General features: G+C 56.9%; 56 protein-coding genes (1 of these 56 running past the window's edge). 15 read left to right on the top strand and 41 right to left on the bottom strand.

Features of this window, described 5'->3' with window-relative positions; all coding sequences use genetic code 11:
* From BM347_RS05705 to BM347_RS05685, 5 genes are all read right to left on the bottom strand, one after another.
* On the bottom strand, positions 1–2592 hold the 5' portion of the coding sequence (locus BM347_RS05705) for an efflux RND transporter permease subunit (protein WP_093915501.1). It extends 810 nt beyond the left edge of the window; 2592 of the gene's 3402 nt are visible here — the first part of the coding sequence; the start codon lies at positions 2590–2592; the stop codon falls past the left edge of the window.
* A gap of 3 nt (positions 2593–2595) precedes the next feature.
* Entirely contained in the window at positions 2596–4047 is a 1452-nt protein-coding gene (locus tag BM347_RS05700; RefSeq protein WP_093915500.1) for an efflux RND transporter periplasmic adaptor subunit, read from the bottom strand.
* Positions 4048–4173: 126 nt separating this feature from the next.
* Positions 4174–4716 (bottom strand): molybdenum cofactor biosynthesis protein B, encoded by a 543-nt coding sequence (gene moaB / locus BM347_RS05695; protein WP_093915499.1) that lies wholly within the window; start codon positions 4714–4716, stop codon positions 4174–4176.
* The gene (locus BM347_RS05690; protein ID WP_093915498.1) at positions 4713–5318 is read right to left on the bottom strand and encodes a LysE family translocator; all 606 of its coding nucleotides are present in this window, start codon (positions 5316–5318) and stop codon (positions 4713–4715) included. Before BM347_RS05690 ends, moaB begins: the two co-directional genes overlap by 4 nt.
* Positions 5311–6084, bottom strand: a complete 774-nt coding sequence (locus BM347_RS05685; protein ID WP_093915497.1) for a uracil-DNA glycosylase — start codon at positions 6082–6084, stop codon at positions 5311–5313. The genes BM347_RS05690 and BM347_RS05685 overlap by 8 nt, the downstream gene beginning before the upstream one ends.
* Before the next feature lie 152 nt (positions 6085–6236).
* Between BM347_RS05685 and BM347_RS05680 the strand changes: the two genes are divergently transcribed.
* The 6 genes from BM347_RS05680 to plsY all read left to right on the top strand — a co-directional run bounded on the left by BM347_RS05680 (position 6237) and on the right by plsY (position 10683).
* Positions 6237–7184, top strand: coding sequence for an aspartate carbamoyltransferase catalytic subunit (locus BM347_RS05680; RefSeq protein WP_093915496.1), 948 nt, complete (start codon positions 6237–6239; stop codon positions 7182–7184).
* On the top strand, positions 7181–7621 hold the full coding sequence (locus tag BM347_RS05675) for a hypothetical protein (RefSeq protein ID WP_093915495.1): 441 nt from the start codon (positions 7181–7183) through the stop codon (positions 7619–7621). The genes BM347_RS05680 and BM347_RS05675 overlap by 4 nt, the downstream gene beginning before the upstream one ends.
* Positions 7618–8133: a hypothetical protein gene (locus tag BM347_RS05670; protein ID WP_093915494.1), complete on the top strand. Its 516-nt coding sequence runs from the start codon at positions 7618–7620 to the stop codon at positions 8131–8133. The genes BM347_RS05675 and BM347_RS05670 overlap by 4 nt, the downstream gene beginning before the upstream one ends.
* The gene (locus BM347_RS05665; protein ID WP_093915493.1) at positions 8130–8666 is read left to right on the top strand and encodes a hypothetical protein; all 537 of its coding nucleotides are present in this window, start codon (positions 8130–8132) and stop codon (positions 8664–8666) included. Before BM347_RS05670 ends, BM347_RS05665 begins: the two co-directional genes overlap by 4 nt.
* A 125-nt stretch (positions 8667–8791) precedes the next feature.
* Positions 8792–10069: a dihydroorotase gene (gene pyrC / locus BM347_RS05660; RefSeq protein ID WP_093915492.1), complete on the top strand. Its 1278-nt coding sequence runs from the start codon at positions 8792–8794 to the stop codon at positions 10067–10069.
* A gap of 2 nt (positions 10070–10071) precedes the next feature.
* The gene (gene plsY, locus BM347_RS05655; protein ID WP_093915491.1) at positions 10072–10683 is read left to right on the top strand and encodes a glycerol-3-phosphate 1-O-acyltransferase PlsY; all 612 of its coding nucleotides are present in this window, start codon (positions 10072–10074) and stop codon (positions 10681–10683) included.
* Positions 10684–10759: 76 nt separating this feature from the next.
* On the opposite strand, the gene BM347_RS05650 is transcribed toward plsY, so the two are convergent.
* From BM347_RS05650 to BM347_RS05640, 3 genes are all read right to left on the bottom strand, one after another.
* Complete coding sequence (locus BM347_RS05650; RefSeq protein WP_093915490.1) at positions 10760–12130, bottom strand: glutamate--cysteine ligase; 1371 nt, start codon at positions 12128–12130, stop codon at positions 10760–10762.
* Between the two features lie 87 nt (positions 12131–12217).
* Positions 12218–12745 (bottom strand): hypothetical protein, encoded by a 528-nt coding sequence (locus tag BM347_RS05645; protein ID WP_093915489.1) that lies wholly within the window; start codon positions 12743–12745, stop codon positions 12218–12220.
* A 94-nt stretch (positions 12746–12839) separates the two neighbouring features.
* Positions 12840–13562: a 16S rRNA (uracil(1498)-N(3))-methyltransferase gene (locus tag BM347_RS05640; protein WP_093915488.1), complete on the bottom strand. Its 723-nt coding sequence runs from the start codon at positions 13560–13562 to the stop codon at positions 12840–12842.
* Between the two features lie 12 nt (positions 13563–13574).
* On the opposite strand from BM347_RS05640, the gene ubiA reads away from it, so the two are divergent.
* From ubiA to BM347_RS05625, 3 genes are all read left to right on the top strand, one after another.
* Positions 13575–14549: a 4-hydroxybenzoate octaprenyltransferase gene (gene ubiA, locus BM347_RS05635; protein ID WP_093915487.1), complete on the top strand. Its 975-nt coding sequence runs from the start codon at positions 13575–13577 to the stop codon at positions 14547–14549.
* Between the two features lie 62 nt (positions 14550–14611).
* On the top strand, positions 14612–16501 hold the full coding sequence (locus BM347_RS05630) for an OmpA family protein (RefSeq protein ID WP_093915486.1): 1890 nt from the start codon (positions 14612–14614) through the stop codon (positions 16499–16501).
* A 1-nt stretch (position 16502) separates the two neighbouring features.
* Positions 16503–16835, top strand: a complete 333-nt coding sequence (locus BM347_RS05625) for a hypothetical protein (protein WP_093915485.1) — start codon at positions 16503–16505, stop codon at positions 16833–16835.
* Here BM347_RS05625 and BM347_RS05620 read toward each other — a convergent pair whose 3' ends face one another.
* The 10 genes from BM347_RS05620 to BM347_RS05575 form a co-directional block, all read right to left on the bottom strand.
* Positions 16836–17279 carry a molybdenum cofactor biosynthesis protein MoaE gene (locus BM347_RS05620; protein ID WP_093915484.1) on the bottom strand — a complete coding sequence of 148 codons (444 nt, stop codon included), beginning with the start codon at positions 17277–17279 and terminating at the stop codon, positions 16836–16838. It abuts the gene before it with no gap.
* Between the two features lies 1 nt (position 17280).
* Positions 17281–17526 carry a molybdopterin converting factor subunit 1 gene (gene moaD, locus BM347_RS05615; RefSeq protein ID WP_093915483.1) on the bottom strand — a complete coding sequence of 82 codons (246 nt, stop codon included), beginning with the start codon at positions 17524–17526 and terminating at the stop codon, positions 17281–17283.
* Complete coding sequence (gene pgsA / locus BM347_RS05610; protein WP_093915482.1) at positions 17526–18185, bottom strand: CDP-diacylglycerol--glycerol-3-phosphate 3-phosphatidyltransferase; 660 nt, start codon at positions 18183–18185, stop codon at positions 17526–17528. Before pgsA ends, moaD begins: the two co-directional genes overlap by 1 nt.
* Before the next feature lie 119 nt (positions 18186–18304).
* A complete protein-coding gene (gene uvrC, locus BM347_RS05605) occupies positions 18305–20170 on the bottom strand; it encodes an excinuclease ABC subunit UvrC (protein ID WP_093915481.1) in 1866 nt (621 codons plus the stop codon).
* A gap of 286 nt (positions 20171–20456) precedes the next feature.
* On the bottom strand, positions 20457–21239 hold the full coding sequence (locus tag BM347_RS05600) for an SDR family oxidoreductase (RefSeq protein ID WP_093915480.1): 783 nt from the start codon (positions 21237–21239) through the stop codon (positions 20457–20459).
* Positions 21240–21249: 10 nt separating this feature from the next.
* Positions 21250–22203, bottom strand: coding sequence for a calcium/sodium antiporter (locus BM347_RS05595; protein WP_093916044.1), 954 nt, complete (start codon positions 22201–22203; stop codon positions 21250–21252).
* 172 nt (positions 22204–22375) lie between these two features.
* Positions 22376–23173, bottom strand: a complete 798-nt coding sequence (locus tag BM347_RS05590) for a S49 family peptidase (RefSeq protein WP_093915479.1) — start codon at positions 23171–23173, stop codon at positions 22376–22378.
* Positions 23174–23226: 53 nt separating this feature from the next.
* Entirely contained in the window at positions 23227–23988 is a 762-nt protein-coding gene (locus BM347_RS05585) for an ABC transporter permease (protein WP_093915478.1), read from the bottom strand.
* Entirely contained in the window at positions 23985–24914 is a 930-nt protein-coding gene (locus tag BM347_RS05580; RefSeq protein WP_093916043.1) for an ABC transporter ATP-binding protein, read from the bottom strand. The genes BM347_RS05585 and BM347_RS05580 overlap by 4 nt, the downstream gene beginning before the upstream one ends.
* A 63-nt stretch (positions 24915–24977) precedes the next feature.
* Positions 24978–25493, bottom strand: coding sequence for an SRPBCC family protein (locus tag BM347_RS05575; protein ID WP_093915477.1), 516 nt, complete (start codon positions 25491–25493; stop codon positions 24978–24980).
* A 108-nt stretch (positions 25494–25601) separates the two neighbouring features.
* Here BM347_RS05575 and BM347_RS05570 point away from each other — a divergent pair, with 108 nt between their 5' ends.
* A complete protein-coding gene (locus BM347_RS05570) occupies positions 25602–26582 on the top strand; it encodes a DMT family transporter (protein ID WP_093915476.1) in 981 nt (326 codons plus the stop codon).
* Here the strand turns inward: BM347_RS05570 and BM347_RS05565 are convergent.
* The 6 genes from BM347_RS05565 to BM347_RS05540 all read right to left on the bottom strand — a co-directional run bounded on the left by BM347_RS05565 (position 26579) and on the right by BM347_RS05540 (position 32326).
* The gene (locus BM347_RS05565) at positions 26579–27544 is read right to left on the bottom strand and encodes an NADPH:quinone oxidoreductase family protein (protein ID WP_093915475.1); all 966 of its coding nucleotides are present in this window, start codon (positions 27542–27544) and stop codon (positions 26579–26581) included. The genes BM347_RS05570 and BM347_RS05565 overlap by 4 nt on opposite strands.
* A 115-nt stretch (positions 27545–27659) precedes the next feature.
* Positions 27660–27770, bottom strand: a complete 111-nt coding sequence (locus BM347_RS05560) for a DUF2474 family protein (protein WP_093915474.1) — start codon at positions 27768–27770, stop codon at positions 27660–27662.
* The gene (gene cydB, locus BM347_RS05555; RefSeq protein ID WP_093915473.1) at positions 27770–28777 is read right to left on the bottom strand and encodes a cytochrome d ubiquinol oxidase subunit II; all 1008 of its coding nucleotides are present in this window, start codon (positions 28775–28777) and stop codon (positions 27770–27772) included. Before cydB ends, BM347_RS05560 begins: the two co-directional genes overlap by 1 nt.
* A 10-nt stretch (positions 28778–28787) precedes the next feature.
* Positions 28788–30203 carry a cytochrome ubiquinol oxidase subunit I gene (locus tag BM347_RS05550; protein WP_093915472.1) on the bottom strand — a complete coding sequence of 472 codons (1416 nt, stop codon included), beginning with the start codon at positions 30201–30203 and terminating at the stop codon, positions 28788–28790.
* Positions 30204–30290: 87 nt separating this feature from the next.
* Positions 30291–31658: a HAMP domain-containing sensor histidine kinase gene (locus BM347_RS05545; protein ID WP_093915471.1), complete on the bottom strand. Its 1368-nt coding sequence runs from the start codon at positions 31656–31658 to the stop codon at positions 30291–30293.
* Complete coding sequence (locus BM347_RS05540) at positions 31655–32326, bottom strand: winged helix-turn-helix domain-containing protein (protein WP_093915470.1); 672 nt, start codon at positions 32324–32326, stop codon at positions 31655–31657. The genes BM347_RS05545 and BM347_RS05540 overlap by 4 nt, the downstream gene beginning before the upstream one ends.
* Before the next feature lie 158 nt (positions 32327–32484).
* Between BM347_RS05540 and BM347_RS05535 the strand changes: the two genes are divergently transcribed.
* The gene (locus BM347_RS05535; protein ID WP_093915469.1) at positions 32485–33603 is read left to right on the top strand and encodes a Do family serine endopeptidase; all 1119 of its coding nucleotides are present in this window, start codon (positions 32485–32487) and stop codon (positions 33601–33603) included.
* A 95-nt stretch (positions 33604–33698) separates the two neighbouring features.
* On the opposite strand, the gene BM347_RS05530 is transcribed toward BM347_RS05535, so the two are convergent.
* From BM347_RS05530 to BM347_RS05500, 7 genes are all read right to left on the bottom strand, one after another.
* Positions 33699–34844 (bottom strand): iron-containing alcohol dehydrogenase, encoded by a 1146-nt coding sequence (locus BM347_RS05530; protein WP_093915468.1) that lies wholly within the window; start codon positions 34842–34844, stop codon positions 33699–33701.
* A gap of 4 nt (positions 34845–34848) precedes the next feature.
* Entirely contained in the window at positions 34849–36225 is a 1377-nt protein-coding gene (locus BM347_RS05525; protein ID WP_093915467.1) for an aldehyde dehydrogenase family protein, read from the bottom strand.
* 3 nt (positions 36226–36228) lie between these two features.
* Positions 36229–37590: a glutamine synthetase family protein gene (locus BM347_RS05520; RefSeq protein WP_093916042.1), complete on the bottom strand. Its 1362-nt coding sequence runs from the start codon at positions 37588–37590 to the stop codon at positions 36229–36231.
* A gap of 73 nt (positions 37591–37663) precedes the next feature.
* The gene (locus BM347_RS05515) at positions 37664–38701 is read right to left on the bottom strand and encodes a TRAP transporter substrate-binding protein (protein WP_093915466.1); all 1038 of its coding nucleotides are present in this window, start codon (positions 38699–38701) and stop codon (positions 37664–37666) included.
* A 69-nt stretch (positions 38702–38770) separates the two neighbouring features.
* Positions 38771–40096: a TRAP transporter large permease gene (locus BM347_RS05510; RefSeq protein WP_093915465.1), complete on the bottom strand. Its 1326-nt coding sequence runs from the start codon at positions 40094–40096 to the stop codon at positions 38771–38773.
* The gene (locus tag BM347_RS05505) at positions 40086–40607 is read right to left on the bottom strand and encodes a TRAP transporter small permease subunit (protein WP_093915464.1); all 522 of its coding nucleotides are present in this window, start codon (positions 40605–40607) and stop codon (positions 40086–40088) included. The genes BM347_RS05510 and BM347_RS05505 overlap by 11 nt, the downstream gene beginning before the upstream one ends.
* The gene (locus BM347_RS05500; RefSeq protein ID WP_245764198.1) at positions 40604–41353 is read right to left on the bottom strand and encodes an N-formylglutamate amidohydrolase; all 750 of its coding nucleotides are present in this window, start codon (positions 41351–41353) and stop codon (positions 40604–40606) included. The genes BM347_RS05505 and BM347_RS05500 overlap by 4 nt, the downstream gene beginning before the upstream one ends.
* A gap of 114 nt (positions 41354–41467) precedes the next feature.
* On the opposite strand from BM347_RS05500, the gene BM347_RS05495 reads away from it, so the two are divergent.
* Positions 41468–42334, top strand: coding sequence for a MurR/RpiR family transcriptional regulator (locus BM347_RS05495; RefSeq protein ID WP_093915462.1), 867 nt, complete (start codon positions 41468–41470; stop codon positions 42332–42334).
* Positions 42335–43177: 843 nt separating this feature from the next.
* Here BM347_RS05495 and BM347_RS05490 read toward each other — a convergent pair.
* From BM347_RS05490 to BM347_RS05475, 4 genes are read right to left on the bottom strand one after another with little or no spacing between them, the layout of a single operon-like run.
* Positions 43178–44887 (bottom strand): dipeptide ABC transporter ATP-binding protein, encoded by a 1710-nt coding sequence (locus BM347_RS05490; protein ID WP_093915461.1) that lies wholly within the window; start codon positions 44885–44887, stop codon positions 43178–43180.
* Complete coding sequence (locus tag BM347_RS05485) at positions 44884–45837, bottom strand: ABC transporter permease (protein ID WP_093915460.1); 954 nt, start codon at positions 45835–45837, stop codon at positions 44884–44886. The genes BM347_RS05490 and BM347_RS05485 overlap by 4 nt, the downstream gene beginning before the upstream one ends.
* 5 nt (positions 45838–45842) lie before the next feature.
* Positions 45843–46811 carry an ABC transporter permease gene (locus BM347_RS05480; RefSeq protein ID WP_093915459.1) on the bottom strand — a complete coding sequence of 323 codons (969 nt, stop codon included), beginning with the start codon at positions 46809–46811 and terminating at the stop codon, positions 45843–45845.
* 52 nt (positions 46812–46863) lie between these two features.
* On the bottom strand, positions 46864–48423 hold the full coding sequence (locus tag BM347_RS05475) for an ABC transporter substrate-binding protein (RefSeq protein WP_093916041.1): 1560 nt from the start codon (positions 48421–48423) through the stop codon (positions 46864–46866).
* A 458-nt stretch (positions 48424–48881) separates the two neighbouring features.
* Here BM347_RS05475 and BM347_RS05470 point away from each other — a divergent pair, with 458 nt between their 5' ends.
* Entirely contained in the window at positions 48882–49502 is a 621-nt protein-coding gene (locus tag BM347_RS05470) for a LysE family translocator (protein ID WP_093915458.1), read from the top strand.
* 263 nt (positions 49503–49765) lie between these two features.
* Here BM347_RS05470 and BM347_RS05465 read toward each other — a convergent pair whose 3' ends face one another.
* Positions 49766–50659: an AraC family transcriptional regulator gene (locus BM347_RS05465; protein WP_175498508.1), complete on the bottom strand. Its 894-nt coding sequence runs from the start codon at positions 50657–50659 to the stop codon at positions 49766–49768.
* A gap of 153 nt (positions 50660–50812) precedes the next feature.
* On the opposite strand from BM347_RS05465, the gene BM347_RS05460 reads away from it, so the two are divergent.
* Positions 50813–51718: an SDR family oxidoreductase gene (locus BM347_RS05460; protein ID WP_093915456.1), complete on the top strand. Its 906-nt coding sequence runs from the start codon at positions 50813–50815 to the stop codon at positions 51716–51718.
* 315 nt (positions 51719–52033) lie between these two features.
* On the opposite strand, the gene BM347_RS05455 is transcribed toward BM347_RS05460, so the two are convergent.
* From BM347_RS05455 to dctP, 4 genes are read right to left on the bottom strand one after another with little or no spacing between them, the layout of a single operon-like run.
* Positions 52034–52705 (bottom strand): M15 family metallopeptidase, encoded by a 672-nt coding sequence (locus BM347_RS05455; RefSeq protein ID WP_093915455.1) that lies wholly within the window; start codon positions 52703–52705, stop codon positions 52034–52036.
* On the bottom strand, positions 52706–53983 hold the full coding sequence (locus BM347_RS05450; RefSeq protein ID WP_093915454.1) for a TRAP transporter large permease: 1278 nt from the start codon (positions 53981–53983) through the stop codon (positions 52706–52708). It abuts the gene before it with no gap.
* A complete protein-coding gene (locus tag BM347_RS05445; protein WP_093915453.1) occupies positions 53980–54465 on the bottom strand; it encodes a TRAP transporter small permease in 486 nt (161 codons plus the stop codon). Before BM347_RS05445 ends, BM347_RS05450 begins: the two co-directional genes overlap by 4 nt.
* Positions 54462–55469, bottom strand: a complete 1008-nt coding sequence (gene dctP / locus BM347_RS05440) for a TRAP transporter substrate-binding protein DctP (RefSeq protein WP_093915452.1) — start codon at positions 55467–55469, stop codon at positions 54462–54464. The genes BM347_RS05445 and dctP overlap by 4 nt, the downstream gene beginning before the upstream one ends.
* Before the next feature lie 289 nt (positions 55470–55758).
* Here dctP and BM347_RS05435 point away from each other — a divergent pair, with 289 nt between their 5' ends.
* A complete protein-coding gene (locus BM347_RS05435; RefSeq protein WP_175498507.1) occupies positions 55759–56616 on the top strand; it encodes a MurR/RpiR family transcriptional regulator in 858 nt (285 codons plus the stop codon).
* A gap of 298 nt (positions 56617–56914) precedes the next feature.
* Here the strand turns inward: BM347_RS05435 and BM347_RS05430 are convergent, their stop codons facing one another.
* Positions 56915–57547: a tyrosine-type recombinase/integrase gene (locus BM347_RS05430; protein WP_093915450.1), complete on the bottom strand. Its 633-nt coding sequence runs from the start codon at positions 57545–57547 to the stop codon at positions 56915–56917.
* Between the last annotated feature and the right edge of the window lie 124 nt (positions 57548–57671).

Genomic DNA, 57671 nt, shown 5'->3' with positions numbered 1-57671 from the left:
GATGCGGAATTCAACCTGCCGTTCTGATGCGATGGTCGGCAGAATTTCATCTTGCAAAGCTTTGGTAATCTCGGTCGCGCGGGCTGGATCATCTTCGGAAATGTCACCTGTCACGGAAATGAGCCTGATCCCGTTTTCACGTCGTACCGTGCTGAAACCGGTGCGCCGCTCGACGCTCACGATATCGGCAAGCGGCACGTATTGGCCGTTCGGCGTCCGCATCTGGGTGCGGTCCAGAAAATCAGCCGTCAATTCGCCCTCGGGCAATTCGACCCGGATCGTCGCGGAACGCGGCCCGTCAGGATAGGTTGCCGCTTCAATCCCGCCCAGACGGTTGCGCAGTGCACGGCCAAGCGTGTCGATGGTAAAGCCAAGCGATTGCCCCTGCGCCGTCAGATCAAGGATCAACTCTTCCTTGTCGTAGGCCAGATTATCTTGCACCGCGCTAACTTCGGAATAGCGGCGCAGGGCATTTTGCAGGTCTTCTGATGCGGCTTTCAAAACATCCGTTTCGGCCCCGTAAAACTGGACGTCCAGCGCATCGCCACCGGGACCAGACCGCCAACCACGAAAGCTGACCGTCTCAGCCAGGGGATGGTTCACAACCGCATCTTGCAGCTCGGCCACAAAGGCAAAGCTGGAATAGGGGCGCAGGTCGGCGTCAATCAGCTCAATCGAAATACCGCCCAACAGATCGGGGTCTTTGCTGTCGGCCCCGTCCAGTCCCCGGCCAGTATTTCCGCCGACCTGCGCGATTACATAATCAATCGGGTTGGTGCCATAGCGTTCGGCATATTCTTGGCCCAAGCTCTCTGTCGCGCGCTGCATCTCGCGCATCATTTCCAACGTATCTTCGCGGGTGGCCCCTTCGACCATGGCAAAGTTTCCGGTAACAGAGCCGCGTTCCGGCGCGTTAAAAAACCGCCACTGGACGTCGCCTTGGACAAACAATGCAACCTGCGATGCCAGCACGGCCACCACCCCAGCCAACACCACATAGCGGCCCGCAATCACCCCCGCCATAAAGGGTCGAAACAACGTCTGACGCGCCCAAAGGAAACCCCTGTTCACCACACGGCTGGGCAAGTCGTACCAATGTTCCTTGGCTCCGGCGGCCATGGCATGGGCCATATGATTGGGCAGGATCAAAAAGCACTCAACCAAGGACGCCGCCAAAACAGCAATCACGGTCAAGGGGATATCACCAATCAGACTGCCAAAACGCCCCCCCACGGCCAGCAAGCCAAAGAAAGCAATAATCGTCGTCATGGTGGCCGCAAACACCGGCAGCGCCATGCGACGGGCGGCATTTTCTGCGGCAACCAATGGGCTTTCACCCAGTTCCTTGTGCCGGTAATCGGCATGTTCGCCCACTACGATGGCGTCATCAACCACAATGCCCAGCGTGATAATCAACCCGAACAGCGAAATCATATTGATCGTGATCCCGCCCGCATACATCAGCGCAATCGCGGCTGCCATCGACGCAGGAATACCCGCCGCGACCCAAAAAGCCGTGCGTGCATTCAGGAACAAAAACAGCAGCCCCACCACCAAGGCCAAACCAACCAGCCCATTATCGATCAACAGATCAAGACGACCGGTGATGGCCTCGGCGCGGGTGCGGATCAGTTCGATCGTGACACCTTGGGGCAACATGACAGCCATCTCGGCGGCGACGTCTTCGACGCTGCGTTGAATGCCGATGGCATCGCCCCGATCCGACCGGTCAATGCGCACCGAGATCGCCGGGTTTTGCCCCACGAAATATCCCACTTCGCGGTCAGACCCTTGTTCGACAACGCGCGCCACATCGCCAACGGTCAGGGCGGAGCCATCCGCATTGGTCCGCAAGACCACGCCAGAAAGCGCCTCGGCGCTGCGTTTGGCGGTCCCGGTGCGCACACGCGCATTCGCACCGGTCACGTCACCTGCCGGATCAGCATCCACCTCGGCTGCGATAACGCTAGCAATTTCCGACATCGTAATGTCATAGCTGATCAACTTGGTGGACGGCACTTCGATCAGGGTTTGCGGCGATGCAACCCCTTGGATCGTGCTGCGCGTCACCCCTTCGGCAAACAGCCGCGTGACAAATTCATCAGCAAAACGGCCCAGCTGTTCGGGGCTGATCGGGCCGGTGATCACCACATCTGTTACCCGGTCCCGCCACGCGCCCCGCCGCACAACCGGATCTTCAGCGTCTTCCGGCAAGGTCGTTATCGCATCTATCGCCGTTTGCACATCAGCGGCAGCGCGCGCCATATCCCAGCCCGGTTCAAAATCAAGCGTGATCGTCCCACGCCCCTCACGGGAGGCCGCAACAGAGCTTTCGATCCCTTCGATGGTCAGCAGCGCAGGCTCAACCACCTGAACAATGGCACCGTCCACATCTTCGGCACCGGCACCGGTCCATACCGTTGTCACGGTGACATTATCGATAATCACATCAGGAAAGAATTGCGCCCGCATATTCGGCGCGGCGGCGACACCGCACACCAAAAGCACAACAAGCAATAGATTCGCCGCCGTCTTATGCCGAACAAAATAGGACAAAAGGCCCCCGGTGGTGCGCGACATGCTGCGGGCCATCGCCTATCCCCCTATCCGGCTTTCAAGACGCTCTATCATTTGCGCAGGCACCTGTGGCTCTGCCAGTTGTGCCAACACACGCGCTTTGGCCGCCTCGGGCATACGGGTGCTACCCTCGACAAAGGCAATCAGCTTGGCCCGGCGTTCTTCAGTCAGCGCGACCATGGCGGCTTCTTCGCGGGGGGCATCCCCTTGCCGCAGTGGTTTAACCGCGATGCCCGCCCCCAGTAGGGGGGAGCGCGCCTCGAGCACTTCTCGGCCCGCAATATCACCGCGCACCAACACCTCGTCACCAACGCGGCGCAGAACCTGCACCGTCGCTGCCTCAAGCCGGTTTTCACTGTTTACGACCAAGACACGCCCCTGCGCATCCAGCGCCGAACTTGGCAAACGGATAACATTTTCAAGCTCGGGCTCGTTGATACGAACCGTCACAAAATCACCCGGCTTGAATCCCGGTGCCTGCGTCAGCGTCGCAAAGATCAAGCGCCCGCTGACCCCTTCGCCCACGGCGGCACTTGCGCGGGTAATCCTGCCAATCGCCTCAAGGTCCAGCCCGACCACATCTAACGTCGCGGTTAAATCCGCGTTGATCAGGTCGCCCCCCGCATCAATCAGCCGCGCATATTGCGCGGTAGACACGCGAAAGGATACCTCAAGATCGTTCGGATCGATCAGTTCGGCCAGCCGTTCGTTGGCCGACACCAGCCGCCCCTCTACCACCAAGGCACCACTAAGTGTTCCGTCAAAGGGGGCCGAAATAGTCGTTTCGTCCAGCCGACGCTGCGCATCTGCTAGGGCGATCTGGCTGCGTGACAGCATGCTCGCTGCTTGATCAATTCGCGCTTCGGCCTGAGTCACAATCTGACGACGTGCCAACACGGCCTGCCGCGCGCTTGATGCTGCAAGCTCGGCGGTTTCGGTTGCAATCGCCGTGCCCACGCCGCGGTCTGCTAAATCGCTTTGCCGCTCAAAGGCGCGGGTCCGCAGCCCGGCTTGTTCCTCGGCGGCTGCTTGTTCGTCGCGGGCCAGTTCCAACGCCCGCGCGGCATCGCGCCCCTCTGCCTCGGCGTCTTGTACATCGCTTTTGGCGCGCTCGACCTCGGCCAGCGCATCAGCGCGGTCCAACCTAACCAAAACCTGACCGGCACGTACCTTGCCGCCGTCTTCAAACTCGGGGGCAAGGTCGACCACCTGCCCCCCAACCGCCGCGCGCAGCTCAAGCTGCCGCCGGCTTTGAACCGAGCCAAAGCTTTCCAAAACCGGTATCTCGGTGCTGGGAATGGCGCGCACAACATTGACTGAGAAAACCCGTTCACGCGGGGCCTGCGGGGGCGGTGCGTCTGCCATACGTTTTTGCACGGCACCGCCAATCAAATCGACGGCAAACACCAACAGGCCCAAGGCCGTCGCCGCCAGAAACAGCCCAATCATACTCTGTCTTAGAAAGCGCATCGTTGTCCGATCTCAAAACCATTTTGGCGCAAAGCTAGCCCACCCGTCAAAAAAACAAAATCACAGTTATAATACGGATGCACTATTGCTTTCCGTCGCGCCGCGGGCAGAAAAAATTGCGTTTTTCTATTTTCGCCGCTGATGCTCGTCCAATCGAGGCATGATTTCGACGAAATTACAGGGCCTGTGGCGGTAATCCAACTGCTTCAGCAGGATCTCATCCCATGCGTCCTTGCACGCACCCGGCGATCCGGGCAAGGCGAACAGATAGGTTCCTTGGACCACACCGGCGGTCGCGCGGCTCTGCACCGCCGAGGTGCCAATCTTTTGCATCGACACGATGGTAAAGATCGTCCCGAACGCGTCGATCTCTTTCTCATAGACGTCGCGGTGCGCCTCGACCGTGACATCGCGACCCGTCAATCCGGTGCCGCCTGTGCTGATGATCACATCAATGGCACCATCTGCACACCATGCGCGCAGTTGATCCGCGATCTGGGCCCGTTCATCGCGGATGATTGCGCGCTGCACCAGCTCATGCCCCGCGTCGGCAATCCGGGCGGCCAAGACATCACCCGACCGGTCCTCCGCCAAGGCCCGCGTGTCTGAAACGGTTAAAACCGCAATGCGCACGGGGATAAACTCTTTGCTCTCGTCGATACGGCTCATGCCCGCTCCAATACTGCTAACCGCGCGGCGAGGGCCACGAATATGCCACTGCTGATCCAGCGCAGTGCCTGTCCGCCCCTAGCCAGTTTGCGCCCTACCCCACCGGCGAACACGCCGACCAAGGCGTTGATCACAAATCCGCCAATCGACAACACGGCCCCAAAGATCAGGAATTGCATCAAAACGGGTCCGGCCTCGGGCACGACGAATTGTGGCACAAAGGCCAACACGAACAAGATCACCTTTGGGTTGGTCAGGCTCACGATCAGCGCCCCGCGAAATGCGGATGGGGGCACGGAAGCGGCTTGCGCATTCCGCCCGCTGCGAAACGTCTGCACCGCCAGCCACAGTAGATAGGCCACGCCAACCCAGCGGATCACGTCAAAGGCCCAAGGCACCGCAGCCACCAGCGCGCCCAACCCCAATCCTGCAAGCGTCACATGCACCATGCCGCCCAACGAGATACCCGCGCTTGCCGCAACGGACGCCCTAGGGCCAAAGCGCATGCCCTGTCCAAGACAAAACATCATGTCCGCCCCCGGCGTCAGGTTCAGCGCCAAGGCGGCGGGCACGAATGCCAAAAGCGTCAGGGGATCAACCACGGTTCAACTTTGCCTTCAGCTCCAGCAAATCCGCCCAAGCCTCGCGTTTGAATTCCGGGCTGCGCAGCAAATAAGCCGGGTGAAACATCGGCAAGGCAGGCAGGCCCAGCGCTTCAGTCCATTGACCGCGCAACCGTGTGATGCCGCGCTTGCCCAGCAATGCCTGCGCCGACCAATTGCCAACAATCACCAAAACCTCAGGCTTGGCCAGGGCGATATGCCGTTCCAGAAACGGCTTCATCATTGCGATCTCATTTGGCTTTGGGTCGCGGTTCTGCGGTGGCCGCCACGGCAACACATTGGTGATATACACTGGCGCGGTTTCATGGGTCCGGCCCATATCAATCGCAGCCAGCATCTTGTCCAGCAACTGCCCAGCGCGCCCGACAAAGGGGCGGCCTTCGCGGTCCTCGTCACGGCCCGGCGCTTCGCCGATAATCATCACCCGCGCGCCCGGCATGCCATCGCTAAACACCATATTGCGCGCACCGCGTTTCAGCTCGCAATGCTCGAACCCCTCCATGGCGGCGCGCAACTCATCCAGCGATCCGGCACCCGCAGCCATACGTGCAGCCTCGGCCACGGGATCAACGCCCACCGCCATAGGCACAATACCCGGTGCCCCTTTCTTGGCCGCCTTTGGTTTCTCAACCGCAGCGGGCACTTCGTAGCGGTTGACGGGCGCATCACAAATCGCATCGGTCGCGCCCAGTTCGATCTGCCACTGCAAAACGGCAAGCGCCTGATGATAGTCCACTGATTCCATGGTCCCAACTTACGCGCTGACGTGGCTAATAAAAATCCCAACTTCCAAATGGTCTTAAATCCATTCCTCCGTCACGACCAGATGCGCCGCCTGTTGACTTGCCCAGCCCCGCCCCGCCGCCTATAACGCCACAAATAGCGTGGGGTCGCCTTATGAGTTTCGCACACCAACATCTTCTTGGTATTGAACCACTGTCGCAGGATGACATCACAACGCTGCTCGATCTGGCCGACACCTATGCCGATCTGAACAGGCAACCGCACAAGCACAGTGATGCGCTCAAGGGTCTGACCCAGATCAACATGTTCTTTGAGAATTCGACCCGCACGCAAGCAAGCTTTGAGATCGCGGGCAAACGCCTTGGCGCGGATGTGATGAACATGGCGATGCAGGCATCATCAATCAAAAAGGGCGAGACCCTGATTGACACCGCGATGACGTTGAACGCGATGCACCCCGATCTGCTGGTCGTGCGCCATCCGCAATCCGGTGCCGTTGATCTGCTGGCCCAAAAGGTAAACTGTGCCGTGCTGAACGCGGGCGACGGGCGGCACGAACATCCGACACAGGCGTTGCTGGACGCGCTGACCATTCGTCGCGCCAAGGGCCGGTTGCACCGCCTGTCCATCGCCATTTGCGGCGACATCGCCCACAGCCGCGTGGCACGGTCCAACATCATGCTGCTTGGCAAGATGGAAAACCGCATCCGCCTGATCGGCCCGCCCACGTTGATGCCCTCGCAAATCGGCGAATTCGGCGTCGAGGTGTTCGATGACATGCAAAAAGGTCTGAAAGATGTCGATGTGGTGATGATGCTCCGCCTGCAAAAAGAGCGCATGGACGGCGGTTTCATCCCCTCTGAACGCGAGTATTACCACCGCTTCGGGCTGGATGCCGAAAAACTAAGCCACGCCAAATCCGATGCTATCATCATGCACCCCGGCCCCATGAACCGCGGCGTTGAAATCGATGGCACACTTGCTGACGACATCAACCGCAGCGTTATCCAGGATCAGGTCGAAATGGGCGTCGCCGTGCGCATGGCCGCGATGGATCTTTTGGCCCAAAACCTCAGCGACCGCCGCAAGGGGGCCGCGTGACGTCTTCGCCCTCAGACGAACGTGAGTTGCTCAGCTGGCGTATTTCTAGGGCCGCGTTTGTGTCGCGGACAGCAGTGTTGATGGTGTTGACGATGCTGGTGTGCTCTCCGATCCTGCCGTATTTCGATGTACTGACATGGACAGTGGCATCGGCCATCACCGCCCTGTTTTACATGTGGATTTTTGAAGAATTTCAAATCTGGTACGCAAACCGCAAAACCGTCTGGCGGCTAACCAATCGGGCGCTTTATATTAATGAACCCGATGTCGTCGCCCCGTTGGAACTGGCGCTGACCGATATCGCGGCCATCGGCAAGCTATCACTCTGGTCGATCACCTTGCGTTTGCCCAATCGTCAAAGCATCACGCTGCCGCTGGTGCCGAACCTGCGCGAGACCAAGGCAAGGATCGCCGCCGCTAGGGAGGCCGCGCTATGACCGATGAATTTTGGCAAAATGTCCTTGAGGATGACGAAACGCTGCTTTGGACAGGCCGGCCTACTCCGCGCATTTCCCTGCGCAACTTTCAATTGCTCGGACCATTTATCGGGGCTGTAGGTACGGTGATCGCTGGGGGGTTCTTGCTGACCTATAACAGCCTGCCTCTGTCACAATCTGTGGTGATGGCGGCTGTAATCGGTTTAGTCGTCTTATCGCTGGTCAAGGGCCTGAACCGCTGGGCCGATCTGACGCGCACGCGTTATGCGCTGACAAATCACCGCGCGCTGTTCTTTCGTCTGCAAAAGGGCGAAACCCGCGTCAAAGCATTTTCCCGCAGCCTTGAGACCGCCCCCGACGTCAAACCGACCAGCCCGCCATCGGTGTTCTTCATCCGGCAGGAACGCAGCGACAATCCAGCCCTCGCTGGTCATCTGGGGTTTGAATATGTGCAGGACAGCGCCAGTTTATGTCGTCTAATGGCAACAGCTTACAAAGGTGCAAAACGATGACAACACTTACCATCCCCGCAGGCGAGCATGGCCAGATACGGCTGTTTGCCGTGAACCGGCCCGTCGAAGTCATTGCCAGCATGTTGCAAAGCAATGACAAAGCAGCCGCTATTTCCGATCTCCTCGGTTTTACCGTGCCGTCCGGTTCGGCTGAGCTGTTCGCCGTGTCCGATCTGACAGGCGTGGGTCTGCCAAGATACCTGACGGATGGCTATGCCGTGACCGAGGCGCAGATTAACGCGGACCGCGCCCGCCTTGATGCCCTAGAAGGCTATGTTCTGCTGCTGTTTTCCTCTGCCTTTGACGGCGCTGAAACCACGCTGGATATCGGGCCTGACCTGACGCTGATCGGCACCTATGGCGAAGAACAACCCGCGATGGCGGCCCCGCCCCTGACCGCCGATGCTGCGCAACCCTATACCGGTGTGCCGAACCTGACACCCACAACGCCGCCACGTGGCCGCGCGGGTGGGGCCGTGATGGTGCTGGCGCTTATCGTGGCACTTGGCCTTATCCTATGGTGGTTGCTGTGAAAGAACCCAAACCAGATCCGAAAATGTCCGGCCGCGTAGCCACCGTTGCCCTGCTTGTCGCCTTTGGCGTCGTGGCAATGATGGTCTGGATCGGCGGATAGCCCTTTGTGAAAGATAGTAACGTCATGCTGCACTTTGTGAACGCGAAACTGATCGACCCCGAAGCGGGCACTGTGACCCACGGCACCCTGCGGGTCGAGGGGGGGCAAATCACGGCGATCCTGCCCGAGGGCGCCCCCGTTCCGGGTGACAGCACGGTCGTGGATTGTCGCGGCAAATATCTGGCCCCCGGCATTGTCGATCTGGGCGTCAAAGTTTGCGAGCCGGGCGAACGTCACAAGGAAAGTTTTCGATCCGCCGGATTGGCCGCCGCGGCGGGCGGCGTCACCACGATGATTACCCGCCCCGACACCGATCCATCAATCGACAGCCCCGAAGTATTGGAATTTGTCACCCGCCGCGCAAACGAGGCCGCACCGGTGAACGTGGTGCCCATGGCCGCGCTGACCAAAGGCCGCGACGGCCGCGAGATGACCGAAATCGGGTTCCTGATGGATGCAGGTGCCATCGCCTTTACCGATTGCGACCGCGTGATCACCGACACCAAAGTATTCTCGCGCGCGTTGACCTATGCCCGCAGTTTGGGCGCGCTGGTTATCGCCCACCCCCAAGAGCCGATCCTCAGCAAAGGTGCAGCGGCCACTTCAGGCAAGTTCGCATCCCTGCGCGGGTTGCCCGCCGTATCCCCGATGGCCGAACGCATGGGGCTGGACCGCGACATCGCCTTGGTCGAGATGACCGGTGCCCGCTACCACGCAGACCAGATCACCACCGCCCGCGCCCTGCCCGCACTTGAGCGTGCGAAAAAGAACGGCCTGGATGTGACCGCTGGCATTGGCATTCATCATCTGACGCTGAATGCGCTGGACGTGGCCGACTACCGCACGTTCTTCAAGCTTAAGCCCCCATTGCGTGACGAAGACGACCGCATCGCCGTGGTCGAGGCTGTTGCATCAGGGCTGATTGATATCATCTGTTCCATGCACACCCCACAAGATGAGGAATCCAAACGCCTCCCCTTCGAGGAAGCAGCATCCGGTGCAGTCGGTCTTGAGACTTTGCTACCCGCCGCCCTGCGGCTGGTACATTCTGACATGATGGACATCGCGACCTTGTGGCGGGCCTTGTCATTTAATCCTGCTAAACGGCTGGGCCTGCCCGGGGGCCGCCTGAGTGCCGGAGCGCCCGCCGATCTGGTGCTGTTTGACGATGGTGCGCCCTTTGTAATGGACCGAGAAACCCTGCGCTCGAAATCGCGCAATACGCCCTTTGATGGCATGCGCATGCAGGGTAAGGTCTTGGAAACCTATGTTTCCGGTAAAAGTATTTATAAGGCCTCGTAACCATGCCCATCATCGATTCATCGCTCGCCGTGCTCTCTCTCTGGGCTGTGCTTGGCTATCTTATCGGCTCAATCGCATTTGGCCTGCTGCTGGCACGCGTGATGAATTTGGGTGATCTGCGCGCGATTGGATCCGGCAATATCGGGGCCACCAATGTGCTGCGCACCGGAAATAAAACCGCCGCTGCACTCACCTTGGTCCTAGACGGGGCCAAAGGGGCCGCTGCCGTTTTGCTGGCCCGTTTGTTTGCTGGCGAAGATGCCGCACAGGTCGCAGGGCTGGCCGCCATGATCGGGCATTGCTATCCCATTTGGCTGAAATTCAAAGGCGGCAAAGGCGTCGCAACTTTCCTCGGCGTGATCTTGGCGCTGGCATGGCCCGCCGGTCTGGCCTGTTGTCTGGCATGGTTGATTGGCGCGCTGGTCACACGCATTTCGTCGATGGGCGCGATTGCTGCCGCATCCACCTCGACTATATTCCTGGTCGCCCTTGGCTACGGAAGCGCATTTTTCCTTGGCGTCATTTTGACCCTGCTGATCTTTTGGCGTCACAGCGAGAATATCAAACGGATCAGAGCAGGCACCGAGCCGAAGATCGGCGCAAAGAAAGCCTAAGGCCCACCGCTAACCGGTTTTGCCGAAACGCCCCTGACTCAATACCGCAGACAAATCTGCCTGCGGCCCCTGCCCCTTAGTAGGAATATTCAGCGTAAATCCGGCTCAGGTCACCATTCCATTTACCGTTGTAATCGTCCAGTAACTCATCCGCCGGGACTTTGCCGGTCTCGATGCTTTCCTTCAGCGCGTTCAGGAAATGGGTCTCGTCCGGGACCAAGCCTCCGGCCCCCGTGCGGGCGCGTGCTTTCAACCCATGCTCTGACAGCGCCACAACTTCGCGGGCCAGATCATGCATTTTCACGCCGTTGAATTCAGCCTGCAAGCCGTCGACCGATGCCGCGACCCGCAGCCCTTCGCGGGTCTCTGCATCCCAGCCCTTAGCCAAATCCCACGCGCCATCCAACGCGGTTTGATCATACATCAAACCGACCCAAAACGCGGGCAAGGCACATAAGCGCCGCCAAGGACCACCATCCGCACCGCGCATTTCTATGAATTTCTTGATCCGCGCCTCAGGGAAGGCCGTCGTCAGATGGTCCGCCCAATCGCTGAGCGTCGGTATTTCACCCGGCAATGCGGGCAGTTTGCCCTTCAGGAAATCACGGAACGACTGGCCCAATGCGTCAATATACTGCCCGTCGCGGTAAACAAAATACATCGGGACATCCAAGGCGTATTGCACCCAACGTTCGAACCCCATGCCGTCTTCAAAGACCCAAGGCAACATGCCGGTACGCGCGGGATCCAGGTCCCGCCATACCCGGCTGCGCCATGATTTATGACCGTTTGGCTTGCCCTCAAAAAACGGGGAATTCGCAAACAGCGCTGTCGCAACCGGCTGCAATGCCAAGGCAACGCGCAGCTTTTGCACCATGTCGGCCTCTGATCCAAAATCAAGGTTCACCTGCACGGTACAGGTGCGGCGCATCATGACCCGGCCCATCGTGCCAACCTTGGTCATGTAGTCGTTCATCAGTTTGTAACGTCCCTTGGGCATCAGATCCATCTGCTCGTGGGTCCATTCCGGTGCAGCACCCAAACCGATAAACCCTGCGCCGATACGGTCCGCCACATCGCGGACTTCGCGCAGATGCACGTTCACCTCGTCGCAGGTCTCGTGGATGGTCTCAACCGGCGCACCTGACAGCTCAAGCTGGCCGCCCGGTTCCAACGATACATTCGCACCGTCCTTGACCAAACCAATCAACTTGCCCCCCTCTTCGACAGGGGCCCAACCATGGCCATCGCGCAACCCCTCAAGCATTGCGCGAATGGAACAGACCCCCTCATAGGGCAGCGGCAAAAGCGTTTCTTTGTTGTAGCCGAATTTCTCGTGCTCCGTGCCGATGCGCCAGTCTTCTTTGGGCTTGCAGCCATCTGCCAGATACTGCGCCAGCTGCGCATGATTTTCGATCGGGCCGCCGCCGGATTGAGGGATAGACATAAGGGGAGGCTCCGGGATTGTTTCGCTAGGTGTCAGGGCAAAAGTAATTCAAGTGTTCGTTAGGGATGGTTCGAATTCTCGGGGGTGTCAATGCAACAGGGTGCTTGCGGGGCGCATTGATTGTCGTTCCCAGATCACCACCGAAAGCGTCTTATCATCGGCAAGTTCGGCCAGCATCCGTTCGGTTTTCAACCCTGGCAAGACAGCAAAGGCATCAAACAGGGCATCTGTGCCCGCCGCGTCCACAGGGATCATCACGGCACTTTGTCCGGGCTGCTCCAACTTCCAATGGGCCGGATAGGATCCACGCACAAGGCTCAGCCGCTCCATCTCACGCAATGCGACAACCCCGCCGGTCAACGGACCGAAATAGGCGATTTGCCCCTCGTCCACCTGCACAGCACCGGCCCCATGGCCTGATTTACGAAACCGAACCCGCTGCACACCCAGCCAGACAAACGCCACGCCGCCTGCAATCAACGCATATCCCGGTACCGCCAGCAAAAGACCGGGGCCAGCAACCAGCCACAGTCCCAGCAGGATAACGGCTGCGCCGCAAAGAACTTCGCGCCACCGCCACAACTCTGCTTTCGCCTCTGGGCGCAAAAAACTCATAGTTCCACCCTACCTTCATTTTGCCGAATAAACTCCACGGGGGTGTGGGGGTGTGCAACCCCCACTTGGGTATCGGTCGACACAGGTTTAACGCTCAAGACCAATCCCCCAAGGCTTGCTGCCACACCGTCATCGCAGCAACCGCAGCCGTATCGGCCCGCAGGATCCGCGGCCCCAAGGTAACCGGCTGCGTATACTCAAGCCCCCGCAACCGCGCCCGTTCGCGGTCCGAAAACCCGCCCTCGGGCCCGATCAAAATCCCCCAAGGTCCGGTTTTTGCTGCGCCCAATCCTGCATCTTGACCCACCAAGGCCTCGTCACAAAACATCAGGGACCGCTCCGGCGTCCACTGATCCAACAGACGGTCAAATTTGACCATCTCAGCCACTTCCGGCACGAATGTCCCGCCACATTGCTCGGCGGCTTCAACCGCGTGGGCCTGCAACCGATCGCGTTGCACACGGCCAGAATTGGTGAAATCAGTCTGCACCGGCACGATCCGACACGCGCCCATTTCGGCAGCCTTCTCGACAATAAAATCTGTCCGCGCCTTTTTGATCGGCGCAAAGATCAACCACAGATCGGGTGGCATCTGCAAAGGTTTCGTCATCTCGACACAGGTCAGAACACCGCCACGTTTGCCCGCTTGAGTGACTTGCGCCAGCCATTCGCCATCGGTGCCATTAAACAACAGCACATGCGCACCTTCGGCCTGCCGCATCACCCCGAAAAGGTAATGCGCCTGCGCCTTCTCCAAAGGAACCGATTGCCCCTGACCCAAGGCATGCTCTACATAAAGTCTAATTTTCGCATTCATAGGCACGGATATATGCAAGACGACCCAACTGTACCAGATGGCACCGAAAATGAGCCTGTCGCAGATGCAGTAGCTGGCAATTGGGTTGATCGTTTTGCACCCGGTTTTACCCGCCCCTATCTGCGGCTTAGCCGTGCAGATCGCCCGATCGGAACGTGGCTGCTGTTGCTGCCCTGTTGGTGGGGGTTATTGCTGGCCATGCTATCAGATCAACAGCCGCGCTGGTTTGATCTGTGGATATTCGTCGGCTGCGCCTTGGGCGCGTGGTTGATGCGCGGGGCGGGCTGCACGTGGAACGACATTACCGACCGCGACTTTGATGCACAGGTGGCGCGCACACGCTCGCGCCCGATCCCGTCAGGGCAGGTCAGCGTTAAAGGCGCGGTTGCGTGGATGTGTGCTCAGGCCCTGATCGCATTGTGTATTTTGCTAACGTTTAATACAGCCGCAGTTGCCTTGGGCATTCTCGCGCTCTTACCGGTTGCGGTTTATCCATTCGCCAAGCGTTTCACATGGTGGCCCCAGGTATTCTTGGGCATTGCGTTCAACTGGGGCGCATTACTTGCGTGGACCGCGCATACTGGATCGCTCGGGGCACCTGCCGTCCTCCTTTACACTGCGGGCATCGCGTGGACGCTTTTTTACGACACGATCTATGCGCACCTTGATACCGAAGACGACGCTTTGATCGGAATCAAATCTACAGCACGGCTTTTTGGGGACGCTACCCCGCAATGGATGCGCCGTTTTCTCGTCGCATGCGTCGGGCTCATGGGGCTGGCCGTCATCTTTGCCCTACGTGACAACGGGTCGTTCCTTGCGATGGTTCTGGCGCTTGCAGGTCCGTGGGCAATGGGCTGGCATATGGCCTGGCAATTGCGGGGCTTGGACATCAATAATAACAATAAGTTGCTCAAGTTATTTCATGTTAACCGTGATACTGGCATAATTCCGCTACTATTTTTTGCAGCAGCGCTGTTGGCCTGATTGCACAGCGCAGTTCCCCCGCGTATCACCTTGTTAACTTTAACGATCCCAGAAATGAACTTATGCGTCTGTCTGCCATTTTGATCATCGCGCTAACATTTTCAGTCGCTGCAGCCCTGTCTCTTGTTGCGGCAAATTTCTCGGTCACGCTGATCGAAGACAACTCTGAAATCGGTGTGCGTAACGCGCTCGATCGCCAAGGCATGACATGGGCAGAGGTCGAGGCAGACGGCCTTCAGGTGACGCTTTCTGGCACTGCTCCAAACGAGGTTGTGCGTTTTAACGCGCTCAGCACCGCAGGCACAGTTGTCGACGCAGCGCGCGTGATCGACCTGATGGCGGTAGAAGCCCAAGCAGCCATCGCAGCACCGCGGTTTTCAGCCGAAATCCTGCGCAACGATTCCGGCGTGTCCATCAGCGGGCTGATCCCAACCACCACCGACCGAGACGCCGCCATCGAAAGCTTTAACGCCATGGCCGGCAAAGACCACGTGGCTGATTTCCTTGAATCCGCGAATTATCCGTCCCCCCATGGTTGGGAGGACGCGTTCGGGTTTGCGATTTCAGCAATGGAACAGCTACCCCGCGCCAAAGTGTCGGTCTCCGCAGGCCGCGTGATCATCACCGCTATTTCAGACAGCGCCGAGGCCAAGGCACGGCTTGAAACCCAACTGCGCCGTGCGACCCCGCCCGGCTTGAATGTGACGTTGAACATCGCGGCCCCACGCCCCGTGATCACGCCCTTTACCCTGCGGTTCCAGATCAGCGAAGAAGAGACCGATTTTGACGCGTGCAGCGCCGATACCGAAGCCGCGCGCGACCAAATCCTGAAAGCAGCCGTAAAGGCCGGCGCCCCCGACGGGCAACGCTGCACCGTGGGTATGGGTGTGCCAACCCCACGTTGGGCCGATGCGGTTGAAACTGCGATTGCTGCGCTTGCCGAAATTGGTGGCGGGTCGGTCAGCTTTGTTGACGCCGACATTCACCTGATCGCAGAAGAAGGGGCCGATCAGGCGCTGTTCGACCGCGTGATCGGAGAGCTGGAAACCTCACTCCCCGATGTATTCGCCCTGACCGCCAAGCTGCCCGTCGCAGCCGACCCCAATGCTGGCCCCCCTGAATTTGTCGCAACACTATCGCCCACAGGCGATGTGCAGCTGCGCGGCCGCCTAAGCGATGAGGCCCTGCGCAACTTGGCCGACAGCTACGCCAAGGCCAATTTTGGATCAGACAAGGTGTACACCGCCGCCCGCGTCGTCGAGGGTCTGCCCAGTGATTGGTCCACGCGCGTGCTTTCAGGGCTGGATGCCTTGGCGAAACTGGAAAACGGCACCGTCATTGTGACCCCCGACAGCATAAGCGTCACGGGCAATACCGGAAACCCGGATGCCGGATCGCAGATCGCGACCTTGCTGGCCGGAAAACTGGGCGAAAGCCAGGACTATGACGTTGCCGTAGCGTATCAAGAACGGCTGGATCCTGTACTGAGCCTGCCCACCCCCGAAGAATGCGAGGCGCAGATTGGCGACGTTATTGCCAAAGGTAAAATCACCTTTGAACCCGGTAGCGCCACAATCGACGCATCCGCCTTGGGGACCATGGACCAGATCGCCGAAATCTTGAAAGAATGCGGTAGTATCGCGCTTGAAGTCCAAGGCTATACAGACAGTCAGGGCCGCGAGGAAATGAACCTTGCCCTTAGCCAGTCACGCGCGCAATCGGTCCTGAATGAACTGCGCGCCCGCCGCGTGCTAACCGCGTCCTTCACCGCAACCGGTTTTGGTGAAGAAAACCCGATTGCCCCGAACGACACCGAAGAGGGCCGCGAGGCGAACCGCCGGATTGAGTTCCGCCTGATCCAGCCCGAAACAAATGAAACAGCGCTGGAAAACGCTGAGGATACAGGCGATACAAAGCCCGACGCATCAACGACCACGCAGGAAGGCGACTAACATGAGCAGAACCGAGTTTATCATCGCCACTGCGATTGTCCTGTTCGTCGCCTTTAGCTTGGGCTGGTTTGCCAATTGGCTTTTACACCGCTTCACGCGGGTCGCCGCAGGTGATGTGGCCGAACTGGACCGGATGAGCCAGGAACTCCACGAGGCCGAGGAAACCCGCGATCAGGCAATCACCTATCTCCAACAACGCGAGGCAGAGCTGACCAACCAGCTCAGCCAGACCGAGGCGGAATTGCGGGCGGCAATGGACGGATTGCGCGACGCCCGCCAAGAGGCCGAAGAAATGCGCACCTTTATCGAACGCCAGCAGCAGCAGGCCGATTGATCACCAGCGGGCCAGCGCGTCTTCGTCCTCATCTTTCGACGCGACCCACTCCGAACCGCTCTTGGTGATTTCACGTTTCCAGAAGGGCGCGCGGGATTTCAGATAATCCATCAAGAATTCCGCCGCCTCGAACGCGTCTTTGCGGTGCCGCGCGGCAGTTGCAACCATCATGATCATTTCTCCGGGTGCCAAAACCCCATGGCGGTGAATGACCAACGCGTCGCCCAATGAAAACCGCGCGATTGCCTGCTCAGCCATGCCGCGCAGCGCCGTTTCGGTCATTCCGGGATAATGCTCGATCTCCATCGCTTGTAACGGGTCATCGGGCAGATCGCGCACGATGCCGGTGAATGTCACGATGGCACCCATATCCGTGTGCCCCCGCGCGAAATCATCCGACACAGCACCCAGATCAAAGGCCTCCCGCTGAACCGAAATATGCATGTCAGCCTCCGGTCATCGGCGGGAAAAACGCAACCTCGCGCACATTGACCAAGGGGGCATCAAAATCAGACAACTCTTGATCAACGGCGACCCGCAGACTGGCAAGCTCCGAGAACGCCAACGCATAACGTTCTTCGCGCGCCCGTAGCTCTGCAACCAAATCCATCACCGTGGCGGCAGATGTCTCGATCTGCTCACGCGGAACACCGATCCGCTCTCGCACCCAGGCAAAATACAGAATGTCCATTACTTCGGCTCCGTCAAATGCGGTAAGGCCTTGCGCAGATAATCGATCCCTGTGATCGCCGTCAGTGCGGCAGCAATCCACAACAGAACCAACCCGACCCGACCGGCCCAGATCTCAAGGTCCATATCATGACCGATCAGCTCATACTCAAGCCCGATACCTGTCGGCTCCCCCGAAATCATATCGATCCCGATGTCAGAGATACCAAAGTAATGCTCAAAAACGCCCTGGCTGAACAATACCGCAATCGCGACCATCTGCGCGGTGGTTTTCCACTTGGCCAGCTTGGTCACTTTCAACGTTCCTGAAACATCGCCCAGAAACTCACGCAGGCCTGACACGAATACTTCGCGGAACAAAACCACTGTCGCAGGCAGCACCAGCCACGGCGACCAGCTGGAAAATGCAACGATCACCATCAGCGCAATCACCACCATCGCCTTATCGGCAATCGGGTCCAACATCGCACCCAGCTTTGTTTCTTGCTTCCATGCGCGCGCCAGATAGCCGTCAAACCAATCCGTCACCGCCGCGGCGATGAACAAAAACATCGCAAAAGCGTCGGCATAGGGCCGCGACAAGAACAAAAACAGCACCGCAATACCGGGCGCAGCGATCATACGTAACAACGTCAGCGTATTTGGAATATTCCACTTCATATCCGCACCCTACAGCGCGAACCAGCGGGGGGGAAGCACCAAGATATCTTCTTCATTTTGCCAAATAAACTCCCCGCGGAGCGTCCCAATGCAGATACAGCAACCAACCTGCAATCTAGTCACCCACCCTCGTGAAAAAACGCATATATGCGTTCAGCCAAGGCACGAGAGACCCCCTCGACCGCCAGCAAATCATTTAGATTCGCCCGGCCCACCGCCTTGGCCGATCCAAAATGCGCCAGCAAAGCCCGCTTGCGCGCCGCGCCAACACCCGGCACATCGTCCAGCGGTGTCGCACCGACTGCCTTGGCCCGCTTGGCCCGATGTGTCCCGATTGCAAAGCGGTGCGCCTCGTCCCTCAAACGCTGGATAAAGTAAAGCACCGGATCATTGTGGCGCAGCGCCATGGGGCGTTTGCCGACGCGGTAGAATTCTTCCTTACCCGCATCGCGATCTACGCCCTTGGCAACCCCCACCATCGGGATATCCTCGACCCCGTATTCGCGCATGATGGACGCCACCGCGCTGACCTGCCCTGCCCCGCCGTCAATCAGCAGCAGTTCGGGCCACATGCCCAGACTGCGATCCGGATCTTCTTTCAGCAACCGTTTGAGCCGCCGTGTCAGCACCTCTTTCATCATGCCAAAGTCATCGCCGGGCGTCAGCTCCTCGCCGCGAATGTTGAACTTGCGGTACTGGTTTTTCATCATCCCGTCAGGGCCGGCCACAATCATGCCCCCCACCGCATTGGTCCCTTGAATATGCGAGTTATCGTAAACCTCGATCCGCTGGGGTGGTCCGTCCAGATCAAACGCCTCGGCTAGCCCCTTAAGCAGGTTCGCCTGCGTCGCGGTTTCGGCCATCTTGCGCGCAAGGGATTCGCGCGCATTGCGCAGCGCACCATCGACCAGCTCGGCCTTTTCCCCACGCTTGGGCACGAGGAGTTCAACCTTGCGCCCCAGTTTCCCCGACAACGCATCTGCCATCAGATCCATGTTCTCGACCTCGTTTGACAGGATCAACTGACGGGGCGGTTCGCGGGTGTCATAGAACTGGCCGATAAAGGCCTCCAGCACCTCGGCGGCGTCCACATCGGGGCCGACGCGCGGATAATAGTCACGGTTGCCCCAGTTCTGGTTCGCCCGGATAAAGAACACCTGAACACAGGCCTGCCCCTGCGCCATATGCAACGCGATGATATCCGCCTCGGATACCCCTTGCGGGTTGATCCCTTGGGCGGTCTGCACCTGAGTCAGCGCTTTGATCCGGTCGCGCAAGGCCGCGGCGCGCTCAAACTCCATCTCCTCGGATGCCTTGGCCATTTCTGAGGCAAGCCGACCTTGGATGTCTGTCGATTTCCCGTTCAGAAACTTCTGCGCGTCCTGAACGGTCTTTTGGTATTCCTCGGGGCTGATCTTGCCCACGCAAGGGGCCGAGCACCGCTTGATCTGATGTTGCAAACACGGGCGCGTGCGGCTTTCGAACATCGCGTTGGAACAGTCGCGCAACAAGAACACCCGCTGCAACTGGTTCAATGTGCGGTTCACAGCCCCCGCGCTGGCAAAGGGGCCATAGTAGCTGCCCTTTTCTTTCTTCGCGCCGCGATGCTTTTTGATCTGCGGATAGTCTTGATCGTCCGTGACGAGGATATTGGGAAAACTTTTATCGTCGCGCAGCAGCACGTTGAACTTGGGCTTGAGTTGCTTGATCAGATTTTGTTCCAGCAGCAAGGCTTCGGTTTCGGTTTTTGTCGTCAGAAACATCATCGACGCGGTGTTCGATATCATCCGCGTGATGCGTCCCGAATGCCCTGACGGCCGCGCGTAATTACTGACCCGCGCCCGCAGATTACGGGCCTTGCCGACATAGAGGACCCGGCTTTCAGCATCCAACATGCGGTACACCCCCGGAGACCCGTCAATGGTCTTCAGGTAGCTTTGGATGACCTCATAGCCGGTCTTTGGGATTTCGTCTTTAACCGTCATCGATTCGCTGATCTCTTGGTCCTGTGCTGCAATGGTTCGCGGTCAGGGACAATACGAAACATACCCCCGACTCCTGTGGATAACCTTGCAGATAACTTTCTGCGAAGCCGTGTTTTTCCTTGTTTTCGGCAGACTTCCATCAAATGCCTAATTTTTAGGCACACCCCCAAATGCCTGTAATTGCGCCACATTTCCGCCACCGACAGTCAAACTACTGAAAACACGACATTATTTGTTACAGATTTGTAAACGCATCTGTCAAAGTGCAAAACTTTCGCCGTCAGGTCTACTCAAACCCATGAATATCAGGCGTCTTCCATGCCAAATGCTCTCCGCCATCCGTGCACAACAGCTGCCCCGTAACCGATGGCGCGTCCAGAAAATAGCCAAGCGCGGCGGTGATATCCTCGGGGTTCGGCCCGCGTTCCAGCAGTACCCGCGCGCGCTGTTTTTCAAAGCCATCCGCTGTTTGGTGCGCCCCTTGTAACGTTGGTCCCGGACCGATGGCGTTCACCCGGATCGCAGGGGCCAAGGCCTGCGCCGTGGTCTGCGTCATGGCCCACAGACCCATCTTGGCAATCGTATAGGTCATGAAATCCGGGGTCAGCTTTCGCACCCGTTGATCAAGCATATTCAGGATCAAGCCAGATGCCTTCGGGTCGCCATTTTGGTCCGTCAGAGGGGCAAGGCCCTGCTTTGCCATCGCTTGGGTCAGGATGAACGGCGCGCGCAGGTTGCTTCCGATGTGGCGGTCCCAGCTTTCGGCCGTTGCGGTCTCGACCGTGTCATGTTCAAAAATTGAGGCGTTATTCACCAGACAGGTGATCGGCGCGCCTAACGCCGCCACGGCGCGGGAAAACAGGCTCTGGGTCTCGTTTTCGTTCAACAGGTCCGCTTGCACAGCAACGCCGCGCTGGCCCATCGCCTCAAGCGCAGCAACAACCTCGTCTGCGCCCGTAGAAGACGTGTTGTAATGCACTGCGACATCATAGCCGCGTTCACCAAGATACAGCGCCATAGCACGGCCTAGCCGCGCACCGGCACCCGTTACCAATGCAGTCTTCTTCATGTGGTCTCTCTCAGATCAGAATGACACCTAAGTACAACACATATAGTCCGCATAGAACGATACCCCAAACACGGGTGATATCCTGACGCCAATAGACAAACGGGATCAGCAGCAACGACGCACCCAACATCACCCAAAAGTCAAAGCGCATGAACTGCGGGTCCACCTCGATCGGGCCAACAAGGCTTGCCACCCCGATGATACCCAACAGGTTGAACATGTTCGATCCGATGACATTGCCCAATGCCACATCAGCCTGACGGCGCAGTGCGGCCATGACTGTGGTTGCAAGTTCCGGTAGCGACGTACCAATCGCAACAAGGGTCAAGCCGATCACCGTATCGCTGATGCCATAAGCCCGCGCGATCATCGATGCATTATCTACCAACAATCCCGCGCCCAAGGGCAAGCCGACCAGACCCAGCACGAGGAACACAGCAATGCGCCAGCCCGGCATATCCGGGTCCGCGCCTTCGGGTTCTTCCATGCCAGCGGCGCACCCGCCCTTACTGTCGCGGCGGTGTTGCCGAGAGTCGCAAACCGCATCGAATAACACATAGGCAAGGCAGGTCAGCAAAACGCCCCCCGCATAGAAATCATAGACCCCACGCAAAGCCAGCAAGATAAAGATGACCGATGCCGTGATCATCATATTATAGGTCTTGCGTGTGCTGCATTCCGACGTGTGCATCGTGGCCAGCAACGCAGGCACCCCCAGCACAAGCAGAATATTTGCTGTGTTCGACCCAACAACATTGCCAAGCGCAATGCCCGGCGCGTCGTCCAATATCGCCTTGATCGAGATGAGCAGTTCCGGCGCAGAGGTGCCGAATGCGACAATCGTCAAACTAACGATCAACGCAGGAACACCCAATCGCAGCGACAGGTTTACCGCCCCTTTAACCAAGGCGTCACCCGACAAAAGCAGGATTACCAGCCCCAGAATACTTAGCAGCCATGGCATGATCATCCGCTTTTACCCCCACAGCCACAGGGGCCTTTACCAATGCGGTAACGACCGCAGAACTTGCACTTTGATTGACTGAACCGTTTGCCGCCAATCCAATGCATCTTACCAAACCAGGCAAGGACACCCATCGCGACCAGAAACAGCAGAACGATCTTAAGAACCATATCTACAGGCCGAATTTCGCATAGGCAGCATGTTCATCAATGCCGCCTATGGCATCGCCTATAATCTGCGCACCAAACCGTGACAACAGGCCTCTCCTGCTGCCGTAGCGTGCGAATTTCACCTTATCGCCAAAGCGTTCCTTAAGCATGGGCTGCAGGTGGCCAATGCCGTCGATCAGCCCCAATTCGGTGGCACGTTTGGCCAACCAGATTTCGCCGGTGAACAAATCCGTTTCTGTATCCAGTTTGTCGCCGCGCCGCTCTGTGACGTGATCGATGAAATTGGTGTGAATATCGCCAAGCAAGGCTTTCAATCGCGCGACGTCTTCGGCCTTTTCGGGGCGGAACGGGTCAAGCATCGATTTGGACTGCCCGGCGGTGTAAACGCGCCGTTCGATGCCGTGGCGGTTGATCAGTTCGTTCACTCCAAAGGAAGACGAGATCACACCGATTGAACCAACAATCGAACTTGGGTCGCCATAGATTTCATCCGCCGCCGCCGCCAGCCAGTACCCGCCTGAGGCAGCCACATCTTCGACAAAGGCGATGACGGGAATGTCTTTTTCTGCAGCCAGACGTCTGATCCGCGCCCCGATCAAAGACGACTGCACCGGGCTCCCGCCGGGGGAACTGATTTCAAGGGCGACCGCCGCTGGTTTGCCGCGCCGGAACGCTTTTTCTAGGACGGGTCCGATGCTTTCATCGTTCAAAGCGCCGCGACCACGGCCGCCAATCACGCCAGACAGACGAACAACCGCAACGACGGGGTGCGACGACATAAAGGGGATGTATTTTCTCATACTCTTCCATGTAGAACGCGTATCGTTCTCAAACAAGAAGGACCTCACGATACTTATTGCCGAATCCGCCACCCGGTGCGGAAAATCCACCAAATCACGGCGAGACATAGCGCAGTGAACCCGGCAATCGCGCAGAGGCTGATCAAAATCGGTACATCCGCCGCCCCGAAAAAGGACCAGCGGAACCCCGAGATCAAATAAACCACCGGATTGAAATGCGAGATCACCTGCCAAACAGGCGGCAACATCGTGATCGAATAAAACGACCCGCCCAAAAACACGAGCGGTGTGATGATCAAGAGCGGCACCAATTGAAGCTGTTCAAAATTGCCGGCCCAAATCCCGATGATAAAACCAAACAAGGAAAAGCTGACACAGGTCAGCACCAGAAACAGAACCATCCAGACGGGGTGCTGGATCGTGATATCGACAAAAAAGAACGCCGTACCCAGAATGATAACCCCGATGAACAGCGCCTTGGTCGCAGCAGCGCCAACATAGCCCAGCACGATCTCGATAAAGTTGATCGGTGCCGACAGCAGTTCAAACACTGTGCCAATAAATTTGGGAAAATAGATGCCAAAGGACGCGTTCGAAATCGACTGTGTAATGACGCTCAGCATGATCAGGCCCGGCACGATGAATGCCCCATAGCTGATGCCTTCGACTTCTTGAATGCGGCTGCCGATGGCGGCACCGAAGACGACAAAATACAGCGATGTCGACAAGACCGGCGAAACAAAGCTTTGCGTGATCGTCCGGAAAAAGCGGGTCATCTCGAATTTATAGATGGATGAAACAGCGATCCAGTTCATGCTGCATCCTCCTTTACCAGATCCACAAAGATGTCTTCCAGACTGCTTTGGGACGTTTCAATATCGGTCAGCACAAGACCCGCCGCGGCAACATCAGACAGCAATTTGGTAATGCCCGTGCGTTCGGCGCGTGTATCATATGTATAGATCAGGCTTGCCCCATCGGATGCCAGCACCAATGCGTCAGACTTCAAGCGGGCCGGTAGCTTCTTAATCGGCTTGGACAGCTGCACGGTCAGTTGCTTTTTGCCCATGCGCGCCATCAGCTTGTCTTTGTCCTCGACCAGCAGCAATTCGCCATGGGCGATCACGCCGATACGGTCTGCGATTGCTTCGGCTTCCTCGATATAGTGGGTGGTCAGGATGATCGTCACGCCGTCGGCTTTCAACTCGGCCACGATCTCCCACATGTCACGACGCAATTCCACGTCCACGCCAGCAGTCGGTTCGTCCAAGAACAAAACGCGCGGGTCATGCGCCAGCGCTTTTGCGATCAACACACGGCGTTTCATGCCCCCCGACAACGCCCGAATCTGGGTGTCTTTCTTGTCCCAGAGTGACAGTTGCTTGAGGATATTTTCCAGCGCCACGTCATTTTTGGGTTTGCCAAACAAGCCGCGCGAAAACCTTACGGTGCTCATCACCGTCTCAAACGGCTCAAGGTTGATCTCTTGGGGGACCAAACCGATCATCGACCGCGCCGCGCGGTAGTCGGATACCGTGTCGTGGCCGTCTACCTTCACGCTGCCACTGGTCGATGTGGTGATGCCGCAAACCGTTGAAATAAGGGTCGTTTTACCCGCACCATTGGGGCCAAGAAGCGCGAGAATCTCACCCTTCTTGATGTTGAGCGTGACACCTTTAAGCGCCTCGAACCCGTCATCATAGGCTTTGCGCAAATCATAGATTTCGACAATATCAGACATCATAGTCTCCGGGAATTTTCCCGAAAGCTAAACTGATTAGAGCCGAGATAACAGGGGGTTAGTTCAGGACTTTTCCCGACCAAACCAACCTTTCTTTTTAGGGGCCTCCGCTACGACATCCTCTGCATCCGCGTCGGCAGGTCCTTCAAGGGCTTCTTGCAAGTTGTTAAAGAACTGATCGGCCATTTTCTTGGCGAACCCATCAATGATCCGGCTACCAAGCTGCGCCAGCTTGCCGCCGACCTTGGCCTCCACGTCATAGCTCAATTCCGTCCCACCATCCTTGGCCAACAGCCTGACATCTGCACCGCCCTTGGCAAAGCCTGCTGCGCCGCCCTTGCCTTCGCCGCTGATCTTAAGCGATTGCCCCGGCACCAAATCAGACATTGCAACTTGGCCCTTAAAGGTCGCTTTGACCGGTCCGACCTTTTGCACCACGGTCGCCTCAAAGCCCTCTTCGGGCGATCCGGTGACTTCGGTCGCACCGGGCACACATTGGATCAGCATATCGGGGTCCAGCAATGCTGCGTAAACCTCGTCTGGGCTGGCCGCGATCTGGCGCGTGTCTGACATTTGCATTGGCGTATCCTCCTGAGGCGATATTTCCGCAAGCCTAGCCCAGTTGCAATACGCAGGCCAAGACGGAAACACGCTGGACAGGGTGTGTATAGCTGATAGGTCTTCGATATGAATGCAAATGCACAGAGCCAATCCAGCGCAGCAATCGCCTTTATCTTTGCGGGCGTGTTCGCCATTTCGATCAACGACATGCTGATAAAGCAGTTGTCAGGTGGCTATCCTTTGCATGAAATCGTCTTTGCGCGGGCCTTTATCGGGATTCTGTTCGGCCTTGGTTTTGTTCAACTCGAAGGCGGGTGGCGCATTCTAAAGACCTCGCAATGGCATTGGCATCTTGTACGCGGCCTCTTTGTGGTCATCGCGAATATGACCTTCTTTCTGGCCTTGGCGGCCTTGCCCTTAGCCGATGCGACCGCACTATTTTTTGTGGCACCGCTTTTCATCACATTGCTATCGATACCGATCCTTGGCGAAAAAGTAGGCATTATGCGGTTGAGCGCGGTCGCGGTCGGCTTTTTGGGGGTCGTCATCATGCAGCGCCCTTGGGCGGATGCTGAAAGCATGCAAACCTCGCGGGTGGTGCTGTTGCTGCCTGTCGTGGCTGCGCTGACTTATGCGTTGAACCAGGTGATGACCCGCAAGCTTGGCGTGCACAGCAAGGCGTCGGCATTAGCAATCTATATCCAAGGCACGTTCTTAGTTGTCTCGATCGGGTTCTTTATTGTCGCAGGCGATGGCCGCTTTGCCACCGATGGCAGCGCGCCGTCCATGCAGTTTCTGCTGCGCGCATGGGTTTGGCCAGATACGGGCGACTTCTGGGTGTTCTTAGGTCTGGGCCTGAACGCCGCCGTGATCGGCTATTGCCTAAGCCAAGCCTACCGCATTGCCGACGTGGCCACCGTAGCCCCGTTCGAATACATCGGCCTGCCGCTGGCGGTGTTCTGGGGGCTGGTGATCTTTGGCGACTTGCCCCAGTGGGAAGTCTGGATTGGCATCGCGTTGATCTTGGGGTCGGGGTTGTTCGTGTTTCTGCGCGAACGTCAAAAGGCCCGCGCATCCTTGCGCAAACTGCCACTGCGCAACGGTTAATCTGATACGCGCACAATAACCTTACCGGTTGCCTTGCGGCTGCGCAGCAGCTCCAGCGCCTCGTTCGCCTGTTCCAACGGCAACACATGGCTGACATGGGGCTTCAACTTGCCCGCAACATACCAATCAATCAGCGTTCTAAAGCTGTCGGTCAACACCTTGGGATTGAATTTTTTATACCCGCCCCAGAACAGGCCAAGGATATTCAGGTTCTTCACCATGACGATATTCGCGGGGATCTGCGGCACCTCGCCCGAGGCAAAGCCAAGCGGCAGCAATCGTGCCTCGGGGTTGCAGGCGCGCATGGCAGCCTTGAACTGATCACCGCCAATCGGGTCATAGACCACGTCGGCACCGCCCAGTGATTTGACGACTTCGCGGATGTCATCAACTTCGGAATCAATCAGATGGTCCGCGCCCGCCGCGCGGCAAATATCCAGCTTGGCCTGACCGCGGGCGCAGGCGATGACCTCCGCCCCCATCAGCTTGCCCAGTTCAACCGCCGTCAGACCCACACCGCCCGATGCGCCCAGAACCAAAAGCCGTTCACCGGGTTGCAACCGCGCCTTATAGTCTAGCGCCACGTGGCTGGTGCCATAAGCGATCAGAAAGGCTGCCGCATCGACGGCGTTCATCTCGTCCGGAATGGCCACGCAAATGTCAGCGGGAACCACGGCGTATTCTGCCAAGCCGTGAAAGCCGCTGTAGGCTGCGATGCGCTGGCCCACTGCGAGGCCCTGTACCCCTTTGCCCACCGCCGTCACGGTTCCGGCCAATTCCATCCCCAAGGTAAACGGCAGCGCTGGCTTTTCCTGATAGGTCCCCTTGATCAGCAGCAGATCGCCAAAGTTCAAACCGCAGGTTTCAACCTTCACCAATACCTCACCGGGGCCAGGCGTTGGCACCTTGAGGTCTTGCAGACTAAGCGGCTGATCATAGGCGGTGACTTGCATGGCGCGCATGGGGGGAATTCCTCGGGCTGGTCCGTCAATAAATCTGGACGCAAAAGGGCCAGAGGATCGGCGGTTTTGCAACCCCGTCCGCTGGCCCGATGCCAATCCGCTTAATTACCTTGCGTTACGGGACAATCGCCAACCGGATCGCATAGGCGACAATACCAAGGGCCAGCACGCTTAGCACCCAGATCAGCACAAACCACCCGGTTCTGGACAGCCAGTTGCGCCCCATCAGTGATACCCTTCGGCAGGGTCAATTTTGCCGCGGAACACCCAATAGGTGTAGGCGGTGTAAGACAGGATCATCGGCAGCAAGACCAATGTGCCGACCAGTGCGAACTTCAAACTGCTGTCAGGTGCCGCCGCTTCGGCAATGGTCAGCGATGGCGGCACCATATGGGGGTAAAAGCTGATGCCGATGCCAATGAACCCCAGCACAAACAAGGCCAACGCGCAGAGGAAGGGCGTCACATCCCAGTGTCGCCGCAGGCCTTGGAACAGTCCGAAAACAGCAACAGCAACCAAGGCAGGCACCAGAAACGTAAAGATGGCCGTGGGGAAGGCGAACCAGCGAATGTAATACTCCCCATCCAGAAACGGTGTCCAAATACTGAAGATGCCCATGAAGACCACGGTGGCGATGGCAAAGGGCCATGCCAGCCGCCGCATATGGGCCTGAATGCGGCCCTCAAGCTTCATATTTAGCCAAGTCGCCCCTAACATGGCATAGCCCATCGTCACCGCGACGCCGGTCAGGATGGAAAACGGCGTCAGCCAATCCCACCAACCGCCCGCATAGGCACGGTTTTCAATCTCGATCCCTTGGACCAGCGCGCCCAACGCGATGCCCTGACAGAACGCCGCGACAAAGGACCCGCCAAAGAATGAGATATCCCAAAGCCCTTTCCAACGCGTCGTGCGCCAGCGGTATTCAAAGGCGACGCCGCGAAACACCAACCCCAGAAGCATCAGGATGATCGGCATGTATAGCGCAGGCATGATCGTGGCATAGGCCAGCGGGAAAACAGCGAAAAGACCGCCGCCGCCCAGCACCAGCCAGGTTTCATTCCCGTCCCAGATCGGCGCGACCGAATTCATCATCAGGTTACGCTCTTCCTCGTCCTTGGACAGTGGGAACAGCAGGCCGACACCCAAATCAAACCCGTCAAGGATCACGTAGATCAAAACCGACAGCGCGATGAGCCCCGCCCAGATGAAAGAAAGTTCAAGTCCAAACATGGTATCTCTCCTATTCCGCTGGGCGCTGGTTTTTGTGGCCTTTATGCGCGACCTGGGTTGTGCCCGCCGTGCGAATTGGCCCGTCTGTAATATCCTCGGTGGCACCCACCTTGGGCCGTTTCCCCATCAAACGCAGAATGTAATAGACACCCGCGCCAAAGACGAAAAAGTAGACGATAATAAACGCGGTAAGGGACGCTGCGACGGCTGGTGCGCTGACCGGTGCCAAACTGTCAGAGGTGCGTAAAAGCCCGTAGATGGTGAACGGCTGCCTGCCAACTTCGGTGGTAATCCAGCCCGCCAGAACCGCGACGAACCCCATCGGCCCCATCACGATGGCCGCACGGTGCAGCATCGGGCTGCTGTGTAGTTTTCCGCGCCACCGCATAACTGCACCCCACAAACCAAGCCCCAGCATCGCAAAACCCAAACCGACCATCACCCGGAACGAAAAGAACACGATTGCCACGGGCGGCTCGTCCTCATCAGGGATGGTATCCAGACCGGCAAGCGGCGCGTCCAGATCATGCTTAAGGATCAGTGATGACAGTTTGGGCACCTCGACAGCATAGTCCACACGCTTTTCCGCTTGGTTCGGGATGCCGAACAGGATCAGCGGCGCACCGTCCGGATGGCTGTCAAAGTGGCCTTCCATTGCCATCACCTTAGCGGGCTGATGTTCCAATGTGTTGATGCCGTGGAAATCCCCAGCGGCAATTTGCAGCGGCGTCACAAACAGCAACATCCACATCGCCATCGAAAACATGCGTTGCGATGCCGGGCCTTTGTTGTCTTTCAACAAATGCCATGCGCCGACCGCGCCGACCACAAGCGCCGTCGTCAGATAGGCCGCCAAAACCATGTGTACCAAGCGATACGGGAACGACGGGTTAAAGACGATCTTCCACCAATCCAGTGGAATATATTGCCCCACCTCGTTGATGCCGTAACCCGCAGGTGTCTGCATCCAGCTGTTCACCGACAAGATCCAAGTGGCCGATAGCAACGTGCCAAAGGCCACCATTGCGGTCGCAAACATGTGCAGCCCCGGCCCCACGCGTTTCAGGCCAAACAGCATGATGCCGAGAAATCCGGCCTCAAGAAAGAATGCCGAAAGCACCTCATAGGCCATCAACGGCCCGATCACTGGCCCCGCTTTGTCCGAGAACACAGCCCAGTTGGTGCCAAATTGATAGGACATGACAATGCCCGACACGACGCCCATGCCGAAAGCCACGGCAAATATCTTTTTCCAGTAGTCGAACAGAACCTGATATGTGTCGTCCTTGGTCCACAACCAAAGCGCATTCAGGACGGCCAGAAAGCTGGCCAACCCGATCGAGAATGACGGGAAAATAATGTGGAATGATACGGTAAAGGCGAACTGGACCCGCGCCAAAACCTCGGCAGAAAACCCATCTAACATAACGAACCTTTCGTCATTGAATGCAAAAGGGGTGCTTTTGCATTGATGGACTTAGATCTAATCTAATCCTTGGCCAGTGTCACAATATCAAATTGCCGCAGGTGAATATGTTGGAAAATCAATCCTGACCTTTAGGCCCGGCCCATTGTCCAGCAATGCCAAATCGCCGCCGTGCAGCTTTACGACACCCTCAACCAGACTTAGCCCCAAACCGTTGCCCGGCGTGTGCCTGCTGCGGTCAAGCCGGTACAGACGCCGCACCACGTTTTCACGCTCAGACGCCGGAATGCCGGGGCCGTTATCTGCGATCTCTAACACCGCGTGGCCTGCGTGTTGTGCAAGGTTTACCGTGATCTCACTGCCCTTTGGGGTGTGGCGCATCGCGTTCTCCACCAGATTTGCAAGCACCTGCCCCAGCAGGTTTTTGTCGCCCGCCACCTGAACCGTTTGATCGGGTACCGTGCAAACCAACGACTGGTCATTGGCAGTAGCCGCGGGTTCATAGACCTCGGTCATAGTCCGGCAGAGTTCGTTCAGATCGACAGGTGCGAAATGCGCCTTGGGCGACCCAGATTCCACCGAAGCAATCTGCAGCAGCGATTGGAAGACCGATGCGATGCCGGCAACTTCGTCTTGGACCTGCCCCAGCAATGCGCCTTCCTCTGACGCAGGCGGAATGCTGCGGGCCAGATCATCCAGATGCACGGCAACCCGTTGGATCGGCGTCTTCAGATCATGCGCGATATCCGATGATACCTGCCGCAACATCTGGGTCTGCGCCTCTTGCGCGCTGGCCATCTGGTTTAGCTTGCCGCCAATGCGCACCAGATCATCAGCCCAACGCGGCCCCATTGTCACGCGCGCCGACAGATCGCCATTGGTCAGATCGTCCAACATACCGCCAATGACCTCGACATGGCGTTTGCTGCGCCGCGCGAGGTAAAGCCCCCCCGACAAGGCAATCAGAACGGTGGGCAAAAGGCTAAGCAACAGGATGTTAAAGAATACAACGCGCAACGCCTCGACTTGGGCAAGGCTGCGCGCGACGGTCAACTGCCCCCCGTAAAGCCGTATCGTCAGCGATAAATACTCTCCATCATATTGCGCCTGCCCCTTGGCGAGGGAAACGATGTGATAGCCTTCGTCGTCGCGTGCGATGGCCCCGTTGCCGAATAACTGTCCGCTTGGTGTGATATAGCTGAGGATCACGCGGCTGGGGTCGGTATCGCGCGATTCAGCATCCACCAACAAGGATACCGCCCGCGCATTCGGCGCGGCCCGAAACCCGGCGATGTCTTGTTCAAGATCGGCGCGGATTGCTGTTTCAAACGAATTTTGGGTCACGGCGTAGCTGGCCAAAAGGCTGATCAAACTAACGGTTGAAAACAACAGCACCAAAAGCAGCGCCAATCGAACCGGCATGGACCGCCAAAGCTGACGTATGCGGCCCCTCATCCATCGATCCTGTAGCCCGCGCCGCGCACGGTCTGGATCAATTCACGCTCAAACGGTTTATCCACTTTGGCGCGCAGACGGCTGATGTGGGTTTCGACAACATTGGTCATCGGGTCAAAGCTGATGTCCCAAACCGCCTCAAGCAACATGGTGCGAGTCTGCACCCTGCCTTTGCGGCGCAACAGATGCTCCAACAACGCAAATTCACGTGGCAGCAAATCAATCTCTTGCCCCGCCCGCGTGACCTTGCGGGTAATCAAATGCATCTCAAGGTCGCCCGCGCGCAGAACGGTTTCCTGCTCGAGCGCTTGGGGCCGCCGGGCCAAGGCCGCGACCCGTGCTGACAACTCGCCAAAGGCAAACGGCTTGACCAGATAATCGTCGCCGCCCGCATTCAGGCCGCTGATCCGGTCATCGACACTGCCCATTGCGGTCAGAAATAATACAGGCGTGGTGTTGCCCGCACCGCGCAGCGTTTTGACCAGCGCCAGCCCATCGACCTCTGGCAGCATACGGTCAACGATCAACACGTCATAGCTGCCCGATGTGGCCTGAAACAGCCCCTCGCGACCATCCGTCACCAGATCAACAGTATGCCCCTCTTCGCGCAAACCGCGCGCGATATAGGTGCCCGTGGTGGCATCGTCTTCTACTACAAGCAGTTTCATTTCATCCGTTCCGTCCAAGCCATACCTTGGCGCTACCCTAAAAAACAGGCGTCAGGCAGCCCTGCAAAGCAATCTTACAGATTTGTATATGGGGCAAAAACGCCCTGTAACAACGGACAGCCATGTGGGGAGCATACCAATGATGTGAGGAACCAGACATGACATCTTTAACGAAATCACCCCGCCGCGCATTGCCCCTTGTGTTGGCTGCCGCTTTGGCTTCGACTTCTTTGGTCGCAATCGCCCCCACCACCGCATTGGCGGTTCCCGCAGGCGGCTATGCTGATCTGGTCGAAACGATATCGCCGTCGGTGGTGTTTATCGAAGTGACAGGAACAGCCACGAAACCCCAAACACAAATTGAATTGCCCCAAGGCATGCCCGAAGAATTGCGCAAGCGGTTTGAACAAATGATGCCCGGCCAAGGGGCCGAGGCGCAGCCGGTTCAGGGCCTTGGTTCAGGGTTTATTATCTCAACCGACGGTCAGATTGTGACGAATAACCACGTGGTCGACGGCGCGAACAAAGTGACCGTCAAACTATCCGACGGCCGCAGTTTTGAGGCCAAAGTCGTTGGCAGCGATCCGTTGACCGACATTGCACTGCTGAAAATCGAGGCTGATGTTGACCTGCCCGCCGTGACCTTTGGATCGTCCGACAGCATGCGTGTGGGCGACGAAGTGGTGGCCATGGGCAATCCCTTTGGCCTTGGCGGTACGGTGACCACCGGCATTATCTCGGCCAAATCGCGCAACATCAACGCAGGCCCATATGATGATTTCATCCAGACCGATGCGGCGATCAACCGTGGCAATTCGGGCGGGCCGCTGTTTAACAACGATGGCGAAGTGATCGGCGTCAACACCGCGATCCTGTCCCCCGGTGGCGGGTCTGTCGGGATCGGTTTTTCCGTACCGTCCGATCTGGTGCAAAACATCGTTGCCGATCTGGCCGATGACGGGTCGATCACACGCGGCTGGCTGGGCATTCAAATTCGTCCGATGACCGACGAGGTTGCGCAGGTATTGGGTTATGACGCGCCCAAAGGGGCCGTTATCGAAGCCATCAGCGACAATAGCCCCGCGCAAAAGGCAGGGCTGAAAAAGGGTGATATCATTCTGTCCTTCAACGGCACCGAGATTGACGAGCTGCGTGATCTGACCCGCGCCGTGGCAGATACGGACCCTGATCAAACGGCTGATGTGGTGGTTCTGCACCGGGGCAAGGAAGTGACCCGCGCTGTCAAGATCGGCACCTTGGCCGCGCAAGACGCATAACAGAGCTGCCAGCGGGCTTGCCTCGTTCAAGCTGGCAGTCACACTCCAGCCTGTATGCCCCGATAGCAAACCTATCGGGGCATTTTTTGATCAGTTCAAATCGTTGCCTCGAACAGCTTGCGCAGATTGTCAGAGGTCAAGGTTACAGGATTGCCGCCGCAAGACGGGTCCTCCAATGCCATGGCGACCAGATCATCCATTCGGTCAGCGGTGACGCCCATCTCGGACAGCTTGCGCGGGATGGCAAAGCTGTCGTTGAAATCCTGCACAAAGGCACGGAACCCGTCATAGCCGCCGTTGATACCCAGATACCCTGCGGCACGGTCAAACCGTTCGCGGATCATGCTTTCGTTCAGGTCCAGCACGGCAGGCATACACACGGCGTTGGTCGTGCCGTGGTGGGTGTTGAACACCGCCCCGATCGGGTGGCTCATTGCATGGATCGCGCCCAGACCTTTTTGAAACGCCGTGGCCCCCATTGCGGCGGCTGACATCATCTGCGCCCGCGCCTCGATATCGGTGCCATCGGCATAGGCGCGGGGCAGATAATCAATGACCAAACGCATGCCTTCCAGCGCGATACCTTGGCTCATGGGGTGGTAATGCGGGCTGCTGAACGCCTCGACGCAATGGGCAAAGGCGTCAAGTCCAGTGCCTGCGGTGATGTGCTTTGGCATCCCGACTGTTAGTTCCGGATCACAAATCACGACCGTTGGCAAAACCTTGGGATGAAAGATGATCTTTTTCACGTGGGTTTCAGAATTGGTCAGCACCGACGCGCGGCCAACCTCTGATCCGGTACCAGCCGTGGTGGGCACGGCGATGATCGGCGCGATGGCGTCTGCGTCGGCGCGGGTCCACCAATCGCCGACATCTTCGTAATCCCAAACGGGACGGGTTTGGCCCGCCATGAACGCAACCATCTTGCCCAGATCAAGCCCCGACCCACCGCCAAAGGCAACAACGCCGTCATGGCCCCCGTCGCGGTAGACCTTCAGACCCGCATCAAGGTTGATCTCGGTCGGGTTGGCGTCGACTTCGGAAAACATCGCCCGGCCAAGGCCCGCTGCCTCAAGCAGGTCAAGCGTGCGGGTCGTGATGTCCATCGTGGCCAGACCTTTGTCGGTCACCAGCAACGGTTTGCTGATCCCAGCGACCGCGCAGGCCTCGCCGATCTCGGAAATGCGGCCCGCACCAAAACGCATCGCGGTGGGATAAGACCAGTTGTTTCTCAGCTCCATAGGATCAAGCCTTTTTAAGGTGGTAGGATTTAGGACGCGTGAGCGCCTGATAGCCAAGCACAGACAGGCCCGCGCCTTGGCCGGTGTCTTTGCACCCCGTCCAGCATAATGCCGGATCAAGGTAATCACAGCGGTTCATAAACACCGTGCCGGTTTCAAGCTGCGCGCCGATGGCATCGGCGGCGTCCGCGTCTTTAGTAAAGATCGCAGCGGTCAGACCGAACTGACAATCATTCATCAGCGCAATCGCTTCGGCGTCGTCCTTGACCGGCATGATGCCAACCACAGGGCCAAAGCTTTCGTCGCGCATGACACGCATGTTGTGGTTCACGTTCGTCAGGATTTGCGGGGTCAGATAGGCGGCACCGTCATCCTGCGCAAAGGGTTCGATCAGCGCGGTAGCACCATCGGCCACGGCTTCGGCAATCTGGGCGCGGACTTCGACAGCAAAGCGGACGTTGGCCATCGGGCCGATGGTGGTTTCCTGCTCCAACGGGTTACCCAGCTTCAGGGCGTTCACCCAAACCACGGCTTTTTCGACGAAGGCGTCATACAGGCTTTCATGGACGTAGATCCGTTCGATCCCGCAGCAGCATTGGCCCGCGTTGAACATCGCGCCGTCCATCAGCCCGTCAACCGCCGCATCAACGTTGGCGTCTGCGCGCACGTAACCGGGGTCTTTGCCACCCAATTCGGTCGCCACGGGGGTGAATGTGCCAGCTGCGGCCACTTCCATCGCCTTGCCACCACCAACTGAACCGGTGAAATTGACAAACCCAAACTGACGTTCTGCAATCAAGGCAGACGTCGTGTCGTGATCCAGAAACACGTTCTGGAATACATGTTCTGGAACGCCCGCCGCATGGAACGCTTCGGCCAGGCGTTCGCCAACTTGCAAGGTCTGGGTGGCGTGTTTCAACACAACAGTGTTGCCCGCGATCAATGCAGGGGCAACGGTGTTGATCGCCGTCATGTAAGGGTAGTTCCACGGGGCCACGACCAGCACAACGCCGCGCGCCTCGCGGGTGATTTTGCGAGTGGCGGTATCGCTGTCTTCGATGATCATCGGGGCCAGCGCCTGCTCCGCGATATCGGCCATATAGCTGGCGCGTTCATTGAACCCGCCGAATTCGCCGCCATAGCGCACGGGGCGGCCCATCTGATGGGCCAACTCAACCGCCATGCGATCGGTTGTTTTGCCAACCTCGGCGATGGCAGCGCGCACCAGATCGATACGTTCGGCCAGCGGACGTGCAGCCCACAAAGCCTGCGCCGATTTCGCCTGTGCACAGACTGCGCGCGCGGCATCCAGCGATAAAACAGGGCGTTCCAAATAAACCGATCCGTCAATCGGTGAGATACATTTCAGGGTCTTTGTCATTGCTTATGCTCGCTCAAATCCGCGGTTGATTTCCCAGTCGGTTACGACCTTGTCGTATTCCTCCTGCTCCCATTCAGCTGCGCGGGTGTAATGGTCAACCACGTCGTCGCCAAGGGCCTCGCGCAGCATAGCAGAGTTGCGCAAACTGTCGGTTGCGGCCCGCAGGGTGCGCGGTATTTCCGTGACGCTTGCGTCCTCATAGACATCGCCCAACGTCGGCTCTTGCAGAGGTAGCTTTTCCTCAATCCCCTTGATGCCTGCAGCCAGCAAAACCGCCTGAGCCAGATAGGGGTTCAGGTCCGATCCGCCGATGCGACATTCAACGCGAATACCCTTGGTGCCATCACCACACAGCCGGAAACCGGCGGTGCGGTTATCAACGGACCAAACGGTTTTCGTGGGCGCAAAGGTGCCTTTGGCAAAGCGTTTGTAGCTGTTGATGTAGGGGGCCAGAAAATAGGTGAAGTCGGGCGCGTATTTGATCAGACCCGCCATGAAATGGGCCATCAGCTCGGACATGCCCAGCTTGGCGTCTTTGTCGAAGAACGCAGGTGCGCCGTCTTTCCACAGTGACATATGCACGTGGCTGGACGATCCGACCTTGTCCGGTGCCCATTTGGGCAGGAACGACGCCGAGAACCCCTGCTGAAAGGCGATTTCTTTGGTGGCTTGCTTGGAGATCGTGTGATTATCCGCGCAATCAAGCGCTGCGGCATAGCGGATGTTCAGCTCTTGCTGGCCGGTTTCGGCCTCGCCCTTGGTGCATTCAACCGGCACACCAGCGGCGACCAGATGGTTGCGCAAGGGCTGCAGGAACGCTTCTTCTTTGGCGGTTTGGAATAGGCAGTAATCCTCGTTATGGCCATTGAGCGGCACGAGGTTTGCATATTTCTCTTTCTGAAGGGTCCGGTAATCCCCCTCGAACAAAAAGAACTCAAGCTCGGTCGCCATCATCGCGTCAAAGCCCAAGGCATCCAGCCGCGCGATCTGATTTTTCAGCATTGAACGCGGCGAATGAGGCACAGGTTCGTGGGTGTGGTGATCCAGCACATCGCCCAGCACCAACACGGTTTTATCCAGCCACGGCACCTGCCGCATCGTCGATAGGTCGGGGCGCAGAACATAATCACCATAGCCGGTTTGCCAACTGGTCGATGCGAACCCTTCAGGCGTGGACATCACCAAATCGGTCGCCAGCAGGTAATTGCAGCAATGGGTCTCGGCATGGGAATGCTCGATAAAATTTGTGACGTGGAAACGCTTGCCCATCAAACGGCCCTGCATATCGACAAGGGCCACCAATACGGTATCGACCTCGCCGTTATCGGCCATTTCCCTGAGCGTATCGAATGTTAAATTGCCCATGTGCAGACGTTCCTTTTGCATGTGTGAGGGCGGCACAACCGCGCCGCCCCGTTTATCATAAGTTTATCGGGGATCAGCCAAAGGTATAGGGCGGGCCCGCTTTCGATGTCACATCGTTGTAGTCGCGGAATATCTGAACGATCTTCGCGGCTGTTTCGCCTTCTTCAGCCATCTCGTCCCAGAACTTCACAGCCGCGTCTTCGACTTGCTTCCATTCGTCCTGTGGGACAGATGTCAGCTCCAGCTTTTCGCCGGACGCGCGCAGACGCGCCTCGCCGCCCCAATACCACTGGTTGCGATAGGTGTGGCTTGCCTCGATTGCGGACGACACGATCTGTTTCAGGTGATCCGGCAGCTCTGCCCATTTCTCGGCATTCACAAAGAACGACCCGATCCATGCGCCAGAGATGTTGTTGGTGCAGAAATAGTTGGTCACATCAGCCCAGCCCACGGTGTAGTCTTCGGTGATGCCCGACCACGCCATACCGTCCAGCTCACCTGTTTGAACGGCAACTTCGGCGTCCTCGTAGGGGATGTTCACCGGCACAACACCAAACTGCGACAGGAAACGGCCAGCAGTCGGGAAAGTATAGAGTTTCAGACCATCCAGATCGGACAGCGATCTGATTGGATTGACGGTGTTAAAGTTACACGGATCCTGACCCGCAGCAGACAGCCAATGCACGCCAACCTTGGCGTATTCTTCGCGCCAGATATCGGCCAGACCGTATTGGTTAAACAGCACAGGCACGTCCAGCGCGTGCTTGGTCGCCAATGGGAAATACCCGCCAAAGGACCGGACAGGTGTTGGCGACGCCATGGAATCGTCGTCCGAATGCACGCCGTCGATGGTGCCGCGCTGCAACGCTTGGAACAGCTCGCCTGTGGGAACGATTTGATCCGCATAGAACAATTCGATCTCAAGTTGGCCTTGGCACGCCGCGTTGATCGCGTCGATGGCAGGTTTTGTTACTTCTTCACCTAGCGCCGCACCGGCGTAGGTCTGAAAACGCCAGCGGATCGGTTCCTGCGCATGCAGGATCGACGGTGTGGCAATGGCTGCGGGACCAGCAAGTGCGGCCCCCTTTAGAAACTTACGTCTGGTTGTCATGTGACATACTCCTTGTCGGGTTTCGGATTTGAAGGGCCGGTTCATCCGGCCACGTGGTGGTTAATTCGGTTATTTGCCGTAAACGTAATTTGGCAACCAAAGCGCGATCTGCGGGAACAGCATCACAACGGCCAAGGCCAGTATCATCACCCCCACAAACGGAATGATGGAACGGTAGATATCGGTAATCGTAATCTCGGGCGGGGCCATGGCCCGCATCAAGAACAGGTTATAGCCAAAGGGCGGCGTCATATAGGCGATCTGGCAGGTGATCGTATATAGCACGCCGTACCAGACCAGATCAAAACCCAACGCGCCAACCAACGGCACATAAAGCGGTGCCACAATAACCAGCATCGCCGTGTCATCCAGAAATGTACCCATGATCAAGAACGACAGCTGCATCAAGATCAGGATCACCCACGGGTTCAGGCCCCATTGTTCGGTAAACAGGTTCTCGATCGCCTTGACCGCGCCCAGCCCGTCAAACACCGCGCCAAAGGCCAGCGCCGCCAGAATGATCCACATGAACATGCAGGTAATCGCCAGCGTCTGGCGCACCGACGTCTCAAACACCTGACGTGTCATCCGCCCCTTGAGGATCGCGGCCAGAAACGCGGCGATGGCCCCAATGGCCGAGCTTTCGACCAGCGATGTCCAACCGTTCACAAAGGGCACCATCATTACGGCAAAGATCACGACCGGCAGCAGCCCAGCGCGCAGCAGGCGCAACTTTTCGGGCCAGCCGACATCACGTTCTTCCGGCGGCAGCGCCGGACCAAGCTCAGGGTTAATCCGGCAGCGGATTGCGATATAGATAATGAACATCGTCGCCATCATCAGACCCGGAATGGCCCCCGCCAGCCATAATTGCCCCACCGGCTGACGCGCGATCATAGCATATAACACCAACACGACCGATGGCGGCACAAGAATGCCCAAACTTGACCCGGCCTGAATAACGCCGGTCACCATCAGCTTGTCATAATTCCGTTTCAGCAGTTCAGGCAGCGCAATCGTGGCACCAATCGCCATGCCAGCAACAGACAACCCGTTCATCGCAGAAATCAGCACCATCAGGCCAATCGTCCCGATGGCCAAACCTCCGCGCACGCCGCCCATAAACACGTGAAACATCTTGTAAAGATCATCCGCGATTTTGGATTCGGACAGCACATAGCCCATGAAGATAAACATCGGCAGGGTCAGCAAAGGATACCAGCGCATCAGCTTGATCGCGGCGGAAAACCCGATGTCATAGCCGCCCCTGTCACCCCATAAAAACAGCGCAGCGATCACGGCGACAAAACCGATGGCACCAAACACCCGCTGCCCCGTCAGAAGCATCAGCATCATGGTCGAAAACATCAATATGGCGATCAGTTCATAGGGCATTGCGCGTGTCCTCACCGGATTTGAGGAAAAGGATGTCCTTGAACAGTTCAGAGACAGCTTGAAGCAGCATCAGAGATATGCCGATGCACATGGTGACCTTGACCGGCCACATATAGGGACGCCACGCGGTTGGACTGCGTTCGCCACCATACTTAAACGAATACATCGTGGATTCGATGCCGCCCCACAGCAGAATGAACAGATAAATCAGTAAAAACAGTACGGTAATGCAATCGGTCCATGCTTTTTTGCGCGGGGTCAGTTCAGCATAGAACAGGTCCATCCGCACATTCGCGCCCATTTGCATCGCGTATGGACCGCCCAGAATATAATATCCCACCATCACAAACTGCGCCATTTCCAGCGTCCAAAGCTGGGGCGACGCAAAGGTCTTATTATAGGATGACCACAGCAAAATACCCATCAAGACAAAGATGCCATACATCGCGATGCGTCCCAGCCCGTGGTTAAACCCATCCACAACCGAAATATATTTGCGCATCGCGTTCATTCAGCTGCCTCGTGGAAAAGAGAAGGGAACGCGGCGGTAAGCGATCCAACCAGGTGCTGCGCCATTGTTTTTGCCTTTTGATCCGTATCGATCAGATCACTTCGGATTTCGATCATCACGGCTGGCACACCCTGCGCCTCTCCGTGTTTCTCAAGCGAGTAGGTCACGCCATCCGTGGCCGCATAGGGTTCGTTCAGCGCCGCCCTGTAAGTGCCTTGCGCCTGTTCTTGCGCCAAAAGCGCTTGGGCTGCTGAGGGATCAGAGTGATACAGATACCCCAACTCTACCTCGCGCTTTCTGCCGTTATAGATCGGGGTAAAGCTGTGAATGGTCACCACCAACTGCGGTACCATCTGGGCGCGCTGCATATCCACCGCGTCATGAAATGGCGTATGCACCCGGTCAAAGCGGTCCTGTTTTTCCTGCTTCGACAGGCCTGCATTTCCCGGAATATCGAACACTTCGCTGCGGGCCGGAACGCAATCCGGTGCAGCAAGGGGCCTGTTACAATCATAGATCAGGCGTGAAACACCACCGGCCACCAATGGCGCATCAAGTGCGTCACACAGCTCGATCGCGACATCCAGCGCACCGATATCCCACGCAGCATGGGACGCCTGCGCATCAGCACTAAGCCCCAAATCGAACGCGTCCGGGACAAAATTGGAAGCGTGTTCGCATATCAACAACACCGGGGCCTGCCCACTGCTACCGATCACCCGCGCCGCTGTCCAATCGCTGCTCAAACCGAAAATATCCTTTTTGACTGGCTCCATCACTACAGATTTTTCTAGCCTGTCAAGAAATTTCCTGTACCATTTGCTTCACAATTAGAATTCCTGTACCGAAAGGAACAGCTTTTGCACAAAAAAGCACTCGTCCGCGATTTGCTGAAAGAAAAGCAGACAGAGCTCACCGCAGCGGAGCGTAAACTATCGGCTGTTCTGCTCGACGATTCCTTGTTGACTGGCCTGCAATCTATCAACCGTTTGGCCGAATGCGCCGAAGTGTCTTCGCCCACCATCATTCGCTTGGCCCGCAAGCTGGGATTCGACGGCTTCTCGGGTATGCAGGACGCCATCCGCGAGGAAATAGGCGCGCGGATGAAACAACCGCTGGCCAAGCTGGACGCCGTGGCCCCTTCTGACAGCCGCGATCATATCGTTTCGCGCTTTATCGGAGCGGTGTCTGACAATATCAACCGCACCCTAGACCGGCTTGATCTGGCCGAATTCAACCAAGTTGCCGAGGTGCTATCCGACCCCGCGCATCGGCTTTATTTGCTGGGCGGGCGTATCACGCGGTCCAATGCGCATTACTTTTTCAACCACCTGCAAATCATCCGCCCTCAGGTGACGCTGCTGGATTCATCGCCCAGCGTTTGGCCACAGTCCCTGCTGGACATGAATGCCGGAGCGGTTTTGGTGATCTTTGACATTCGCCGCTACGAGAAAGAGCTGGAGAAGCTGGCCAATCTTGCCGTGAAACAGGGGGCCAGCATCGTCCTGTTCACCGACGCATGGGGATCGCCCATCGAGAAACATGCCCGGTTCTGTTTTCGGTCCATGGTCGAGGTACCGTCGAGCTGGGATTCGACCCTTGCGATCAATTTCCTGATCGAAGCATTGGTTGCCGAGGTCCAGTCGCGCAGCTCCGATCAAAGCGCCGAACGCATCGCCGCCCTGGAACAGATGATCGGCGAATCGCGGATCTTTCGCAGCAATTAATCGCGTCGCGCAATTGGCCGGTTTCGTATTCGATAAAACTGAAGTGGTCCTGCTTTTTAGGACAGGTTTGCGGCTCAGCTAAGATGACCCACTACTATGCTGCGAAGCGGAGAACGGCAGGTTTGAGCCCAACCTGTGAACTCGATTTTCTCGCTGCGCGCGCTCGTAGCACGTGAAATGCGGCGGGTGCGTAGATTCCCACGCCGCCACGCAGCGTGAAGACCGGCCATTGATACAGCCTGCAGCGTCGTTGGAAAGGTCAATTCACAAAGTGCGGATGAATAGAACCTGCAGCCGTTTTCTAGCTTCAGCGGATTCAGGCATAGAAACAACGGGACAAAGTGACCATTCCCACCTAATCGTCTTAAGAGGAGAGGAACAGACGACCACGTTCGCGACGCACATGCGCCGCGACCCGGAAGCTGTGGGAGGAAACAATGCGATGTCTGAACGTGCTGATGTGATCCGCTCCGCTCAGGCCCTAGTCGACGAAGGCCGGTTTACCAAGGATCTGGCAGAGCTTGTGTCCCGCGCGACCGAGAGCCAAAACGCATAGCGGGTCGAAGAGATGCAGGCCTATCTTGAAGAGTTACTGGTTCCGCGACTGCTCGCCTCCGGGTTCACTTGCACAATTCATCCCACCCCAAGGTAACCCATTTCTTGTTGCACGCCGGGTTGAAGACCAATGTTAGCCCCCAGCCTTGGCGGGTCGCTACCCACCACCTGAATTCCGCATTACTATGGCGGCTGCAATCAGCACGCCCCGGATGAGCATATGCTGATCCCTGTGGCCCGTCAGGCGCTTGGGGTGATGGCCGGGCTTTATTGGGATCTGGGCGCGCCTTAGGCTTCGCCCAACAGGTCCATGCGCGGCATCAAGTCCAGCAGATGGCGCGAGTATTCGTGGGTCGGGGCGCTGAACAGGGTTTCGGTGTCGGAGACCTCGCAGATGCCGCCATTGCGCATGACCGCGATCCTGTCGCACATCTGGCGCACAACCGGTAGATCGTGGCTGATGAACAGCATGGTCAGCCCAAGTTCCTGTTGCAGGTCCTTCAACAGATTGAGGATCGTGGCCTGCACGGACACGTCCAGCGCCGATGTCGGTTCGTCACAGATCAGGATGCGTGGGCGGGATGCCAATGCGCGGGCGATGGAGATACGCTGGCGCTGCCCGCCGGAAAACTCATGCGGATAGCGCAGTGCGGCACTGGCACCTAGACCGACATGATCGAGAAGGTCACCAACGATTTTGCGGGTCTCGGACTCCCTGTCGGTCAGTCGATAGAACCGGATCGGCTCGGCCACGATATCAAGCACCCGCATTCGCGCATTGAGCGAGGAATAGGGGTCCTGAAAAATCATTTGCAAAGCCCGGCGTGCGGTGCGGGCGGTGGCGCTTTTGGGGTGGGACACAACGTCCTGGCCAATCACCCTAATCTGGCCGCCATCGGGCCGATAAAGCCCGGCGATCAACCGTGCCACGGTGGATTTGCCCGAACCGGATTCGCCAACCAGGCCAAAGGTTTCACCTTCGTTGACGGTGAAAGAGACATCATCCACCGCCTGCAACATCTTGCGATTGCGTTTGAGCAGCGCCTTTTGCAGGGTGAAAGACAGGTCGAGGTTCTCGATTTCGATTGCGGGGCCAGACCCGCGTTCGCGCTGCGACTCGCCCAGCCAATGGGTCTGAATATCAATGCGTTTGAAGGGGGTTGTGCCGCCTTCGATGTAGTCCACCGACGAAAACCGGTCCAGCTTGCGATCCGCACGCGGAACGGCGGCAATCAGTGACTTGGTGTATTCATGCGTCGGCGCGCCAAGGATTTGGGCCACGTCGCCTGTTTCAACCACTTCGCCGCGATACATCACCGCAACCCGATCCGCTATATTGGCGATGACGCCTATATCGTGGGTGACGATGATGACGCCCAGCGCGCGCTCGCGGCAAAGCTGTTTGATTAGGTCAAGGATCTGCGCCTGGATTGACACATCCAGCGCGGTTGTCGGTTCGTCCGCGATGATCAGATCAGGATCTCCCGCCAGCGCTAGGGCGATCACCACCCGTTGGCGCATGCCGCCCGAGAATTGGTGCGGATAGGCCAGAAGACGCGCCTTGGCCTCTGTTATGCCAACCTGTTCCAATAGCTCAATGGCGCGATTTTCGGCCTCGGCCCCGCTAATTTTGCCGTTGGTCTTCTCGATGGTCTCGACCAGTTGCGCACCAACCGTCATCAGCGGGTTCAGCGATGTCTGCGGGTCCTGAAAGATCATTCCGATCCGGTCACCGCGCACCCGGCGCATCTCGGCTTCGCTGCGCCCGCGCAGCTCTTCGCCCTCGAACAGGATCGAGCCGGCGCTGACCCGGCCGGGCGATTCCAGAAGGTCGACGATGGCATTGCCGATGGTCGATTTCCCAGCCCCGGATTCACCCACAAGCCCGAGGACTTCGCCCGGACGGACGGTCAGGCTGACGCCTCGCGCGGCGTGAACCGTGCCACGGCGGGTGTCGAAATCGACATCAAGGCCGCTGATTTTCAAGAGCTCGGTCATCGCAGTTTCGGATTGAGCGCGTCACGCATCCAATCCCCCAAAAGGTTGACAGCAAAGACCAGCACCACCAGCGCGATAGCCGGGAAGAAGGTGATCCACCACAGGCCAGAGAACAGGTATTCATTGCCAACCCGGATTAACGTGCCCAGAGACGGGGTTGTCGGCGGAATGCCCTGACCCAAGAAGGACAGGGTTGCCTCGGCGATGATCGCCAGCGCCAGCCCGATTGTAGCGATAACCAGAACCGGTCGCAACGTGTTGGGAAGGACATGCCGAACCATGATCAGCCATGCGGGCAAACCAATGATCCGCGCGGCCTGAACATATTCCTTGTTCGCCTCGACCATGGTGGCACCGCGCGCCACGCGCGCGAATTGCGGCCAGTCGGTCAGGCCAATGGCAATGATCACGACATAAACCGCAAACTCTTGGCGCAGTTCCAGCGGCAGGAAGGCGCGCCCGATTCCGTTGATCAGGATGGCCAGTAGGATGCCGGGGATTGTCAGCTGCACATCGGCGATACGCATGATCACCGCATCAGTGACACCACCGACGTAGCCCGAGATCACGCCCAGGGTGACACCCAGCACCATGCCAAGGCACACAGCCGCCAGCCCGACAAGGATGGACAACCGCCCACCATAAAGGATCGTCGACAGCATGTCGCGGCCTTGATTGTCGGTGCCCAGAAGGTATTGCGGTTGGCCGCCCTCGACCCAAGCCGGTGGTAGCTTGCCATCCCAGAGTGAAATCTGGCTTGGGTCAAACGGATCGAAGGGGGCAATCAGCGGGGCAAAGAGGCAAGCCAGGATCGAGAAAACCGTGATTGCTGCAGCAATCATTGCGCCGGGAGAATGCAAGAATGACCAGATGATGTCGTTGTCTTTGAACCGCTGCCAGCGGGTTAGTGGTCGATCCTGAGGCCTTTCTTGGGGCTGTTCGTGGCTCATGTTCCTCAGTTCCCTAGCCGAATGCGCGGGTCGACAACAAAATAGAGAATGTCGACAACCAGATTGATCAGAACAAACAGCAGCGCAACGAACACCAGATAGGCAGCCATGATCGGCACATCGACAAAATCGACAGCCTGAATGAACATGAGGCCTGTACCGGGCCACTGAAAGACTGTTTCGGTGATGACCGAAAAGGCGATTAGCCCGCCGATGTTCAGACCGATGATGGTAATTACGGGAACCAGCGTGTTGCGCAGCGCATGACGAAAGTTGATCGCGCGCTCTGACAACCCGCGCGCCCGGGCAAATTTGATAAAGTCGGTTTGCATGACCTCAAGCATCTCCGCCCGCACCAGCCGCAGGATTAGCGTCAGCTGGAACAGCGACAGCGTTATTGCAGGAAGGATGATGGCGCGCCAGCCATCCACAGTCAGTAATGAGGTTTTCCACCAGCCAAGATCGACCGTGCCACTACGCCCCGAAGAGGGCAACCAGCGCAGGTGAACGGCAAAGATATAGATCAGGGCGATGCCGATGATGAAGGTTGGTAGGCTGACCCCAACCAGCGACACCGACAGGATCCCCCGACTGATCCAGGATTTGCGTCTAATACCAGTGTAAACGCCCAAGCCGATGCCGACCACGAGCGCGATGATCGCACTGACAAACACCAGTTCCAGCGTGGCGGGTAGACGCTCGAAGATCAACTGGTCCACCGGTCGCTTGATGCGATAGCTGAGACCAAAATCGCCTTGCAGCATATTGCCAAGAAACCGCGAATACTGGGTCAAAACAGGATCATCCAGACCAAGCTGTTCGCGGATTTCCAGGCGCTGCTCGCGAGTGGCATCCTGTCCAACCATGTTGTTGACCGGATCGCCGACAAAGTTGAACAACGAAAAGCTGACGGCTGAAACAATAGCCATCACCAGCACCGATTGTGCCAGCCGCTTGAGGATGAAGAAAAACATATGAGGGCGCTTTCAATGCCGGGGCAGGACGTAACCCGCCCCGGCAGTTTTCTTATTTCATCACCGCAAAGCGCGGACGGAACGCGTCATCCGCAGCAATCGGGATATCGACCGCGTCCGAAAGACCCCAAGCCAGAACCTGGTGGTGGATCGGCACATAGGGCATGTCTTTTTTGACAAGCGACCAGGCCTCATCGATCATCGCAGTGCGCTTTTCGATGTCGATCTCGGTTGTGATCGCCTTGGTGATCTCGTTCACACGGGCGTTGTTATAGCCGGTGGCATTCCATGACCCTTCACCGTCGAGCAGATACGAGAACACATAGTGGCTATCCAGCGTCGGAACGCCCCAACCCAGCATGTAGAAGTCAGACTCACGCTTTTGGATTTTGGGGAAGTGTTGCGCCTTGGGGATTGCATCAAGGTTCACCTTGATGCCGATCTTGGCCAACATCGCCACGGCCGCCTGACAGATCTTTTCGTCATTGTTGTAGCGGTTGTTGGGGCAATCGAGTTGGATTGAGAAACCGTTCGGATAACCCGCGTCAGCCAGAAGCATTTTGGCCTTGGCCGCATCAAACCCGTAGGACGCATCGTTTTCCGGCGTATTGCCAAGCACACCGGGCGAGGTGATCATGCCGGTCGGAAACGAAAGGCCTTCCATGACGACCCGCTGGATTGCATCTTTGTCGATAGCAAGGTTGAACGCCTCGCGCACCTTGGCATCCTTGAACGGGTTGCCTTCGGCATCCGAGCTGCGTAATTTGTCGACCCCTTGATCCATGCCGAAGAAGATCGAACGAATCTGGGCAACGGTCTTCACGCTAAGCCCTTCTGAGGTTTCGATGCGTTTGACATCCTGCAGTGGCGGATCAAGCACAAAGTCGACTTCGCCCGACAACAGAGCGGCCACGCGTGTGGCGGCATTGGTGATCGGCCGGTATTCGATCTTGTCGATATTACCCGGGAACATGCCTTTGCCCCACCAGTCGGGGTTGGCCGCCAGAACGGTCAATTCGTCCGGCGCACGGCTGACCAATGTGAACGGGCCGGTGCCATTGGCGTTGCGCACGGCAAAGGTTTCTTCCTTTGCCTTGAAATCTTGTGGCGCAACAACGTTGTTCGCCTCGGCCCAGCCCTTGTCCATCATGTAGATTGAGGTCAGCTGGTTGGGCAGGATCGGGTTTGGCCCGTCGGTCGTCAGTTTGACGGTGTAATCGTCGATGACTTCGACCGAGGTAACGCTTTTGGCCTGTTCTTTATAGTCCGAGGCTTCGTGATTGGCGCGCGTGAACGAAAACACCACGTCTTCCGCAGTGAAATCCGACCCGTCATGAAATTTTACGCCTTGGCGCAACTTGAATGTCCAGCCGTCGGAACCGGCTTCCCAACTTTCGGCCAGCTCAGGCTGAAGAACAAGATCCGCATCGCGGGTGACCAGGGATTCATAAATCTGGCCATTCATTGCAATGGTCGGGCCCTCGTTCTGCGAATGGGGGTCCATGGTCAGCGCGTCACCCTGGCTGGTCCATCGCAATACGTTTTCTGCCAGTGCAGGGCTTGCAACCGTCAGAGCCGTCACCGAGACGGCAAGCAATTTTGTGAATTGCATATTTTTCTCCTTGTTGTGTGAGCGTCTGGCCGTGACCGACATCGCGCTCTTGTCTTAACCATACAACACAAAGGGGAGCCGTAAAGAGTGCGACGCGCCTTTCACCCGAACATTTCTGTCAGACAAGATTCCAACCGGATGACAGTTCGAAAGCGGTTCTGCCAGCTTGAGGCGATCCGGTTTTGGACAAACGGCCTCGATTTACGGCGTAAACTAGAATACGTTTGCGTTGCAGGAGGCCAAAGGGTCGGTAACTCACACAATCTGCATCGAATGGTCACTTCGTCCGCAGTGCGGCCGCTCGCCTCCGGTTTGAAGCTGATTTCGTTTGAAAGTGCAGCTAAGGTCGGCAGTGAGCCCAGTTTTACCAATGCTGCGTCTAGCGCGAAAGTCAGGTTTCCGATTGCGCCAGTGTTTTAAGTCGATAGTCTGATGCTATGTAAAAGGATAGACCGACGATGAGTTTAGACGTTTGGCTGACTTATGTGGCGGCGGTCACAATAGTCTCTCTAATTCCGGGTCCAAGTGTCTTTATGGCCATCGGCCAATCGCTCTCCAAAGGACTGGGTGCGTCATTTTACAGCATCCTTGGCAATCTACTAGGCGGGATTGTCATGGTGACTGTTGCCTATGCTGGACTAGGGACCATTCTGGCAAGCTCAAGTGGTGTATATATCGTCATCAAATGGGTGGGTGTCGGATATATGGCGTGGCTCGGACTGTCTCAGATACTTGAAGCAAAGCGAATGAACGAAGCTGACCTTATTATCTCAGGCTCGTCTAGAATACGCGCAGGTAGCCTTCGGTCTGGGTTTCTAATCGGTGTATTAAACCCAAAGGCAATCCTTTTTTACGTCGCCTTTCTTGCGCAATTCATGAACCCTGAAAACGAGATGACACCGCAATTCTTGATTCTTTTGGCAACCTCTACGGTCACCGTGTTCATCGTCCTTGGGGGGTACGCACTGCTAGTGGCCCAAGCTCGCAGGACATTCCAGAGCCTTCGCGCACGGAAACGCATGGGTTACACAGGAGGGTCGTGCCTTCTTGGTGGCTCTGCATTCATGGCCTCCAATTAGAAACAGACATTCCCACTTCCCGCACAAACGACCGCTAAGTCCCACATTGTGTGAATTCACCCACCATCTGATTTCGCGGTTACGGCGAAAGTCCGCAATGACGGGCCGCACTGCAGCATGACGATCAGTGGGTGAACGGCAGGTTTGGGCCGTGAATATCAGAAGTGTTTAGGTCATTCTCATGGATGCTACAAAGCAGAGACCGGCAGAAATGAGCCTCAATGACCCATTGCTACTACATGTTTGGATGCCTATTTCGGCTTTCAGATCGAACCGTTTTGTTGGTTTTGAAAAGTAGGGCTAACATCTCGACTGGGCGGCACACTGAATTTTTTCCTGTAGTCCCGGCTGAAATGCGTTGGGCTTTCATAGCCAACGGAATACGCGGTTTCCGAGACAGACAGGCCTCTTTGAACGAGTGCAGTGCGTGCTTCGATGAGGCGTAGGTCTTTTTGATATTGAATGGGTGTCGTGCCTGTCACCGACTTGAAGTGTTCGTGAAATGAGGACGGACTCATTCCTGCGTGATGAGCAAGATCAGACACGGATATAGACGTGCGAAATTCGTGTCGCAACTTATCAATGGCCTTGGCAATCAGACTTGCATGACTGTCCGCGACCAACAGACGGCGAAGCATCCCTCCGATTGGCGAAAGCAAAAGACGATAGTGAATTTCCCGCAAAATCGACGGCCCTAGAACCCGCGCATCCATCGGGTTCTCCATCAACGCGACATATCTCGTTAGTGGTTCAACCCACGTCGGCTCGGCCTGCCATGTCGACAAGGAATGCGCGTTGGCCTCAGCAAGTTTTGCCCCAGCGACCTGATCGTAAAGGCCGCGAATTACCCCCAAATCGAGAGAGAGAATAACAGCTATATAGGGTTCTTGCTGGTTGGCTTTTGTTATCCGGGACGCAACAGGCAGATCGTGACTGACAACAAGAGCGTCGCCTTGGTTGAGTTCAGCATGTTGGTCGCCGATAGATGTGACTTTGCTGCCTTGGAGGATCAGGCACAGGACTGGGTCATAAATCGTCGCCTCGATCGCACTAACTTTGTCGCGCCGATAGATGGTCAATTGCGGCAACTTCCACCCATGGGCGTTCTCCGAAGCACAGTATTTGCGCGCGAGGGTGGTGAGGTGAGATAAGTCCATCGGCGTCTCCTTACGTAATTCGGTAACAGCCTCTGAAATGAGAAAACAGCTAATCATTCATCAATTTGGAGAAATAGGCAGATTGTTTGGAGGATACGGTAGGCGCTGACAGGTAGGTCTGGCTAAGATCAGGGAAACTATAGGAGTGTAGCAATGTCATCTATTCAAACTCAATTTCTCGATCTGACGGCCCACAACGCCCGTTATGACGCTATCGATCCGAACACCACGCTCAAGGGCAGCGCGGAAGGAAAGATCGTTTTCATTGCTGGTGCCTCAAAAGGGATCGGCCAAGCCACAGCTATTGCCTTTGCTGAGGCAGGAGTAAAAGCGGTCTATCTTACAGCGCGCACAGCGACAGCCCTGATCGAGACGCTGGCGCTTGTGCAAAAAGCCAACCCGAACACCCAGTGCGCCTATGCGGTGTGCGATGTTACCGATGCTGCTCAGGTCGAGGCGGCAGTGAATGATTGCGTGGCAAAGTTCGGCGCCATTGATGTTGCCGATGCCAATGCAGGCTATCTTGGGCCTTGGGTCAAGATTGGTGAAAGCGACCCGAACGGGTGGTGGCGCAACTGGGAAGTCAACGTGAAGGGCAGCTATCACGTGATCCGGTTCGCGCTGCCTCATCTCATCAAAAGCGCTGAGAAATGGGCCGCAGAGGGTAAAAGCGGCGGCCATCTTATCCTTATCTCATCAATTGGCGCTCAGTTTGTCATGCCCGGTGCGTCTGATTACCAAACGTCCAAACATGCCATCAACCGCCTATGTGAATTCGTGCAAAGTGATCACGATGAGGATGGGATCAAGTGCTTTGCAGTGCATCCGGGCGGTGTTGCGACGGATCTCGGCCATAGCATGCCGGAACACATGCATGAATATCTGGTCGATGATCCCAATCTTGCCGCGAGCTTTGCGGTTTGGCTCTGCTCGAGCGCGGGGGATTGGGCCAAGGGCCGCTATTTGAGTGCCAATTGGGATGTCGGTGAGCTTGGGGCTATGGAATCCGAAATCGTGCAAGATGACCTCTTGGTGAACAGGCTTCGGGTGAGGTCATAAAAACTGTCAAATCGGCGGAATAAAGGGCCCATATACTATCGACAGATAGGTCAGCTTTGCCCCAAATAGCGGCCTTCTGATCGGTGCTTAAGTTCGTCTGGAGTTCAAAGTCCGCTTCGGGAAAGCCGCAGTTCAGCACCATAAGCTTCGTTGAATGTCCGGTTTGGGCCGTGCGTGTCGCCGACGACAGCCAAGATTGAGTGAATGCTGCGCTGCATCCGATGGCCGCGACGAGCCCATTATTACCGAATCCAACACAGAGCGCACAGGTCTGGTATCAAAAGAGAAGCCAAATGACCGCTTTTAAGATCTTAATCAAATATGCTCAATTGGACCATATTCCGCGACTGACGCTTCGGAATACCAAGCCCATACCCAGTTCCCGTAATCATAATGCCACCATTCGCTTGGCAGATTCGTAAAGCCGGATTGGATCATGGCAGAATGCAAGACTTTACGATGATGCATTGGCGCGCCGGAAAGCTGATAGGTCGTCCAACTACGTTGTGATGGTTCGTCAAAGGCGCTTCCCATATCCAGCTCGACACCTGATGCGTTCGCAAGCGTTACATCCACCGCCCCACCCGTCAGATGCGGACTGGGTTGGACTGGGTCGTCGGATACTTTTGAACAGTAGTTCATCGTCATCTCATCAAGTTGAATCCCTTCTAGGCGCGGGTTTTCCGTCGCAATTTTTTGACGCATATCGTCGAATAGTGCCTGTTGCAGTTGCTTGGGGCGCCACCCGTCCAGCAGGACAAGCCGGTAGCCGTTTGGCAGAACCTCACTTGCGATCTTCAAGCGATCCAAGACAGACTGGCGTAGCCAAATTTGGGGCAAGGCACCAACAAATCCATTCTGAAAATAGACCGGTTTGCAAATCCAGTGTTTCGAATCCGCAGCCGATACCAATGGTTCCTCACTGGTGCCGGCTGCGATCTGTTTTGCTGAATCCCAAGTGATCACGGGCTTCGTCTCCAACGACATCTACTTCATCATTTCCGGCAACCACGTCGTGAGGCCCGGCATCAGGATGATCACGAACAACACCGCCAGCGCGACAAAGATGAAAGGCCAGATCGCCAAAAACAGGCGTGCTACATCTACTTTGCCCACAGCCGCCGCCACAAAGATGCATGCGCCCATCGGCGGGGTGATGAGGGCGATTGTGATGTTCAGCGTTACAACGATCCCGAGATGGACCGGGTCGATGCCAGACACGGCGGCGATTGGAACAAAAATCGGCGTTAGCAGCATCAATGCCGACACTTCTTCCATAAACATACCAGTGATAAAGGTGACACCAGAGATCGCGAGCAAGATCAGGATGGGGTTCTCGGCAAACGGTTCTAACATAACCGTAAAGGACTTGGGCGCGTCCGCGTAGGCAAGCTGCCAGGATACGATGGAAGAGACCGCAATGATCACAAAGATGGCCGATGTCAGCGCAGAGGTTTCCTTAAGCGACAGCCAAATGGTCTTGGGCGTCAGGTTCCCCGTCAGCAGGCCCCAAGCCGCGACATAAGCCACAGTTAAGGCACCGGATTCAGTTGGGGTCACAATCCCCATGACGATGCCTGCAACAATGATGAACGGCGCAATCAAAGCAGGCAGCGCGCCAACGGTGGCTTCAAAAATCTGCGCTATACCAGCACGGCGGCTTGTCGGTTCAACATTGTGGATGCTTGAGTAGACAACGTTCATGATCATGAAAGCAGCACCCAGCAAAAGCCCCGGCACGACGCCGCCCAAGAACATGGCCCCAACAGAAGTGCCTGTCTGGCTTGCATAAAGGATCATGAAGATGGAAGGCGGAACAATTGGCCCAATCAGGGAACTGGCAGCGGTCAGACCCGCTGCATAGTGCCCCGGAAATCCAGCCTTGCGCATACCGGGCACCAAAAGTGTCCCTAAAGCAGAGGTGTCCGCGACCGCAGACCCGTTGATCCCCGCAAAAAAAACGCTGGAGACAACGTTCACATGTCCAATCCCGCCACGGAAATGACCGACAAGGCGATCCGCAAGCTTCAACAAGCGTGGGGTCATCTGGCCGTTGTTCATCAGGTTCCCAGCCAGAATAAACAGCGGGATCGCCATGAGGGAGAAAGCATCGATCCCGCCAAAAGCCTGTTGCGGCATGATCCGGGCCATCTGGTCAAAGCCAACAAACCAAAACCCGACAACAGCTGTGGTCATGAGGCTCAGAAACAAGGGCAGTCCAAGTGCGACATGGATCAACATCACAAGCAGCATCGTCGTAATCATGTGTCATCCTCGACGTCTGCGTTTTGTAATCCGATGGGGCCGCGCAACAGGCTCAGTACGAACAAGAAGCCAAACCCAATGGGGATCACAGACACCGGCCAAGACCGCGAAATCTGAAGGCCGGGCGTTTTGAAGAAGCTGACGCTTCCGATGTAGTTATAAGAAAACCACGTCATTGCTCCGGCAAGGGCGACGGTCAAAATCCATTGATAACAAACAATAGTTTGGCGGAGTGCGGGGGGCACTCGACGCTCAAGAACATTTACGCGCATATGCCCGCCATTGACCCAAACACCACCGATCCCAATTAGGGCGGATGAGATGATCATGTAGCGCGCGAGCTCATCAAACCAGATCGGTGACGAGCCAAAGAAATAACGCGCACCCACCCCATAAAGAATGAATGCGGCCACTGATGCGGCCAGCAAGGCTGACACGCCCAAGGTAAGGCGTGTCAGAAGTTTGATCAGCGCTAGTCTCATTGCGCGAGAAGATCGCCACGACCAAGGTCGTCAAAAGCCGCTTTCATGAAGCTTTCGTCGATGTCTTGCTCGCCCAGCCATGCGATAAAGCTTGGCGTACCGATTTCTTGGAACATTGCCAGTTGCTCTGCGGATGGGGTGATGATCTCCATGCCGTTTGCAGCCAGCCATTCTACGCGGCCTTCAACGTTGGCTTGCACGCTTTCGCGTGTTAGGGTATTGGCTTCAACGACAGCTTCTTCGATCACTTGGCGGTCTGCATCAGACAATGAGTCTAACCAAGCGCCGTTCCCAACAAGGAACTGCATTGAGTACTGGATGTTGGCGCGTGTCAGGTAGTTTTGCACTTCGTTCAGTGAGCCCAGCTTGATGTAAAGCGGTGGGTTCATTTGACCTTCAACGATGCCAGTTTGCAGGGCCGCGTAGACTTCTGTCCACGGAACTGGCGTGCCTGATGCGCCCATGGCTTCGTACAAAGCAACTTGGGATGGATCCATGGCACGGAACTTCATGCCTTCAAAGTCGCTTGGCTCGTAGATTGGCTTGTCCGTAGATGTGAAGGCCAAGAAACCACCTTCTTCAACAACGGCCAGCAGCTGTGATCCGCCCGTGCGCTCTGCAAAGACGTCTTCGACTTTGGACCAATATGTGCCCTCGTCAAAGAAGGTGCGGGCTTGCTCTGGTGTCTCGAACATAAACGGTGTGTTGGATACAAAGACTTCGGGTGTGATCGGGGATACACCGGCAAAGCTTGCGATGTTCAAAGAAGGCGTCGCAAGCGTGTTTTCCATGCGTTCCTGTTCGCTGCCCAACTGGGAGTCTGGGAACAAATCGATCTCAATATCTGTGCGCTCTTCGATGACTTTCTCAAGATGCGCCGCAAAGAAATGAACCGCGTTCTTTTCTGGATCCGCGGCACCATTATAACCAAGCTTGATCGCTTCGGCGTTTGCATTGGCTGCTGTCAGCGCAAGAATCGCTGCTGTTGTCAGAGTTTTGTTCATCGTTTTTTTCCTTCTTAAACCGTCCTGTTGATTTTTGAGTGGAGCACCTAGAAGTCTGATTCTTATCAAAATTCAGCCTCTTGATGGTGAGGTTGCAAGAAAATTTTTACCGACGAGAACCTCACCTAAACGGAGTGACACACTACGAACACCTGTCCCGATCTATAGTTAACGCTTCATATGTTCTCAACATAACATTTGAAAAAATATGTTTGTGACGAAACATTTTGGATATGCTAGGCTGGGGTGTGCTCAAAAAAGAAGCACGATGGCCCATAGGTACAACTATATGAAAAATGCTGAGATTTTGGCCGAGGCTATCTCGAAAATGGGGTCCCAATTGACCCAAAAAGAAAAGCGTATAGCAGCCTATTTTCAGACCCGCCCAGAAGCCGTCTTGGTCGAAAGCAACTCTGACATCGCCCAAAAACTGGGAATCAGTCCGATGACACTAACCCGGTTTTTCCGCAAGTTAGGGTTCGATGGATCGGCAGACGCCCGTCAACAGGCTTTGCACAAGGTGTATGGCCCAAACAGCTATCGGATCGATAAGCGGTTTGAGAGCGACGGGAAACACAATGATAGACAGTTTGGCACCGACCACGACGTGCTGCATGCATCGATCGACGCGGCTCTTGAGTTGCGCGAAACCAAGTTGTGGAAAGACGTCGTTGAATTAACTGCCACGTCCGATGGGGTCGGGGTCACAGGGTTTCAGACGATGTACTTCTTGGCGGACGGCCTGTGCCGCCGCTTGGCCTATCTGCGTGATGGGGTTCAACTGATCGACGGGATAGACGGGGTCTATGCCGGGCTTTTACCGAACAAGGGTCGCAGCGCTACTTTAGTCATTATTGACATCTTTCGGTATGGCGCACACGGTCCATTGCTGGCCAAACTCGCGCGCGCACGCGGTATAAATGTTGTTGTTTTTGCGGATGAATTCTGTGACTGGGCGACCGAATTCACCCCATATGTCTTGCGCTACCCGGCCGAAACAAACTTTGCGCTGACCATGCCACAAGGCATCAATGCTGGGCTGTCTTTGTTGCTACAGGACGTGAATGTCTTGCTCGGCTCATCTGCGCAAGAACGCCTGAAAGAGCTGTCGAAAGCGCAAGATCACTTTGGCCTGTTCCTAGATTGAAACAGATGGCGGGCTACATGCTATACTGGGAAATCATGGATGAGTTTCGCGCAGGCTAATTGGCTCTGTCATCAAGCGATCAGTGCGCACGCGGTGCAATGACTTTTGGGGTTCCATCGACTGAAAGCCGCCGTTCGCCAGCTAAAGATCAGGGGAGGCTTCGTCCGTCCTGCAGTCATCGAACGACCTATTGATTTCGCTGCCGCGGCGAATGACCGCTAAGCGGGCTGCGGATTCAGCATGGCAACCAATAGATGGACTACGGCTTTGGGCCGCCCGTGAAGACGGCCCGAGGACTTCAGATTTCGATCGCCTCAGCGATTGCTAACGCATCCTCGAGTTCGACGCCAAGGTACCGCACCGTACTATCCATCTTCGTGTGTCCTAGCAGAAGCTGAACAGCACGCAGGTTGCCAGTTTTCTTGTAGATCTGAGTCACTTTTGTCCGCCCCATCGAATGCGTGCCATATGCACTCGCGTCTAGGCCGATTGATGTGACCCAGTCGCGGACGATCCGCGCATACTGGCGTGTCGAGATGTGCAGGCGTTCATGGAACCGACCCGGCCAAAGGTACTCCGAGCCAACCATGAGCTCATCTTCCATCCACTTTTCGACCGAGGCGCGTGTGCCTTCGGATATCTCAAATCGCACAGGTTTCTGTGTCTTGCATTGTAACACCGATGCCCGTTCCTTGATCTGACCCGACGCCATGACGTCGACGACTTTCATCTTCACCAGGTCACAGCCGCGCAGCTTGCTGTCGATCGCCATGTTAAACAGCGCGAGGTCGCGATGGTTCTCTGATAGTTCTAGACGAACCCTGATCGCCCAAACGTGTTGAGGCTTCAAAGGCCGTTTCTGACCAACGATACGACCCTTGTTCCAAGCGGGGCGAAGTGCGCGAATGGCTGGTAGGTTTGGTGTTTCCATGACTGATCCTCCGATCCGCCATGCCCTCCCACAACGACAACCCGACGTTGACTAAAGCAGTATATCACCGGATGCTGCGTTGCATCTGAGGACCGAAAGGAGCCCTAATTTGACCGATGCTGCG

Source organism: Sulfitobacter marinus (assembly GCF_900116285.1).
Taxonomy (GTDB): Bacteria; Pseudomonadota; Alphaproteobacteria; order Rhodobacterales; family Rhodobacteraceae; genus Sulfitobacter; species Sulfitobacter marinus.
This window is presented reverse-complemented; position numbering and strand designations above follow the sequence as displayed.

Coding starts and splice junctions, on each gene's coding strand:
- BM347_RS05700 (WP_093915500.1), bottom strand. CDS start 4,047: ATGCGCTTTCTAAGACAGAGTATGATTGGGCTGTTTCTGGCGGCGACG.
- moaB (WP_093915499.1), bottom strand. CDS start 4,716: ATGAGCCGTATCGACGAGAGCAAAGAGTTTATCCCCGTGCGCATTGCG.
- BM347_RS05685 (WP_093915497.1), bottom strand. CDS start 6,084: ATGGAATCAGTGGACTATCATCAGGCGCTTGCCGTTTTGCAGTGGCAG.
- BM347_RS05680 (WP_093915496.1), top strand. CDS start 6,237: ATGAGTTTCGCACACCAACATCTTCTTGGTATTGAACCACTGTCGCAG.
- BM347_RS05670 (WP_093915494.1), top strand. CDS start 7,618: ATGACCGATGAATTTTGGCAAAATGTCCTTGAGGATGACGAAACGCTG.
- BM347_RS05665 (WP_093915493.1), top strand. CDS start 8,130: ATGACAACACTTACCATCCCCGCAGGCGAGCATGGCCAGATACGGCTG.
- pyrC (WP_093915492.1), top strand. CDS start 8,792: ATGCTGCACTTTGTGAACGCGAAACTGATCGACCCCGAAGCGGGCACT.
- plsY (WP_093915491.1), top strand. CDS start 10,072: ATGCCCATCATCGATTCATCGCTCGCCGTGCTCTCTCTCTGGGCTGTG.
- BM347_RS05650 (WP_093915490.1), bottom strand. CDS start 12,130: ATGTCTATCCCTCAATCCGGCGGCGGCCCGATCGAAAATCATGCGCAG.
- BM347_RS05645 (WP_093915489.1), bottom strand. CDS start 12,745: ATGAGTTTTTTGCGCCCAGAGGCGAAAGCAGAGTTGTGGCGGTGGCGC.
- BM347_RS05640 (WP_093915488.1), bottom strand. CDS start 13,562: ATGAATGCGAAAATTAGACTTTATGTAGAGCATGCCTTGGGTCAGGGG.
- ubiA (WP_093915487.1), top strand. CDS start 13,575: ATGCAAGACGACCCAACTGTACCAGATGGCACCGAAAATGAGCCTGTC.
- BM347_RS05630 (WP_093915486.1), top strand. CDS start 14,612: ATGCGTCTGTCTGCCATTTTGATCATCGCGCTAACATTTTCAGTCGCT.
- BM347_RS05625 (WP_093915485.1), top strand. CDS start 16,503: ATGAGCAGAACCGAGTTTATCATCGCCACTGCGATTGTCCTGTTCGTC.
- BM347_RS05620 (WP_093915484.1), bottom strand. CDS start 17,279: ATGCATATTTCGGTTCAGCGGGAGGCCTTTGATCTGGGTGCTGTGTCG.
- moaD (WP_093915483.1), bottom strand. CDS start 17,526: ATGGACATTCTGTATTTTGCCTGGGTGCGAGAGCGGATCGGTGTTCCG.
- pgsA (WP_093915482.1), bottom strand. CDS start 18,185: ATGAAGTGGAATATTCCAAATACGCTGACGTTGTTACGTATGATCGCT.
- uvrC (WP_093915481.1), bottom strand. CDS start 20,170: ATGACGGTTAAAGACGAAATCCCAAAGACCGGCTATGAGGTCATCCAA.
- BM347_RS05600 (WP_093915480.1), bottom strand. CDS start 21,239: ATGAAGAAGACTGCATTGGTAACGGGTGCCGGTGCGCGGCTAGGCCGT.
- BM347_RS05595 (WP_093916044.1), bottom strand. CDS start 22,203: ATGCCATGGCTGCTAAGTATTCTGGGGCTGGTAATCCTGCTTTTGTCG.
- BM347_RS05590 (WP_093915479.1), bottom strand. CDS start 23,173: ATGAGAAAATACATCCCCTTTATGTCGTCGCACCCCGTCGTTGCGGTT.
- BM347_RS05585 (WP_093915478.1), bottom strand. CDS start 23,988: ATGAACTGGATCGCTGTTTCATCCATCTATAAATTCGAGATGACCCGC.
- BM347_RS05580 (WP_093916043.1), bottom strand. CDS start 24,914: ATGTCTGATATTGTCGAAATCTATGATTTGCGCAAAGCCTATGATGAC.
- BM347_RS05575 (WP_093915477.1), bottom strand. CDS start 25,493: ATGCAAATGTCAGACACGCGCCAGATCGCGGCCAGCCCAGACGAGGTT.
- BM347_RS05570 (WP_093915476.1), top strand. CDS start 25,602: ATGAATGCAAATGCACAGAGCCAATCCAGCGCAGCAATCGCCTTTATC.
- BM347_RS05565 (WP_093915475.1), bottom strand. CDS start 27,544: ATGCGCGCCATGCAAGTCACCGCCTATGATCAGCCGCTTAGTCTGCAA.
- BM347_RS05560 (WP_093915474.1), bottom strand. CDS start 27,770: ATGGGGCGCAACTGGCTGTCCAGAACCGGGTGGTTTGTGCTGATCTGG.
- cydB (WP_093915473.1), bottom strand. CDS start 28,777: ATGTTTGGACTTGAACTTTCTTTCATCTGGGCGGGGCTCATCGCGCTG.
- BM347_RS05550 (WP_093915472.1), bottom strand. CDS start 30,203: ATGTTAGATGGGTTTTCTGCCGAGGTTTTGGCGCGGGTCCAGTTCGCC.
- BM347_RS05545 (WP_093915471.1), bottom strand. CDS start 31,658: ATGAGGGGCCGCATACGTCAGCTTTGGCGGTCCATGCCGGTTCGATTG.
- BM347_RS05540 (WP_093915470.1), bottom strand. CDS start 32,326: ATGAAACTGCTTGTAGTAGAAGACGATGCCACCACGGGCACCTATATC.
- BM347_RS05535 (WP_093915469.1), top strand. CDS start 32,485: ATGACATCTTTAACGAAATCACCCCGCCGCGCATTGCCCCTTGTGTTG.
- BM347_RS05530 (WP_093915468.1), bottom strand. CDS start 34,844: ATGGAGCTGAGAAACAACTGGTCTTATCCCACCGCGATGCGTTTTGGT.
- BM347_RS05525 (WP_093915467.1), bottom strand. CDS start 36,225: ATGACAAAGACCCTGAAATGTATCTCACCGATTGACGGATCGGTTTAT.
- BM347_RS05520 (WP_093916042.1), bottom strand. CDS start 37,590: ATGGGCAATTTAACATTCGATACGCTCAGGGAAATGGCCGATAACGGC.
- BM347_RS05515 (WP_093915466.1), bottom strand. CDS start 38,701: ATGACAACCAGACGTAAGTTTCTAAAGGGGGCCGCACTTGCTGGTCCC.
- BM347_RS05510 (WP_093915465.1), bottom strand. CDS start 40,096: ATGCCCTATGAACTGATCGCCATATTGATGTTTTCGACCATGATGCTG.
- BM347_RS05505 (WP_093915464.1), bottom strand. CDS start 40,607: ATGAACGCGATGCGCAAATATATTTCGGTTGTGGATGGGTTTAACCAC.
- BM347_RS05490 (WP_093915461.1), bottom strand. CDS start 44,887: ATGACCGAGCTCTTGAAAATCAGCGGCCTTGATGTCGATTTCGACACC.
- BM347_RS05485 (WP_093915460.1), bottom strand. CDS start 45,837: ATGAGCCACGAACAGCCCCAAGAAAGGCCTCAGGATCGACCACTAACC.
- BM347_RS05480 (WP_093915459.1), bottom strand. CDS start 46,811: ATGTTTTTCTTCATCCTCAAGCGGCTGGCACAATCGGTGCTGGTGATG.
- BM347_RS05475 (WP_093916041.1), bottom strand. CDS start 48,423: ATGCAATTCACAAAATTGCTTGCCGTCTCGGTGACGGCTCTGACGGTT.
- BM347_RS05470 (WP_093915458.1), top strand. CDS start 48,882: ATGAGTTTAGACGTTTGGCTGACTTATGTGGCGGCGGTCACAATAGTC.
- BM347_RS05465 (WP_175498508.1), bottom strand. CDS start 50,659: ATGGACTTATCTCACCTCACCACCCTCGCGCGCAAATACTGTGCTTCG.
- BM347_RS05460 (WP_093915456.1), top strand. CDS start 50,813: ATGTCATCTATTCAAACTCAATTTCTCGATCTGACGGCCCACAACGCC.
- BM347_RS05455 (WP_093915455.1), bottom strand. CDS start 52,705: ATGTCGTTGGAGACGAAGCCCGTGATCACTTGGGATTCAGCAAAACAG.
- BM347_RS05450 (WP_093915454.1), bottom strand. CDS start 53,983: ATGATTACGACGATGCTGCTTGTGATGTTGATCCATGTCGCACTTGGA.
- BM347_RS05445 (WP_093915453.1), bottom strand. CDS start 54,465: ATGAGACTAGCGCTGATCAAACTTCTGACACGCCTTACCTTGGGCGTG.
- dctP (WP_093915452.1), bottom strand. CDS start 55,469: ATGAACAAAACTCTGACAACAGCAGCGATTCTTGCGCTGACAGCAGCC.
- BM347_RS05435 (WP_175498507.1), top strand. CDS start 55,759: ATGAAAAATGCTGAGATTTTGGCCGAGGCTATCTCGAAAATGGGGTCC.
- BM347_RS05430 (WP_093915450.1), bottom strand. CDS start 57,547: ATGGAAACACCAAACCTACCAGCCATTCGCGCACTTCGCCCCGCTTGG.